The organism is Paenibacillus lentus (genome assembly GCF_042714055.1).
Taxonomy (GTDB): Bacteria; Bacillota; Bacilli; order Paenibacillales; family Paenibacillaceae; genus Fontibacillus; species Fontibacillus lentus_A.
In genome coordinates this window covers 114,797-172,467 of the sequence record NZ_JBHGVC010000002.1, presented here as the reverse complement: position 1 = coordinate 172,467, position 57,671 = coordinate 114,797, and the positions used below count along the sequence as shown (strand labels likewise).

57 protein-coding genes (1 of these 57 cut by a window edge) are annotated in these 57,671 nt (G+C 46.6%); 6 read left to right on the top strand and 51 right to left on the bottom strand.

Features of this window, described 5'->3' with window-relative positions:
* Positions 1-163: 163 nt before the first annotated feature.
* Positions 164-910, top strand: coding sequence for a CAP domain-containing protein (locus ACE3MQ_RS04415; RefSeq protein WP_379391854.1), 747 nt, complete (start codon positions 164-166; stop codon positions 908-910).
* A 107-nt stretch (positions 911-1,017) separates the two neighbouring features.
* Here the strand turns inward: ACE3MQ_RS04415 and ACE3MQ_RS04410 are convergent, their stop codons facing one another.
* From ACE3MQ_RS04410 to ACE3MQ_RS04270, 29 genes are all read right to left on the bottom strand, one after another.
* A complete protein-coding gene (locus ACE3MQ_RS04410; protein WP_379391041.1) occupies positions 1,018-2,394 on the bottom strand; it encodes a sensor histidine kinase in 1,377 nt (458 codons plus the stop codon).
* A complete protein-coding gene (locus ACE3MQ_RS04405) occupies positions 2,387-3,094 on the bottom strand; it encodes a response regulator transcription factor (protein ID WP_379391039.1) in 708 nt (235 codons plus the stop codon). Before ACE3MQ_RS04405 ends, ACE3MQ_RS04410 begins: the two co-directional genes overlap by 8 nt.
* Positions 3,095-3,228: 134 nt before the next feature.
* Complete coding sequence (locus tag ACE3MQ_RS04400; protein WP_379391037.1) at positions 3,229-3,486, bottom strand: FAD/FMN-containing dehydrogenase; 258 nt, start codon at positions 3,484-3,486, stop codon at positions 3,229-3,231.
* A 240-nt stretch (positions 3,487-3,726) separates the two neighbouring features.
* Positions 3,727-4,053, bottom strand: coding sequence for an antibiotic biosynthesis monooxygenase (locus ACE3MQ_RS04395; protein ID WP_379391035.1), 327 nt, complete (start codon positions 4,051-4,053; stop codon positions 3,727-3,729).
* 22 nt (positions 4,054-4,075) lie between these two features.
* Positions 4,076-4,258 carry a hypothetical protein gene (locus ACE3MQ_RS04390; RefSeq protein ID WP_379391033.1) on the bottom strand — a complete coding sequence of 61 codons (183 nt, stop codon included), beginning with the start codon at positions 4,256-4,258 and terminating at the stop codon, positions 4,076-4,078.
* A complete protein-coding gene (locus ACE3MQ_RS04385) occupies positions 4,239-4,961 on the bottom strand; it encodes a PadR family transcriptional regulator (protein ID WP_379391031.1) in 723 nt (240 codons plus the stop codon). The genes ACE3MQ_RS04390 and ACE3MQ_RS04385 overlap by 20 nt, the downstream gene beginning before the upstream one ends.
* 229 nt (positions 4,962-5,190) lie before the next feature.
* The gene (locus tag ACE3MQ_RS04380; protein ID WP_379391029.1) at positions 5,191-6,384 is read right to left on the bottom strand and encodes an MFS transporter; all 1,194 of its coding nucleotides are present in this window, start codon (positions 6,382-6,384) and stop codon (positions 5,191-5,193) included.
* A 103-nt stretch (positions 6,385-6,487) separates the two neighbouring features.
* Positions 6,488-7,210: a class I SAM-dependent methyltransferase gene (locus ACE3MQ_RS04375; protein ID WP_379391027.1), complete on the bottom strand. Its 723-nt coding sequence runs from the start codon at positions 7,208-7,210 to the stop codon at positions 6,488-6,490.
* Positions 7,207-8,115, bottom strand: coding sequence for an NAD(P)/FAD-dependent oxidoreductase (locus ACE3MQ_RS04370; RefSeq protein WP_379391025.1), 909 nt, complete (start codon positions 8,113-8,115; stop codon positions 7,207-7,209). The genes ACE3MQ_RS04375 and ACE3MQ_RS04370 overlap by 4 nt, the downstream gene beginning before the upstream one ends.
* Before the next feature lie 56 nt (positions 8,116-8,171).
* Positions 8,172-8,657, bottom strand: coding sequence for an RrF2 family transcriptional regulator (locus ACE3MQ_RS04365; RefSeq protein WP_379391023.1), 486 nt, complete (start codon positions 8,655-8,657; stop codon positions 8,172-8,174).
* A 196-nt stretch (positions 8,658-8,853) separates the two neighbouring features.
* Positions 8,854-10,080: a serine hydrolase domain-containing protein gene (locus ACE3MQ_RS04360; protein WP_379391021.1), complete on the bottom strand. Its 1,227-nt coding sequence runs from the start codon at positions 10,078-10,080 to the stop codon at positions 8,854-8,856.
* 51 nt (positions 10,081-10,131) lie between these two features.
* Positions 10,132-10,569, bottom strand: coding sequence for a MarR family winged helix-turn-helix transcriptional regulator (locus tag ACE3MQ_RS04355; protein WP_379391019.1), 438 nt, complete (start codon positions 10,567-10,569; stop codon positions 10,132-10,134).
* 148 nt (positions 10,570-10,717) lie between these two features.
* Positions 10,718-11,668, bottom strand: coding sequence for an alpha/beta hydrolase (locus tag ACE3MQ_RS04350; protein ID WP_379391017.1), 951 nt, complete (start codon positions 11,666-11,668; stop codon positions 10,718-10,720).
* Positions 11,669-11,881: 213 nt separating this feature from the next.
* Positions 11,882-13,684, bottom strand: a complete 1,803-nt coding sequence (locus ACE3MQ_RS04345) for a copper amine oxidase N-terminal domain-containing protein (RefSeq protein ID WP_379391015.1) — start codon at positions 13,682-13,684, stop codon at positions 11,882-11,884.
* Between the two features lie 58 nt (positions 13,685-13,742).
* A complete protein-coding gene (locus ACE3MQ_RS04340; protein WP_379391013.1) occupies positions 13,743-14,141 on the bottom strand; it encodes a DUF2304 domain-containing protein in 399 nt (132 codons plus the stop codon).
* Positions 14,131-14,883, bottom strand: coding sequence for a glycosyltransferase family 2 protein (locus tag ACE3MQ_RS04335; RefSeq protein WP_379391011.1), 753 nt, complete (start codon positions 14,881-14,883; stop codon positions 14,131-14,133). The genes ACE3MQ_RS04340 and ACE3MQ_RS04335 overlap by 11 nt, the downstream gene beginning before the upstream one ends.
* Positions 14,849-16,141, bottom strand: a complete 1,293-nt coding sequence (locus tag ACE3MQ_RS04330) for an ArnT family glycosyltransferase (protein ID WP_379391009.1) — start codon at positions 16,139-16,141, stop codon at positions 14,849-14,851. Before ACE3MQ_RS04330 ends, ACE3MQ_RS04335 begins: the two co-directional genes overlap by 35 nt.
* Positions 16,142-16,318: 177 nt before the next feature.
* Positions 16,319-17,545 carry a sensor histidine kinase gene (locus tag ACE3MQ_RS04325; RefSeq protein WP_379391007.1) on the bottom strand — a complete coding sequence of 409 codons (1,227 nt, stop codon included), beginning with the start codon at positions 17,543-17,545 and terminating at the stop codon, positions 16,319-16,321.
* A gap of 1 nt (position 17,546) precedes the next feature.
* Positions 17,547-18,257, bottom strand: coding sequence for a response regulator transcription factor (locus ACE3MQ_RS04320; RefSeq protein ID WP_379391005.1), 711 nt, complete (start codon positions 18,255-18,257; stop codon positions 17,547-17,549).
* A gap of 289 nt (positions 18,258-18,546) precedes the next feature.
* Positions 18,547-18,747: a hypothetical protein gene (locus tag ACE3MQ_RS04315; protein WP_379391003.1), complete on the bottom strand. Its 201-nt coding sequence runs from the start codon at positions 18,745-18,747 to the stop codon at positions 18,547-18,549.
* Positions 18,744-20,162, bottom strand: coding sequence for a sensor histidine kinase (locus tag ACE3MQ_RS04310; RefSeq protein WP_379391001.1), 1,419 nt, complete (start codon positions 20,160-20,162; stop codon positions 18,744-18,746). The genes ACE3MQ_RS04315 and ACE3MQ_RS04310 overlap by 4 nt, the downstream gene beginning before the upstream one ends.
* Positions 20,134-20,850, bottom strand: coding sequence for a response regulator transcription factor (locus tag ACE3MQ_RS04305; RefSeq protein ID WP_379390999.1), 717 nt, complete (start codon positions 20,848-20,850; stop codon positions 20,134-20,136). Before ACE3MQ_RS04305 ends, ACE3MQ_RS04310 begins: the two co-directional genes overlap by 29 nt.
* Before the next feature lie 27 nt (positions 20,851-20,877).
* The gene (gene lgt, locus ACE3MQ_RS04300) at positions 20,878-21,660 is read right to left on the bottom strand and encodes a prolipoprotein diacylglyceryl transferase (RefSeq protein ID WP_379390997.1); all 783 of its coding nucleotides are present in this window, start codon (positions 21,658-21,660) and stop codon (positions 20,878-20,880) included.
* 209 nt (positions 21,661-21,869) lie between these two features.
* Positions 21,870-22,409 carry a CueP family metal-binding protein gene (locus ACE3MQ_RS04295; protein WP_379390995.1) on the bottom strand — a complete coding sequence of 180 codons (540 nt, stop codon included), beginning with the start codon at positions 22,407-22,409 and terminating at the stop codon, positions 21,870-21,872.
* A gap of 562 nt (positions 22,410-22,971) precedes the next feature.
* The gene (locus ACE3MQ_RS04290; RefSeq protein ID WP_379390993.1) at positions 22,972-23,787 is read right to left on the bottom strand and encodes a nucleotidyltransferase; all 816 of its coding nucleotides are present in this window, start codon (positions 23,785-23,787) and stop codon (positions 22,972-22,974) included.
* A 287-nt stretch (positions 23,788-24,074) separates the two neighbouring features.
* A complete protein-coding gene (locus ACE3MQ_RS04285; protein ID WP_379390991.1) occupies positions 24,075-24,893 on the bottom strand; it encodes a carbohydrate ABC transporter permease in 819 nt (272 codons plus the stop codon).
* On the bottom strand, positions 24,893-25,771 hold the full coding sequence (locus ACE3MQ_RS04280) for a carbohydrate ABC transporter permease (RefSeq protein WP_379390989.1): 879 nt from the start codon (positions 25,769-25,771) through the stop codon (positions 24,893-24,895). Before ACE3MQ_RS04280 ends, ACE3MQ_RS04285 begins: the two co-directional genes overlap by 1 nt.
* 137 nt (positions 25,772-25,908) lie before the next feature.
* Positions 25,909-27,213 (bottom strand): ABC transporter substrate-binding protein, encoded by a 1,305-nt coding sequence (locus ACE3MQ_RS04275; RefSeq protein ID WP_379390987.1) that lies wholly within the window; start codon positions 27,211-27,213, stop codon positions 25,909-25,911.
* A 116-nt stretch (positions 27,214-27,329) separates the two neighbouring features.
* Positions 27,330-31,556 carry an NPCBM/NEW2 domain-containing protein gene (locus ACE3MQ_RS04270; RefSeq protein ID WP_379390985.1) on the bottom strand — a complete coding sequence of 1,409 codons (4,227 nt, stop codon included), beginning with the start codon at positions 31,554-31,556 and terminating at the stop codon, positions 27,330-27,332.
* Positions 31,557-31,760: 204 nt separating this feature from the next.
* Between ACE3MQ_RS04270 and ACE3MQ_RS04265 the strand changes: the two genes are divergently transcribed.
* Positions 31,761-33,512: a cache domain-containing sensor histidine kinase gene (locus ACE3MQ_RS04265; protein WP_379390983.1), complete on the top strand. Its 1,752-nt coding sequence runs from the start codon at positions 31,761-31,763 to the stop codon at positions 33,510-33,512.
* On the opposite strand, the gene ACE3MQ_RS04260 is transcribed toward ACE3MQ_RS04265, so the two are convergent.
* On the bottom strand, positions 33,482-34,699 hold the full coding sequence (locus tag ACE3MQ_RS04260; RefSeq protein WP_379390981.1) for a response regulator transcription factor: 1,218 nt from the start codon (positions 34,697-34,699) through the stop codon (positions 33,482-33,484). The genes ACE3MQ_RS04265 and ACE3MQ_RS04260 overlap by 31 nt on opposite strands.
* 221 nt (positions 34,700-34,920) lie before the next feature.
* Here ACE3MQ_RS04260 and ACE3MQ_RS04255 point away from each other — a divergent pair, with 221 nt between their 5' ends.
* Both ACE3MQ_RS04255 and ACE3MQ_RS04250 read left to right on the top strand, forming a co-directional pair.
* Positions 34,921-35,505 (top strand): cupin domain-containing protein, encoded by a 585-nt coding sequence (locus ACE3MQ_RS04255; protein WP_379390979.1) that lies wholly within the window; start codon positions 34,921-34,923, stop codon positions 35,503-35,505.
* A gap of 446 nt (positions 35,506-35,951) precedes the next feature.
* A complete protein-coding gene (locus ACE3MQ_RS04250) occupies positions 35,952-36,329 on the top strand; it encodes a hypothetical protein (protein ID WP_379390977.1) in 378 nt (125 codons plus the stop codon).
* A gap of 176 nt (positions 36,330-36,505) precedes the next feature.
* Here ACE3MQ_RS04250 and ACE3MQ_RS04245 read toward each other — a convergent pair whose 3' ends face one another.
* The 8 genes from ACE3MQ_RS04245 to ACE3MQ_RS04210 form a co-directional block, all read right to left on the bottom strand.
* Positions 36,506-37,075 (bottom strand): manganese catalase family protein, encoded by a 570-nt coding sequence (locus tag ACE3MQ_RS04245; RefSeq protein ID WP_379390975.1) that lies wholly within the window; start codon positions 37,073-37,075, stop codon positions 36,506-36,508.
* 52 nt (positions 37,076-37,127) lie between these two features.
* A complete protein-coding gene (locus ACE3MQ_RS04240; protein ID WP_379390973.1) occupies positions 37,128-37,397 on the bottom strand; it encodes a spore coat protein CotJB in 270 nt (89 codons plus the stop codon).
* A gap of 4 nt (positions 37,398-37,401) precedes the next feature.
* Positions 37,402-37,620 carry a spore coat associated protein CotJA gene (locus ACE3MQ_RS04235; RefSeq protein WP_379390971.1) on the bottom strand — a complete coding sequence of 73 codons (219 nt, stop codon included), beginning with the start codon at positions 37,618-37,620 and terminating at the stop codon, positions 37,402-37,404.
* 174 nt (positions 37,621-37,794) lie between these two features.
* Positions 37,795-39,189, bottom strand: a complete 1,395-nt coding sequence (locus ACE3MQ_RS04230) for a hemolysin family protein (protein ID WP_379390969.1) — start codon at positions 39,187-39,189, stop codon at positions 37,795-37,797.
* A gap of 18 nt (positions 39,190-39,207) precedes the next feature.
* Complete coding sequence (gene yfkAB, locus ACE3MQ_RS04225; protein WP_379390967.1) at positions 39,208-40,344, bottom strand: radical SAM/CxCxxxxC motif protein YfkAB; 1,137 nt, start codon at positions 40,342-40,344, stop codon at positions 39,208-39,210.
* Positions 40,345-40,463: 119 nt separating this feature from the next.
* Complete coding sequence (locus ACE3MQ_RS04220; RefSeq protein WP_379390965.1) at positions 40,464-41,549, bottom strand: HD-GYP domain-containing protein; 1,086 nt, start codon at positions 41,547-41,549, stop codon at positions 40,464-40,466.
* 91 nt (positions 41,550-41,640) lie between these two features.
* The gene (locus ACE3MQ_RS04215) at positions 41,641-42,471 is read right to left on the bottom strand and encodes an undecaprenyl-diphosphate phosphatase (RefSeq protein ID WP_379390963.1); all 831 of its coding nucleotides are present in this window, start codon (positions 42,469-42,471) and stop codon (positions 41,641-41,643) included.
* 28 nt (positions 42,472-42,499) lie between these two features.
* A complete protein-coding gene (locus ACE3MQ_RS04210; RefSeq protein ID WP_379391853.1) occupies positions 42,500-43,954 on the bottom strand; it encodes a bifunctional metallophosphatase/5'-nucleotidase in 1,455 nt (484 codons plus the stop codon).
* 147 nt (positions 43,955-44,101) lie between these two features.
* On the opposite strand from ACE3MQ_RS04210, the gene ACE3MQ_RS04205 reads away from it, so the two are divergent.
* Both ACE3MQ_RS04205 and ACE3MQ_RS04200 read left to right on the top strand, forming a co-directional pair.
* Entirely contained in the window at positions 44,102-44,842 is a 741-nt protein-coding gene (locus ACE3MQ_RS04205; RefSeq protein WP_379390961.1) for a molybdenum cofactor biosynthesis protein, read from the top strand.
* Positions 44,843-44,930: 88 nt separating this feature from the next.
* Complete coding sequence (locus ACE3MQ_RS04200) at positions 44,931-45,974, top strand: HD-GYP domain-containing protein (protein ID WP_379390959.1); 1,044 nt, start codon at positions 44,931-44,933, stop codon at positions 45,972-45,974.
* A 73-nt stretch (positions 45,975-46,047) separates the two neighbouring features.
* Here the strand turns inward: ACE3MQ_RS04200 and ACE3MQ_RS04195 are convergent, their stop codons facing one another.
* The 13 genes from ACE3MQ_RS04195 to ACE3MQ_RS04135 all read right to left on the bottom strand — a co-directional run.
* Positions 46,048-46,419, bottom strand: coding sequence for a hypothetical protein (locus tag ACE3MQ_RS04195; protein ID WP_379390957.1), 372 nt, complete (start codon positions 46,417-46,419; stop codon positions 46,048-46,050).
* 4 nt (positions 46,420-46,423) lie between these two features.
* Positions 46,424-46,885 (bottom strand): MSCRAMM family protein, encoded by a 462-nt coding sequence (locus ACE3MQ_RS04190; protein ID WP_379390955.1) that lies wholly within the window; start codon positions 46,883-46,885, stop codon positions 46,424-46,426.
* Positions 46,886-46,887: 2 nt separating this feature from the next.
* On the bottom strand, positions 46,888-47,283 hold the full coding sequence (locus ACE3MQ_RS04185; RefSeq protein ID WP_379390953.1) for a carboxypeptidase-like regulatory domain-containing protein: 396 nt from the start codon (positions 47,281-47,283) through the stop codon (positions 46,888-46,890).
* 174 nt (positions 47,284-47,457) lie between these two features.
* Positions 47,458-47,946, bottom strand: coding sequence for a spore coat protein (locus tag ACE3MQ_RS04180; RefSeq protein WP_379391852.1), 489 nt, complete (start codon positions 47,944-47,946; stop codon positions 47,458-47,460).
* Between the two features lie 236 nt (positions 47,947-48,182).
* On the bottom strand, positions 48,183-49,508 hold the full coding sequence (locus ACE3MQ_RS04175) for a serine hydrolase domain-containing protein (RefSeq protein ID WP_379390951.1): 1,326 nt from the start codon (positions 49,506-49,508) through the stop codon (positions 48,183-48,185).
* Entirely contained in the window at positions 49,486-49,950 is a 465-nt protein-coding gene (locus ACE3MQ_RS04170; RefSeq protein WP_379390949.1) for a MarR family winged helix-turn-helix transcriptional regulator, read from the bottom strand. The genes ACE3MQ_RS04175 and ACE3MQ_RS04170 overlap by 23 nt, the downstream gene beginning before the upstream one ends.
* Positions 49,951-50,171: 221 nt before the next feature.
* Positions 50,172-51,569, bottom strand: coding sequence for a Fe-S cluster assembly protein SufB (sufB, locus tag ACE3MQ_RS04165; protein ID WP_379390947.1), 1,398 nt, complete (start codon positions 51,567-51,569; stop codon positions 50,172-50,174).
* Between the two features lie 21 nt (positions 51,570-51,590).
* Complete coding sequence (gene sufU, locus ACE3MQ_RS04160) at positions 51,591-52,010, bottom strand: Fe-S cluster assembly sulfur transfer protein SufU (RefSeq protein WP_379390945.1); 420 nt, start codon at positions 52,008-52,010, stop codon at positions 51,591-51,593.
* Entirely contained in the window at positions 52,010-53,224 is a 1,215-nt protein-coding gene (locus ACE3MQ_RS04155) for a cysteine desulfurase (protein ID WP_379390943.1), read from the bottom strand. Before ACE3MQ_RS04155 ends, sufU begins: the two co-directional genes overlap by 1 nt.
* Positions 53,221-54,522 (bottom strand): Fe-S cluster assembly protein SufD, encoded by a 1,302-nt coding sequence (sufD, locus tag ACE3MQ_RS04150; protein WP_379390941.1) that lies wholly within the window; start codon positions 54,520-54,522, stop codon positions 53,221-53,223. The genes ACE3MQ_RS04155 and sufD overlap by 4 nt, the downstream gene beginning before the upstream one ends.
* 24 nt (positions 54,523-54,546) lie before the next feature.
* The gene (gene sufC / locus ACE3MQ_RS04145) at positions 54,547-55,329 is read right to left on the bottom strand and encodes a Fe-S cluster assembly ATPase SufC (RefSeq protein ID WP_379390939.1); all 783 of its coding nucleotides are present in this window, start codon (positions 55,327-55,329) and stop codon (positions 54,547-54,549) included.
* Positions 55,330-55,718: 389 nt separating this feature from the next.
* Entirely contained in the window at positions 55,719-56,981 is a 1,263-nt protein-coding gene (locus tag ACE3MQ_RS04140; protein WP_379390937.1) for an MFS transporter, read from the bottom strand.
* Positions 56,982-56,993: 12 nt separating this feature from the next.
* A protein-coding gene (locus tag ACE3MQ_RS04135; RefSeq protein ID WP_379390935.1) for an ATP-grasp domain-containing protein crosses the window boundary here: on the bottom strand, positions 56,994-57,671 show its 3' portion. The gene runs 513 nt beyond the window's last position; only the last 678 of its 1,191 coding nucleotides appear in the window; its start codon lies beyond the right edge, outside the window; it ends in the stop codon at positions 56,994-56,996.

The following is a 57,671-nucleotide window of genomic DNA, read 5'->3' as shown; positions in this document are numbered from 1 at the left end:
AGATGTGACAATAAAGCCTCCTTTATCCATAACTTACCTTCTCTATTTCTCCTTAATGCATGTTAGAATGAGGTTGCGCAAAATTACAAAATTGTAACTATTACCGTGTTCAGTCTATCAAGTTTTCAAAAAACTCATAGAATGATTTGGAGGGAATTTAATGATGAAAAACAAGCAACTAAAATCAATAATAACAGGCAGTATGGCAACGGCTGTACTCGCCGCAGGACTTATATTGCCATCCGGTGCAAAAGCAGAAGCGGCTTCAACTCCAGCTAGTGATTGGCAGAAGCAAGTTCAACAAATTTGGTTAAAATGGAGCTGGAATGGATCTTTTGACAATGTAAAATGGTATATTCCAAGCCTGCCTGCGCCAGGGAAGCAGACTGAGACACCGCAAGTGCCGCAGAAGGAAACACCGACTGCGCCTAGTCAAAAGCCGACTACTCCAAGCCAAAAGCCATCAACTGGCAATGGAACGACTACAGCACCAACTACACCAAGCAAGGACAACAATAGCACGGCCGGACAAACAGATGCAGCTTCTTTTGCCGCACAGGTGGTTGATCTGGTGAACAAGGAGCGCAGTAAAGCAGGCTTGAAGCCGCTTGCGACGCAAGCCGATCTAACGAAAGTGGCTGCTGCCAAAGCTGCAGATATGCGCCAAAATGGATATTTTGACCATCAATCGCCTACGTACGGCTCTCCATTTGATATGATGAAGCAGTTTGGCGTCACCTATAGATATGCGGGTGAAAACATCGCAAAAGGACAGCGCACTCCTGCCGAGGTCATGAATGCCTGGATGAACAGTGAAGGCCACCGCCAAAACATTATGAACGCAAACTTTACGAACATCGGCGTTGCTTATGACAACGGTTATTGGGTACAGGAATTCATCGGAAAATAAAACAGATCATTGTTAAGAACCTAGGAGCCGCAAGGGCCTAGGTTCTTATCGTTTTATTGCCTATGTCGGGTAAGAATTAATTGTTGTTTTCTTAAGTGCACGACGGTTCATATTTTAGGAAAACAGATGGTAAAACAGGTACCCTCACCGAGCTTACTCATAACGGAAATACTTCCTCCATGTGCTTCAACGATGGCCTTTACGATCGCTAGTCCTATTCCTGCCCCGCCTGTTCTGCGATCACGAGACTTGTCGCCACGATAAAAACGTTCAAAAATATTCGGTAGCTCTCCAGGCTCAATGCCGGATCCTGTGTCCGTAATCGTGACCAAAGCTTGATCCGAGACTTCCAATATTTCAATGGAAATCCGGCCTTCATTCGTATATTTATACGCGTTATCCAGGAGATTGGCAAAAACTTGGGTTAAACGTCCAGCGTCACCGGAGATATACAACTGATCCTGCTCTTTAATAACGAGTTCAATTGGCTTTTCCTCAAATTGTCCTTTAATGGAGTTCACCGAATTCTTAATGATCTCGTTTAAACAAAGCCTTTCACGCTGCAGCTTCACCATCGGATTTTCGACGCGTGACAGGCTTTCCAGATCTTGAATAAGCTTTACTAAACGCATCACTTGCTCATGGCAGATCTCCAGTTTTTCTGAACTCACTTCCCATATCCCATCCTGAAAGGCTTCAATATGACTTTGAATCGTCGTAAGCGGCGTACGCAATTCATGCGCAATATCAGCGGTCAAATGCTTCCGCAATTTGTCCTGCTGCTGCAACGAATCGGCCAGATGATTAAGAGCAAGCCCTACCTCCTCGATTTCGGTTTGTCGGCTTGAGATCGGAACCCGCGAGGATAGGTTTCCTTTTTTCATTTGAACAGCGATCTGCTTAATGCGAACTAAAGGCCTGCTTAGGCTGTTTGACATTAAAATACTAAACATAGTCACGCCAGCGATGACAGCAACAAAAGCCCACCCAAGCAAAGTGTTGAACAGCTTCAGGAACTGGCGATTTTGCATTTCGAAGCTGCCTGCGATCCCAATGATCTCGAGACTGCCTATTTTTTCACCGTTTTTTATAATATCTCGTGCCACGATATGATCAGAATCAGAATCACTTACTTTCTCATGCATTCCCTTAGAAACCGAGCCATGCATCATCCTCCCCATGTTCTCGGTATCCCAAATTATATTCCCCACTGCATCATAGATTCTAATATCATAATTCCGCAGCATGGCCTGATGGGATATCGACATCAAGTTATTCATTCTCCACTGTCCTGAATTAACGTTATAGGAGCCTTTCAAATCCTCCAGGATGGTATTAGCCTCTGCTTCATATTGATGTTGTACGTACTTGCCGAACGAAAAAGACATCACGAAGTAAACAAGCAGCATTATTGTCAGGAGCGAGCCAAGACTTACGCCAATATGGGAAAAAAGAAGTTTTCTACGCAGCCCTCTCCTATTCATCCGAATCCACCTGAAATTTATACCCTATGCCATATACGGTGGCAATAAAGGTTGGGGTTTTGGGATCATCTCCGATTTTTTGGCGAATGTTCTTGATATGGACATCAATGGTACGATCCATACCTTCAAAATCGTCCCCCTGGATAAGATTAACCAGCTCGGAGCGGCCAAATACTCGTTTGGGGTGTTTGGCCAAGGTTTCCAACAGTTTAAATTCAATCGGCGTTAAGGATACTGCGGTTCCCCCGATTTTCACTTCATGCCCTTCCGGATTGATGGTCAGGTAACTTCTATTGAATGACATCATATTTCCCCGATCGGCACCTCCAGAGCTCTTCGTTCTTCTTAACAAGCTCATCACTCTCGCCATCAGCTCCCGAGGACTAAACGGCTTGACCAGATAATCGTCGGCACCGATCAGCAGGCCGTGAACCAAATCATCCTCGCTGCTTTTAGCGGTTAGCATCAGAATGGGAACCTCCGATGTTCTGCGAATCGTTTGGCAAACTTCTTCCCCCGAAATGTCCGGCAGCATCAAATCCAGAATAATGAGGACTGGCTTCAGATTTTCAAACATCTGAAGCGCTCCTTTTCCCGAATCGGCTTCATAGACGAGGTATTCATTTTTCTCCAGATACGCTTTAATGACTTGGCGAAGGCTCGGCTCATCATCCACAATTAAAATTTTGGTTCGATCCATAGGTCAACCTCTTTATTTTATCTTTATGAAAACCGCAAATGGCCGGCTTATTCAAGAAAATAAGCCGGGATTTGAGGTAGTTTTTTTGGGGTTTGCGAAATCCAGATGGATTTTATTACATATCAAAACGTTACTTAAAAGCCCATCATACCGCCCCGCATTTGCGTATTGTTCATCATCCGCTGCGGGCCATTTCCGCCATGGCAGTTATTATACATTTCTTCGATTTGCTTGTCCGAAAAATTAGGATGCATTTGCTTTGCGTAAGGCAACATTTGTTCAAAAAAATTGAAGTTCCTGCCGGAATCACTGTTGCCGTTCGCAGCATGTACTGCTGTCCCAATTCCCATGACCATAGCTACTGCAGCGATTCCGACCCAAATTTTTTTCATTATTATCTCCTCCTTATGAAACAATATAAACTACAATTATGAAGAACTGATTTATATATTGTGTAGAAGTTGTTAAGTCCAATTCAGATCCGTGGATCTAATTATGCAATATTTCATTGTTATCATCAATTAATAATAAAAACCCTGGTGCCGAATTGGCACCAAGGCATTAGGATAGACTGTTCTATTCATTGGATTCGGATAATTCCCTTTAGGCAGCGAGATGGATCCCTACAAATCCTATTCTTTTTTTAAGCCTTCCTTCACAGCCTTCACCTCGTACATATTGACAGTCGTGCTTATAATGTATTCCGGGGCCGGTTTGCCTCTATTCTGACGATGCCCCTGAATATGAACATCGCTCTTCTCCCAGTTTTTCCAATCTTCAACGGATCTCCAGCGGATCATGACGACGACCTCTTCGTGCTCCTGTTTTTTTCGGTTGACCATGACGGTTTTGTCAATGAGCCCCTCCATCGCATCCATTGGGCTTTCTTTGGTAAAACGTTCAAGGACGAGATCCACCTTATCCTTTTGCACTACAATCGTTCTCGTTTGAATTAACATGCTATTGCCTCCCTATGATTATTTATGATCCTATTTTAAAATAATTTTGGCTGCCTTGCGAATGACGATGCAACTCCTCATAATAACCTTGCATTTCGAGCAATTCCGCATGCGTCCCCTCTTCAAGAATCGTGCCGTGACGCATGACGAGTATCCGGTCGGCCTGCGTCACCGCTTCATTTGCTCTACTCTCTGTCTCCGGCAAGGTTGTCGTCCGTTAATGAATCATTGCTTGCGGGTTGCGTCCCGGCTTCGTCCTTGTCAAAGCCTGAAACGGAAGCCAGATTTTCCGACAAGCTGGCTTGAAGTTTAGCCATCAGATCTTGAAACTGAGTGGCTTGCTTGGAAGAAGGATTTTCCTTAGCCGCTTCGGATGCTCTCGCCATCAAAAAAACCACGTCCGGCCATTCCTTCATCAAGCTGCGCAAAAGATGCTTTCCATGTCCGCCGCCAGGCGGTCGGTGTCGTCCATGATGCTCCCAGCGGTTCTCCGGCCGCTCCGTCTCCTCCCGTTCTTGTTCGCGAAGATAATCCAGCCCCTCATTGGTGATATGGTACAGCTTCTTGCCGTCCTTCTCGCTGCAGCCTATGAGCTGCATATCCTCAAGCCACTGCAGATTCGGGTAAACTGAGCCGGGGCTCGGGGTATACAAACCACCCGTCTTCTCTTCCATCGTTTTTATCAACTGATACCCATGCATCGGTTCAGCAGCCAACAGCTCAAGCAGAGCAAATTTGAATTTCCCGCGCTCAAAGAAACGCTTGCCTTCTCCCCGTCCCCCAAAGCCTCCTCGTCCGCCCCCATGGCGGTTCCTTAAGGATATCTCCTGGTAAACCTCTTCCTTGTTGTACCTCCTACGTCCGGGCTGATTCGCTGCCCAGGCACTATAGTTGTGATATTTCATCATCTTCTCACCTCTTAATACGATATATCGTTATAATATAGCGATATATCGTATTGGTCAATGCTTTTCCGAAAATATTTGCAGATTCTGTAAAGTTCAACATTTAAAATAGGAGTAACCTTGCTGGATCAAACTGTACGAATAAGAAGAGCATCACCATTTAAAAAACCGAAGGCTTGGGATATCCAAAGCCTCCGGTTCACTGATCTCAAAGGGCGATTCTACCTTGGAACTACGTCAAATCCGTTTCGGATGGCAGAGCAGGGGGGCTGGTTGGGCTCAGCCCTGAATTTTTCAACAAGTGTTTCACAAAAAAAATGAACAAGAGCAAGGACAACCCGACCGACATGGCACTAACCGTGAACAACATCTGGTAGCTCGTACGCTGGGAGACCCAGCCGAGCACGATCGCCCCCAGCCCGATGCCAAGATCGGCAGCGGTCAAAAAAGACGCATTGGCTACCCCTTTCCGATCGGGGCGAGCCAGATTTATCGTTGCCGTTTGTAGCATCGGCTGGGCGGAACCAAAACCGATGCCGTACAGAACAGCCGCTGCGAGCATGCCGAATAGTCCTAGTCCGGTCGAGAAGCCGAGGACAATCAAAGCCAAGATTGTAATCGCAAGAGCCGGAATAATGACGACCGCTTCACCATGGCGATCCGAAAGCTTCCCCGCAATGGGACGAATCAGGAACAACGTTACGGCATAAACCAGAAAGAACGTGCCGGAATTAACTTTGATCGTACTTGCAAGCAGCGGGACGAAGGTCGTGATGCCTCCATAAGCGATCGTTAGAAAAAAAACCGATGCCGTAACGGGCAGTACCGATTTTTCAAAAAGCTCGATCTTGGCGGCTCCCGTTTGCGGCCGAAACGGAATTTTGGCGCCAAACGTCAACAACAGCGCTGCGACAGAGAGGCCGACCGCGCATAGAAACAAGGCGCTGTACGACAGATTTTGCGTTACCCAAATGCCGACGATCGGGCCAACGGCCATAGCCAGGGTCATCGCTGTACTGAACCAGCCCATTCCTTCTCCGCGACGGGTGGAAGGGATCATATCCGTAGCAGCCGTAAACACAGCGGTTGTAGAAAAAGCCCAACTCACCCCATGCACGATTCGAATCCATATTAAAACGGCGATACCTCCGATCCAATCGTACGCATACATCGCCAAAGCGAAGAAAATCAGCCCCCAAACGATAAAAGGACGCCGTCCGAAGCGATCCAGTAGCACGCCGACAATCGGGCGAAAAATAACGGCAGACAGCATAAATGCGCCCGCTATCAAACCGATCTGTCCTTCGTTTCCGCCCAGCTCTTTAATGAACAACGGCAGCGTAGGCAGCAGCAAATAAAATCCCGTGAATAGGAACAGCGTACCTACTGTCATAAAAATAAACGACTTTGTCCATAAACGTTCCACGTTCATCCCCCTTGAGACTATCCCCGGTATTCTCAGCGCTCTCCCTAACCCTGTACAATAAATAACAATGATAATTAGTATAAAGTTTTCCCAATAATATTACTTATTTTAGTTTTTTGATAGCTACGATACGCAATCGGCTTGTGTCGATCATCCACTGGCCTCCTTGCTCAAGCTGTGGCTTCACCTTCTCCTCAATAGCACGGTAGATCGACGCTTTGTCCGCGGCGGCAACGTCAGGAAAGAAATAATTAGCAAAGCTGTCTAGCCATTTTCGAAGGCCTGCATCTCCCTTAAGCGGGGTGGGCTTGTCAAAGTGCTGTGCGAACGCGACGCGGAATCCGGTCTGCTCTAAAAGGCTGGCGTATTCGCCAATGGTGGGCAAATACCATGGATTCCGCCCCGCCCACGCATAGCCATGCGCCTCCAGCACCTGCTCCATGGCAGTAGTTAGCGTGCCGACATTTCCGCTTCCCGCGAATTCGGCCACGAGCCGGCCGCCCTCCCGAAGGGCCAGCCAGATGGAGCGGGCCACAGCAGGAGCATCCTTGATCCAGTGCAAAGCTGCATGAGAAAATACAGCGTCAAAGCGGACATCCGTCCGGTAATGACATGCGTTCTCCGCCTGAATACTCAGCTCAGGGTATTTCTCTCTGGCCTGCCTTACCATCTCCTCCGACAAGTCGATTCCCGTGGGGAACGCTCCGGCAGCCGCAATCTGTGCCATCAAGTCCCCAGTTCCGCATCCCACGTCCAGAATTCGCTCTCCGGGCCTGGGCTGCAGTAAGGATAACACCTCGATTTCCTGCTTGGCGTCCATCTTCATCCGTTTTTCCTCCATGCCTCTGTATTCAGCTCATTGTTCATAGCTGCGGCGGATAATGCGCCCATCGCCGCAGCGGCAATGGCCTGATGCCGCATCGATGCTGCGTCTCCTGCGCTATAAACGCCCGGAACGTTCGTCTTTCCGAACTCATCGATGATGACCGTTCCCGTTTCCGTAACTTGGCAGCCTATAGCCTGAGGCAAATTCGATCCCATAATTAGTTCCGGCTTAAAAAAGATCCCCCTGCACGGAATGACCGTCCCGTCTTCAAGTACAACTTGCCGTACCATCCCTTCGTCCGAATCGATAGAATGGATCGGCGAGTCGAACACAGGCACTTGATGCTGCCGGAGCTCATCACGTTCGGCATCTGTCAGGTCAGCCGGGCCGTTCGTACAAATCGTAAAACGGTTCGTCCAGCCGGATATCAGCTGGGCAAAGTGCAAGGCAGCGGCTCCCTTGCAAATGATGACAAGCGGTTTGTCCCTGAGTTCCCAGCCATCGCAATAAGGGCAAACATAGGCGCTTTTCCCATAGGCCTCCTTCAACCCTTTAATATCCAGCGGCCGATCCTTCATGCCGACGGCAAACAACAGTTTTTTACTTTGAAAGCTTTGTCCTTGCGCAGTCGCAATTTGAAAAAGGCCGTCTGTTCCCGTAATCGATACGGCCGTATCCGCCACAAAAGAGACGGACGGATAGGCGCCAATCTGCTCCATCGCGATTCGCCTAAATTCGCTTGGACTTATTCCATCACGAGTTAGGAATCCGTGAGCCTCACGGGTCACTCCGTTGCGGGGACGCCCTTCATCGATCACCGCCACCTTTTTTCTTGCCCGCCCCAGCACGAGAGCGGCATTCAGGCCTGCTGGGCCTCCACCAATAATTGCTGCATCAAGTTTCATTCAATTATACACCTCCATGGATCTCTAATATCCATAATTAAAATACAAGAAGTAGATCACTTCTTGTGTATAGCAAAGCTGCCCCCATGGGAAGCAGCGTCCAATACCGACTGGATCGTATGCTCCCGTAAGTACTGATGCAGATGCTGCTCAGCTCCGTCCATCACCTTTTTAACCAGGCACTCCCTATGGTTCTGATCATCCTGTGCAGGTTCAGCCGCATCCTCTTCAGCCAGCAAACGATGCTGCGGCGAATCGATATTCGAGCATTCAAACAACCGCTGCCTTCCTTCAATGACCTGAATAACCTCTAGAAATGTAATCTGCTCGGCAGGACGTGCAAGCTCGTAACCGCCGTTCACTCCAGGCACCGCACGTACAATTCCATCCTGTCTCAGCTTGGACATGATTTTGGACAGGTAGCTCTCCGATACGTCAAGTGTCGCAGCTAACTCCTTAATCCCGATGTTTTCGCGACGCTCAGAATGAGCCAAATGAATTAAAGCATGCAAGGCGTAATCGGTGCTTTTAGAGAATTGCATCCTAACCCCCCCTTCCTGGTGAATTTTTGTAATAGAACTACAATAATTGTTGACATGCCTCAGTCTGCATAGCTGGTTCATTCGAATTTTATATTATGGATTTCATATGTCTATAATAACCACAATGCATTTTACCTGTCAAGAAGCGAAATAATGCTTATAATATTCATATTTTGCATACTGACTTAAGATATGATTATTGTTTATTAAAGGGTACTACTACGCCTTCATCCATAAAAATCCCTTCTGAAATATGAATATAACTCATAGTATTTCGAATCCAATAGAGATTAGGTTCAATTTTAAACAAATGGGTATCCAGTTGATCCTCAAAAGAGATAATAAAGTAGTCTATCCCCCGTTTAATAGTAAAGCAGGTTTGATATTCATCCAAAAGTTGATAAGTACCTTCTATATGATCTGATTCGTTTATTAACATAATATTAGGGTGTTTCTGTGCAACAAGTTCCCTACTATTCTGAGGTTCGTTTAAGAATGCCAATATTTGTTGCTCATAAACAGGGCTTATCTCTTCATTAGTCAAAAGAATAGTAATATTCCCGCTTGCCAGAGAACATAAGCAATGAGAAGAATAGCCAGGCCATCCACCAGAATGACCGATTGAGCCGTCTTGAACGATGAATCCATAGCCATACTCAGTATTTAAGGGAGTAGGGGTTAGTGCACGTTTCACGAGCTTTCGAGATACTAATTTTCCCTGTATAAATCCCTTTAAAAATTGAGCAATATCCTTCGCTGTTGAATAGATGCCGCCATCGCCATAAAGGCTACGTTGCTTATCAATATTTTTAAAAAAAGGATCTTCTGTTAAAGCGATATATTTCTTATCGATATAATCATATAGCCTGCCGACAGCAGCTTGCTCGAATTGGGGCTTCGTTGTTGTATGCTCAAGGTTCAAAGGCTCTGCAATCATCTTTTGCAAATAATCCTCATAAGAGAGCTCGCTTGTTCGCTCGATAATTTTTGCCAACAGTACATAGTTTGTATTGGTATAAAGCCATCCGCAACCAGCTGGGAAGTAAGGCTCCTTGTTCCCTAAAATCCCTTCAATATCCTCAACACTTTCAACCGAAGAGTCACCTATATATTCCGGGATACCGGTTGTATGCGTTAGGAGTTGTTCTATCGTGACACTTTGAAAGGCTCTGCTCTTAAACCATTTGCTTAATGTATCTTCAAAACGTATTGCCTTTTGATCTATTAATTGCAAGATCATCACGGCTGTGTACATTTTACTTAAAGAAGCAATATCGAACAATGTATTGTCTGTAATGGAGTGAGTGTTGCTCAGGTCTGTATAACCTAGCGTTAGATTCATGATGTCGTTATTTTCCGTCTCTAAATAGACAGCGCCATTGAATTGTATTTTTTGAAGCGTAGAATATATAGCATTATACATACTTAAGTCTCCTTATTATATTAGTTAACTAACATATTTAACATGAAAAAATCAAGCTAACTCTTTTACCGCAATATCCTGTAATTTCTTTGTGATTCGCTCTAATTCATTAAGCTCTGAAGTAGACAATTTAGAAAATAAACGATCAGCCACGGCCCGTTCAACATGCTCTTGTTTCTCGAAATACTCCCAGCCTTTAGTATCTAAAGTAATAAAAATTTCACGACGATTATTAGGATTAATCGTACGGTGAATAAACTGGTTTTTCTCCATTTTGGCAATCAGCTGGCTTACCGCACTCGAACTAATGTTCATTTCTACAGCAATCTCACCTACTGTTATTTTGTTAGCATAATAGACAATATCCAACAGTACCGCTTGTTGAGTAGTGATAGAGCTAGCTAAATATTTTTTGTAATGTTTGTAAATTAGACGGTTAATGGCATAATCCGCTTCATTAATTTGTTTCACTTGTTCATAAAAGTCCAAATCGATCACCCTCAAATGTTAGATAGCTAACATATTAAAGAGTCATCTGATAAAAGTCAACTTTAAAAAAAAGATACAATCTCCCCTATTTTTGAAGGATCGTATCTTTTTTTATGACAATTCAAATATCCTGGCAGGGCATCCAAAATTATTTGACGTAAGCGCCGAGAAATTCGGATACTTCACGATCATATGCTTCCGGATTCACAAACCGGGCTTGACCGTGTCCCGCGCCAGGTACGATAACGAGCTTTTTCTCTGACGAACCGTTCTCAAACAACTTGTATACCATTTCGGTCGGCACAAACAAATCTTCGTCGCCATGAATGAACAACGTCGGGGTAACGGATTTCTTCACCTGCTCAAGCGCCGAGGCCTCGCCGAAATAATACCCTGCCCGCAGCTTGGTCACTAGGCTCGTAGTTTGAATGAGCGGGAAAGACGGGAGGTGGTACATTCGTTTTAACTGGTAGGCCAATTGCTCCTTGGCTGAAGTATACCCGCAATCCTCTACAACCGCCTTTACATTAGAGGACAGCTTCTCGCCGCTGGTCATCAGGACGGTTGCCCCTCCCATGGACACGCCGTGCAGCACGATTTGCGCCTGATCGCCCGAATGCTGTATCACCTGCTCGATCCATCTGACGTAATCCTTGCGCTCCCGCCAGCCGAACCCGATGTAGTTTCCTTCGCTGTCCCCATGCCCGCGGGCATCCGGCAGAAGCACATTGTAGCCGAGCTTGTCGCTGTACATTTGGGCTAAATTGCCCATATCCGCAGCCTTACTGCTGTATCCGTGCGCAATAATAACAGTTTTATTCGTATTTGTGGCAGCCGCCAGGTAGTAGGCGTGCAGCTTAAGCCCATCGTCCGACATCAGGCTCCATTCCTCAAAAGCCTGCTGCTCCCACCAGGCTTCGTTATTCGAATAAGGATTCTCCTCTAGACTGGCGCTAACCTCCAAATCGGGATTGCCGCGCAAGAAATCCTTCTCGGCGCGTGCGACCGCAACATTATAGAAATAGAAGCTTGCAGCGGTGAGTACAAGAAACAGTAGAACAAAAACAGTAGCGATCACAATAAACACCTTTCTCTTCATAAAAATATTCTCCGGCTTGCCCTCAGATTCAATATTGAGACATGTTAAATTTGCAATACACTCTATTATACCGCTTCCCGTTTTCAGTACATATTAATATTTTCTCCATAAACATCACATTTTTGATTTCTACGCATGCAAAAAAAAGCAACTCCATTTTCGAGCTGCTTTCTTCAATCCTCTTCAATCTTCTTCAAGTTCAAATCTTCTTTATTAGTTCTTCACCTCAGGCATAGGCAAAAACAGGAACGTAAACGGCAAATTACTGCCTGCTGCCGGTGTAATCCATAACTCTACTCTTTCTTCTTGGCTACCCGTTCGATAAAGGACACTAGTGCTATCCTGGGTAGAGCCAATATGCTTAATGTGAACGACCTCGTTGTTCACTCTCGCTGCACCAGAGTAGAGTCCGCCGCGAGGATTGAAGGTAATAAGCGTATTCGGCGCAACGCGGTTAAGAACGATATAATAGAGCACCCCGTAATTGCCGGAGTTCGTAGCCTCGGTAAGCTTGATCCCGTCTATTCCTTTTTGAAAAGGATCCGTGGTATTGTCGGTTAGCGGCAGCCGCTCCGGCTTCGTCCCAACCAGTTCGTTATATTCGAATACCCGCGCCGAATCCTTGAAAGTTCCCCGAATAATCGATTCCTTCGGATCAAGGTAAGGCAGCGTAGAGAGCATCTCCACAGGATCATTCTTTGCCTTGACGATGAGCACCGTATATTGAATCGGATCGCTGCTCGTAAGATCGGCATTCAAGGTAACAACATCGCCGTCAGGTACTGTGACTGCACTCAGTTCCGTAAATATCAGCTTTTTTTCTCCCGGCGATAACGTCATGCTTTTGCTTGCTCTGCCGTTAATCATCGATTCGAAATATCTTGCTGCCGCGGATCTTCCCGCTACCTCCGGATGATTGGTAGGGCCGGCGAAGCCTAATCCGCTTATATCGACGCTTGCAGGAGACTCGCCTTTGTTCTCGGCAACGACATAGAACTTCGCTTTTTCTCCGAGCTTGTTCTTATGATGTATCATAAATAGCGTAGTTCCTTCGATTGTGTCCTGATACAGGATACCCTCACTATTTACCGTCTCTGGACCGCTGGCCCGAAATAAAGTATACGGCTCTGTCCGATATGTATAGGGGAGGGCATCGAATGACAGCACGGAGCTTCCCGAAATATCGAAATTGCTGCCTACCGGCGTATACAAACGGTCAAACTCTTCTTTCGTATAAAGCAGCTCCGTAGTAATCTCAATCTGCTGCTTGTAAGTGGAGGATAAGCCATGCTTGTCCGTGACTTGCAAAGATACCTCGACGATGCCCGGCTCGAAGAAGGCTGGTTTATTATTGTCCCAGATGCGGTCAACGATAGCATCCTCATCATCCGTGCTCCGATCCTCGTATCGAATCGGCTCTCCCATGCGATATTTATACTTGTCCGTTATAAAAAAGGCTGTCGGGGGTTCATTCGGCTCGGGCTCAGGTTCCGGTTCAGACACAGTCGCGGCTGGAAGCTGGAGCACTGCTTTGTCCCCCTCTAACGTAACTGTGATGTCGTAGGCTGCAGCCAGGGATCGCAGCGGGAGCATAAGGACGCCTTCATCCATATAGGGTGTGCCATTCAATGGATAAGAGCTGCCGTCCATGACATACGTATTTCGATTCGCTTTGAACCTTGCCTCCGAAGCATCGCTACTGCTGACCAGCGCTTCATTCGTACTTGCATCATATCCGACCTTATAGCCCAATCGATCCGCTAACGAGCGAAGGCTTACATACGTTACGCCTTGCTTGACCGTCATGTCACGGAGTGCGGTATATTCTACGCCGTTCTGTTCTATTTTGCTGCTATTCAGATATAAGACCAGTTGATTGGAAATTCCGATATCGCTATTGCTATACTGCATTTGCTTGTCCGGTATATCTTCCACGGACTCCGCATACGCAGGGATTACGAATACCGCTTGCGAGGCGGCAATAACTGCAGCTAAAATTGTTTTTTTAATATTCATCAGTGTAAAAAACTCCTTTTCCACCCGTTCTCCTGCTCTATATAACCAGAATTTTCAATCATTCGCTTGCTGTCTCTAGATCCGTGCCTTTCTGCTCCTGCAGCTCGTTTTGCTTCATCAGCGCATGGATTTTACGCTCATGCAGAGCGATAGTTTGGATCAATTCAACATTACGCTGGGTAAGTGAAGATACCGCCATCGTAAGATGCATCAGGATAAATAAAATCCCGACGACACTAAGCAAATAAAGCAGCGATGGGGCGTATTCAATGTGAATCAGTCCTGCCAAGTCATCCAAAATGGACGGAAATAAGGATAGAATCATCATCATGGCGCTTAGTGTCAGCCACAGCAGTGCGTACTTCTCCTTCAGCTTTTGATTGCGGATGAGATATAGAATCGTCGCGGCGAAGCTGAGGCTGATCAAGAAGCTGAACAGATAAATATCAGGTGTCATGACTCATTTCCCACGCTTTCTTTTTCCTTGTTTTCATAATGAGAATTGCTAGGATCACCTTGCACATATAATAAATCGATTGAAGAGGTGAGATGCTGGATACGCCGCCTTGCCGCTCATTCATCACCACAGGAATCTCTTTGAACGAAAGCTGGTAATTATCCAGCAGTACAAGAGCCTCGACCTCCGGATAATCCGTAGGGTACTCCTGCGCAAACAAAGCAATCGCCCTCCGGTTGCATAAGCGGTAGCCAGAGGTAGGATCGGTAATTCGTTTTCCGGTCAATCTCGTAACCAGACCAACAAGCAGATCAATCCCCAGCTTTCTTGTGAACGTGGATTGGAATCCTTCTTTTTCAATAAAACGGGATCCGACTACCATATCTGCACCGGTCTCTCGCATGCCATTGAGCAGCTTATCGAGATCGGAGGGATTGTGCTGACCATCGCCGTCAATCTGGACGGCATAGTCATAACCGTTCTCTGCGGCATAGCGGTAACCGGTCTGTACGGCACCGCCGATGCCCAGGTTGCAGCATAGATGGAGCACCATGGCTCCGGCATTCTCTGCTAACTGCCCCGTTTCATCGGTCGAACCGTCATTGATCACCAAAATGTCTGCATAGGGTGTATGCTTCTGCAGCGAAGCGATCACTTGTTCAATGCCTTCCTCCTCGTTGTAGGCAGGTACGATGGCAAGAATCTTATTATTGTTGAGGTGGTGCTGGCGATGGTTGAGCATCGTTCATACTCCTTTCAGCAGGTAGAGCAGTATATTGTTTAACCGGCACCCATTTGCGAATCAGGGCGACGCCAACGATGCTGTCCATGATGATAATGAACGGCATGACCGTATAGTTATATCGATATTCCGGTACGAAGGCGAGTCTTACAAGTGACATCGTTACGAGAATGATGGCTAGCATCGTAGCAGGCTGTCTCCACTTTCTAGCAAATACGACGAGCGAAATGAGAGAGAAGAAGATAAGTCCGCGATGCAGCCAGTTCAGCCAGTTCCATGGCAAAATTGGAATCACCGGATAGAGCGGGTCGTGGCCGCTGCCGAAGTACATCCTGGAGTACGTTTGTTTAAGCTTGCCATACGTATACCATTTGGTGAATTCCCAGGTATGCTCTGTAAAGCCGACCTTCAAGCGCTCCTTGGCAATTTCCATTTGCGTCTTCCCTCGGCGGTCTACCAATCCGTCATCATAGTTTTTGTCTGGATAGGTGCCGGCTTGAAAAGGGTTCACTTGGGTAGAGGCTACGACGATTTCATTTAGCGTAATCATATTCCGTATCACCCATGGGGATAGCACCGCAGCCGTCCCGATGACGGTAAACAAAAAGAGCTTTAAGGTCGTACGTCTGTCCTTTTTCCAAAAATAATAGAAGATATAGATCGGAAACAGGAGAATCAAAAATTCAGGCCGGGTCAGCACAAGCAGTCCCATGGCGGCTCCGCTTAGCATCGCAAAGGTTAACGTCTTTTTTTCAAATACAATGAGCTGCAGGTAGACATAGACCATGAAAAACAATGTCGCCAGTGTCTCGGTGAGAATGCTTGCATTGCTCCATACAAACGGCGGATATACCGCTCCAATCAAGAGGGCCACGATGCCGGCATTCCGTCCGCCCAGCCTTTTAGCTATAGCATAAAGCAGCCACAGCGTTATGAGACTCATCGCAACCTGGGTGTAACGGATCACCGGAAACGGATCGTTGTGCTGATAATCGACCAGCTTGTAGATGGCAGCCATGAATAAGGGGTATCCCGGCGTCACCTGCGCATTCGGCTCTGTATCCTTATAGGCATATATTCCTTTCTCCAGCAGCTGCCTCACCATCTCATCGTAATGAACCGAATCATGAGATACCTTGTGATTGACAGAGACGAGAAAATCTATTCTCAAATAGGCTGCCAAGGCGATAATAAGTACAATGAGTGTCATCGCGAGCCACGACTTAGGCGAACGATGGCGAGTTGATCTGTTTAGCATGCGACATGCTCCTTTCGTTTCGGACGATAAGCTCCTATAACCTTATAATAGATTTCTTAATAAATGGCGTCGGATTGCTTAACAAATCCTTAAATAAAACGGTATAACTGCTTATGATTCAGGCAGGATCGGACAACAAAAAAACCTTCCACGGGTGTGAAAGGCTGTAGATTGGAATTATTTCGTTATAGGAAAAATCGTTTCAAAGCAGGTCTGCCGTTTGTTGCTGCTCACGGATATGCTCCCGCCATGAACCTCGATAATACTTTTGGTAATCGCAAGCCCGAGGCCTGTACCTCCGCCGGTCTGCTTCGACCTAGACTTGTCTGCACGATAAAATCGATCAAAGATAAACGGTATATCCCGTTCAGGAATAGGTTCGCCATAATTCACGACCTGGATCACGACCTGGCTGTCTTGTTCTTGAATGTAAATATCGACTCGCTTGCCGGCACTGCCGTATCGAATCGCATTGGAGATTAAGTTCTCATAAGCCCGAACGAGATGATCTCCGTCAGCTCTAATGATGACAGGATGATCGGGTGCATGGACACGGCAGGATACGCTCGCGCTCTCCAGGTTAGGCACGAATTCCTCGGCAAGCTGCTGGAAAAAGTCATTCATGTCGAGCCGCTTAAGATCTAGCGGCATACCGTTATTAATACGCGTATATTCGAACAGATCGTCGATGAGCTTTTTTAACGTTACAGACTTTTCATAGGCAATGCCGATATAGTATCGAAGCTCGACCTCATCGAAATAACGGTCTTTCTCGATCAGCTCCAGAAAGCCTAAAATCGAAGTCAGCGGAGTTCTAAGGTCGTGCGACACCCCGGTGATCAGGTCATTCTTCGTTTTCTCCGCGTTGCGTTCCTCCTGAATGGAATGGTGCAGCTGTGCGCTCATTTGGTTAATGCTCTTCGCAATTTCACCCAGATCATGGTCAGGCTTGACCGGGATTTCATATTGAAAATGCCCTTTGGCAATTTCATGAAGACCATGGTTGATTTCCCGCAAGTAGTCGTTCAACTCTTCCGCGATGTGATTGGCGTGGGATGCGATCAAGCCAAGCTCAGTTGGAGATTTCACCGAGACGGGTTCATGGAATTTGCCGTTGGCCATGTCCTGTATTGTGTCTGCAATTTCTTTGGTGTATTGAACTATCGGGCGGCTTAGTATGATATAGAAAAATAAATATAAACCAATTCCCGATACGGCCATGGTAGGCCTGGAGCCAATATTGTGAATCACCCATATGAGTGAAGCATTAATCGTATTGAATTGCAAAATGTAACTGGCAAGCAAGCGACCAAGCAGCAGGACAAGTGCGGTAAGCAGGATGCTTACGATATGAATCAGCAGGAATCTCCATCTGATTGAATTGAACAGTCTGATGCGAGTCATGTTACAACTCCTTTGACGATTTCATTTTATACCCGATGCCCCACACGGTCTTTATAAATCGTGGATTTTGCTTATCCTTTTCGATCTTTTCACGGATCTTCCGAATATGAACCATGATCGTGTTTTTGGAATCCATAAACGGTTCATTCCAGACCTCCTGATAGATCTTGTCCATGCTGAGCACGATGCCCTGATTCACAGCGAGCATTTCCAATATAGCAAATTCGCGAGGCGTCAGCTTAACCTCCTGATCATCTACGGTTACGGTATGGGTCGCGGTATTGATCACCAGCTCATCGATCACAATCTCGTGATCATTTTTTTTCGATTCTTGGCGATTTAAAAGCTTATATCTCCGAAGCTGAGACTTTACGCGGGCGATCAATACCAACGGATTGAACGGCTTTGTCACGTAATCGTCGGCTCCGATGCTGAGCCCAGCGATCTTATCGATATCCTGACTTTTCGCGGACAGCATAATGATCGGTGTATTTCTCTGCTCTCTGATCTTCATACAGGCCTGTATCCCGTCCATCTCAGGCATCATAATATCTAGAATAATGAGATCGATATCATGGGTTTGCAGGATTTGAAGAGCCTCTAAGCCGTTGGAGGCTTTGTAAAGGAAATACCCCTCATTCTTCAGATAGATCTCCATCAATTCAATAATTTCTTTCTCATCGTCTACGAGTAAAATCGACTCTCTGGACATGATTTGCACCTCTGCTTTATTCTCTATGGTTTCTACAACGATGTTGTAAATATACCATATCCCCAGGATTTCTTGCTGAGCATCTTTAGCGGGTGAACCCCTATTCTAATCGTTACATCTTAAGATTGATGGACGCAAATGCTTAATTTTTTCTTAATTTTATCTAAAAAAATAAAAAAACGACCACTTCTGCTGATAAATAAAGATAGGCCAAGCGATAATCGCTGGCCTATCTTAGTATAATTTAACTAAAAATTCATCATACTGCTACGCCCTTGAGAAGAGTGGCCTAATGCTTACCACTTTTAATAAAAAAATAAATAAGAGCAATAATTCCGCTGACTGCAATCATTGATATACAAATTTCCCCTATAGAAGAACTTCCAATTTGAAAAAAGGGCACCTCACGAAATGACGCTGCCGAAATGATCAAGCAGGTCATTCCCATGGCCATAATTAAAATTACGACTAGCCACTCCATCTTTTTCATGTTCGTTCCCCTTGGCCTTCATGCTCAAACCGGATCTCAAATCGAGTTCCGTCTCCTATTTTGCTAGAGACCAGAATTTCTCCTCCTTGAAGTTCTACCAGTTTTTTAGCGATAGATAAGCCTAAGCCGGTTCCCCCATACTGTCGTGAACGGGATTTCTCCACTCTGTAAAACCGTTCAAAGATAAAAGGCAGCTCAGTCTCCGGGATCCCAATTCCAGTGTCCTCCACAATCAAATAAATATACGAGGAATTTTCATTTAAATTGATATGAATGCCCCCCTTATCCGTATATCGGACGGCATTTTCCAACAAATTAATGAGAACCTGTTCCATACGCATTCCGTCTCCAAGAATCAAGGGAATGCTATTATTGATATGTGTATTAAGCTCTAATCCTTTATCTCCGGCCTTCAGACGAATCTTTCGCACCGCATTATCAGCAATCTCTGCAAGATCAATCCACTCTAGAGACAGACTGACCTTCCCTTCCTCCATCTTGGCTAATTCAAATAAATCGTCCACCAAATGCTGTAAACGAAGTGCTTCGCCACGGATAATGTCTAAATATTTATCCTTCTCCTCCTCCGTATCATACAGACGATCCTTAATGACCTTTGTATACCCTTCTAAAAAGGTAATCGGCGTCCGAAGCTCATGGGAAATATTAGCGAAAAATTCCTGCCTTGTATCCCGGTACCGCTGAAGATCTTCCGCCAAATTATTAATAGCTCCAGCTAGTGATCCGATTTCATCATTACTTATAATATTTAATCTCGTTTCCAAATCACCTACGGCAATTTTACGTGTGGCCTCTTGCATTTTCACCAATGGTCTTGATAGAATTTGTGCCATAATCCAGGTGATTCCAAGCGCCAGCAAAAATGCGCCAATCCCGGATAGAACCAGTACATTACGCACGGCAGCTATGGATTCATCCATATGTTTTGTTGATGACAAAACGTATACTGCTGATATAACGTTATTTCCCTCTAGGATAGGTGCAGCCCCTACAAAATAACGTTCACCTTTCGTATCAGTATGTTCAAACCCCACTGATTTGCCGGAAAAAAGATTTTGCACGTCACTTGGACGAATAAATGATTGATCAGATAAATCATGTTCACCGGAATGCGCAAGCACATTCCCTTGGTTATCTACATATAAGATACTTACGTTTGAAAAATCAGCAAACTTAAGAAGTGTTTGTTCAGTCAAGATCTCAGGGGAATCGCTCATCACTGTGAAATGAGTTGTAAGCTCATCCACCTCTGTTCTCATTTCCGCATTATAGAAGTTTGAAAACATGCGCCCGATCGCCAATCCAAGCGAGGCAATCACAACGACAAAAGCGGAAAGAATAATCAAACCCAACTTAAAGCCAATTTTATTTCTCATTGGATTTACCTGTTCCATTGAACTTATAACCCACACCCCAAACCGTTTGGATCAGATTATAAGATAACCCTGCACTTTGTGTCTTTTCCCGAATGTTTTTGATATGAGTGTCGACGACCCGACATTCTCCGCCATATTCATCTCCCCAGATCATACTCACGAGTTCTTCTCTGCTGAAAACACGCTGACCACTTTTTGAAAACACCATAATTAAATCAAACTCTTTTTGCGTAAAATCCACCAACAGATCATTGATATAAACTTCACGCCCCTCTGGAAGAATCCTTATGCTTGGAAACTCCATTACAGACTCTTGTTGAGCGGAGAATTGAGTGATTGCAGAACGGCGTATTAGGGAGTAGACCCGGGCTAGTAATTCTTCAGGCTCAAACGGCTTGGTTAAATAGTCATCTGCACCGATCCCCAGACCATACACTTTGTCTTTTGTTTCAGAGCGTGCAGTTAACATGAGAATGGCAACATTTTCCCTCTCCCGGATTGCTTTACATACCTGCCATCCGTCCATGTCCGGCAGCATGATATCTAAAAGGATAATGTCAAAAGTATACTTCCTCACCATTGACAAAGCTTCGTTGCCATTAGAAGCCTCTTTTACATCGAACCCTTCCTTTGTCAAATAGATCCGGAGCAAATTCCGCATGTTCCATTCATCATCTACCACTAAAACTTGCAGCCTAATCACCATGCCGCCTCCCGTACAAAACCTTAATAATTATAATGTGATTGATTTTGATTGACCTTTGCGTTTAAAGAAAAATAGCATAGCTATCAAAGAAATCAATAAGATACTCATACTCGTCCATTGTCCTGCAGTCCAGTCCAAGGCATAACGAGGCGAATCACCGCGTAGAAATTCTAATGAGAATCGAACCATCGCATACATTATATTATAACTTAAAAATAGTACGCCTACGGGAAGCTTGATATTCTTCATCGCTATAAGAGTACCAAAGATGATCAGATTGAGCTGCCCTTCCCAGACTTCCACCGGCCACAACGGAACGGAACCATACCGCTCAAACGCAATAGTCCCTTCCGGATATACAATGCCGAAGCCTGAATCCGTCGGTGCTCCAAAAGCGTCTCCATTCAAAAAACAGGCCATTCGTCCAACTGCCTGCCCAAGTATGATCGCTGGCGCCAGTATATCGGCAAGTGCCCAAAATGAAATTTTATTCTTCCATGTGTATATTGCTATTGCTAAGAACCCGCCAACCAACGCCCCCTGAATGGCTATTCCCCCATTCCAGATCGAAAAAATCTCCAAAAGATGATTGGAATAGTAGCCCCATTGAAAGAAGAATACATGCCATATTCTAGCCCCCAAAATGGCGCCGATTAATACATAAGAAACAAGGTTGAATATATGTTTTTGATACTCCGTCCCTCGTGCCAAAAAGTATGCTACTCCTACAGTAAGTAAAACAGCTAATCCAACAATGACACCGTAGGATTTTACAGCGAATCCTCCAATTTCAAATAAAATAACCCTCAAGTTAACTTACCTCCTTTATATTTTCATTCTATAAAGGGATTGTGTGGAAATGATGTGGAAAGATTGTGCATTCCATGGTGTTAATGATTGCTGAATGACCACTTGGATAAATACCCCCCTTCAAAACGATGGAGGGAAGCAAAAAACCAGTACCGATGCGGTACTGGGTCGCTTTTACAGATCCTGTATTCGTTTTCTCGTGATCTCAACTAGACTCCTTTTTTCTCCAGTAATTGCATAGTTGTGATGCAGGTGTTATCGTTTTCGTACGTGGAAATCTCCGATTCCGCAAGTTTCCCCTCGTGCTCAATCGTAATACGATAGGTTTTGTCACGAGGCAGCCATAGATCTATAAATCCGTTAGATTGGGATTTCAATGCTTGATCCAGTATCACGTTGCCATCCATGTCGTCGATGTATACGTTAAACTCTTTTTCTGTCATTTCTCCTTGGCAGCCAGTCAAGCTGTGAATGGCGCAAGGATGGGTTTCTTCAATATATGGTGCGATGGAAAGGAAAAACTCATTTTCAGGCAGCTTATAAACGATCGAGTCATTCACAATGAGCTGCTTGGATGTGATTGAAGCGGTTTGGCCTTCTATATTACCAGTACTGTAATCATAAACCATTTTCTTAATATCCTGCGCCTGAATTTCATTAGGCTCTTTCTTTTCAACGCTTTGAAAAATAATATACCCCCCTATTGCAACGATAAACAAACCAGTAATGATCAGAATCTTCCTCTTCAACTTGTGCTCATCCCCTGTCTTTTCAAATTGTTTCTTTTATCTTCTTGGGTATAAACTTCTTTTTTAATATAACTATTATAATCTAATAAACACAACTAGACGAATTAATAAGGAAGTGCAGGAGTATACTTCCTTAAACCTAACAACTTAATGATCGCGTTTCTTTCTCATCAGTAAGGGCATAAGTACAAAGTGAGACAATGGACACAGTAAAACTAACAATAGCATCCAAGAGTTTCCCGACGATAAGGAGATAGAATTAGTAAAAAGCAATATCGGCACTAATATCATTGGAAGCACGCAAAGAACCATCATCCATTTATGCGATTGATTTCCACCATGATTATTTCCAGCATTATTTTTATGCCCTTCATGGTTATGGTTTCCACAACAGCCCATGTTTTCACCTCCTAAATAATTCAAGTTCGTTGGATATTTGACTCCTTTGCTTCTAGTGTACCTGTTATTTATGTAGTTTCTGTGTGGAAACAAAGAAAAGGTACCCCAAAAAGGGTACCCTCATATTGAACCGATTAAAAATTTTATTGCATGGATAGTTAGTTTAGTTTCCGAATACTTCGTTTAAATACGTCTGTAATTTGCATGTAAAATCCAAATCAATATCGAATTGAAAATCATCAGAAAGTACACGAATTAAATCTTCGACTACCCACAGCGCAGCTGAATAAGCCCTAAATAAATCTTCTGAATCTAATTTTGAAGTTATTGAGGCATACTCGCCATATGCCTTTTCCGATAGATCTCTTTCCAGATTCTTTGTCGCGTTCAGCCAGCGTTCTACATTTCTTTCTCGAACTCTGATCAGTTGTAATACGTACTTCTGCACATTGGAGAGGCACTCTAATGAACGGGCATGCTCTCCTCTTTTCAAAACGTTCACACCCATAAGCCATGCATTCACAAAGTTATTAAAGGCAAAATTGACATTACCATGGGTCATTCTCACTGGGCCGTCGCCTCCCAGATCATCCAAACATGCCTTTAATCTACCGGTTCTATCATAAATAAACATCGATTCTGTGTCAGGAAAAACTCCTGTGTCTTTGAATGACTTTATAATTTCGATATCAGACTCTGGAAGGAAGTGAAATTCACCTCTAATTAAATTGGAGAACACAACAACTTCAGTTCCATATTCGTTAAAGAAAAGTAAATCGTAGGACTCGATATCTTTAATCCATTCTGAAGATTTAAAATCATGAATCTCATCATCTTTGAGAAATATATAAAACTCAACATCCGAGTATTGGTCTCCTTCACCTTTCGTAAAAGAACCATACATCATGCATGCCGAAATACAATGATCAATTTTACATTTCTCTTTAATCAAATGAATTAACTTTTCTTGAAATAACATCTATACAAACAACCTCCTAAATTTTAATTTAAAGAGATGTTTGCATATCTACGACTGGACAACATGAGCAACACATATACAGCGCTCCCTTCATCTACATCGATTTTAGACTATCATATTTATCGCTGCTCCATCAACTCGTGTTTGAATATACTCGAAATTCTCGACTAATTAGGCGTTGTCAAACTAAATGCGCGTCAACTTCATTTTTGGCATTCACGGGATCGCGTGAACAGCCCCTTGCTTAAAGCAAGGGGCTGTTCCTTCCGTATTCTCATCGTTTCGTCCTATCCTTTAATCGCTCCGTCGGCCATCCCTTTAATGAAATACTTTTGCAGAAACAAATATACGACGGTCATCGGCAGCATGCCGATGAAGCAGCCCGCCGCAACCCAATTCACTTGATTCTGAAATTGGGAGATGAACTGGGACAGCGCAACGGGAATTGTCTGCACGCTCGGCTTCTGCAAGAAAAAGATCGAGAACTGGTAGTCGTTCCACACCTGGAGCCCGATCAAAATGATAACTGTTGACGTAATGGGCTTCAGCAGCGGCATAATGATGCGGAAGAAGATGCCGATTCTGCTGCTCCCGTCAATCAGTCCCGCTTCATCCAGTTCTCTGGGAACCGTGTTGATAAAGCCAGTGAATAAGAAGATCGTCATTGGCAGGGAGAATGTGACCTGTGTCATGATCACAGCCCAATATGTATTGATCCCGCCTAGATCGACGATAAATTTATACAATGGCACCAGAATCGTGAGCGCCGGCACAATCAGACAGGAGATGCTCAGCATGTATACGAACTGGTTCCATTTAGTCTGAAATCGGGCCAGCGGATAAGAAGCTAGCGCTCCGATCAGGACGACCAGCAGCACCGCAAAAAATGTAATGATCAAATTGTTTCCCAGCGCCCGTGCCAGATGGGCTTGCTCCCAAGCATTCGCAAAGTTGTCCCATGTCGCCCGAACCGGAAACCTCCATTTGGAGGTCGTCTCCTCGGACGATTTAAACGCCATATTAAACAATATATAGAACGGGATTAAATGAAATGCTCCGATTAGAACAAGACAGACGTATTTCATGACCCTTGATATGTTCTTCATTACAATCGCACCTCTCTCCGTCTAAGCGCGATTAACGCCGTGATGCTGATGACGGCGATCATCAGGAACATCACGTTGCCTAATGCTGCCGCGTAGCCCGCATCCTGTCTAGCGAAATACAGGTTGTACATCATCGTCGAGAGAGAAGATGACGCGTATCCGGGGCCGCCGTTGGTCATGGCGATAATTACGTCGAATAATTTCAAACCCCCGATAATATTCACGATCACATTGATGGTAATGGACGGCATCAGCAGCGGCAGCGTCACCCGCTTGAATTTGATCCATCCCCCGGCCCCGTCGATGTCCGCGGCTTCATAAAAATCTTTCGGAATCGACTGTAAGCCGGCTAAATAAATAATCATCGCAATGCCCATATATTGGTAAGTATTTACAAATGTAATAATCCACACAGCAACCTTGCCGCTGGCGAGCCAATCCACCGCTTCCTTGCCGAACAAGCCGAGCACATCGTTGATCGTCCCCCCATCGTATTGAAAGAAGAAGTACCATATATAACCCATAATCAGCGGGCTAATGATCACTGGCAAATAAACGATGGTTCGTACGATGCCTTTTCCCTTCAAGTTTCGGTCAAGAAAAATCGCATACAGAAGCCCGAAAAAATTTTGCAATATCGTACTGCCGAAGCCATAAATAAACGTGTTTTTTATCGTAATCAGAACATTTTTATCCTGTAGCAACGCCTTGTATTTTTCCAAGCCCACCCATTGAAAATCCGGCGAATATCCGTTCCAATTTGTAAAGGATACCCGAATTCCCTGAATAAATGGATAGAAAATAAACAAGCCAAACATGATTAACGCCGGTAAGTACATAAGGTTGATCCAAGCCAACGTGCGTATAGGTTTCCTCATCTGCTCTCATCCCCGTTTATATTTTCCCTTTCTATTAATCGAAAAATCTAGGGTCTGGAACCCCAAAATCGTCTGCTTGGGACCAGACCCCGTGATACCGTTAGCATTGAAAGCCACGGATTCGTTACATCAAGACCTTAATTTGCAACTTTTAAGCGTTCAAATTCCTTTTTCATATTTTCCGAGTATTCTCGGGCCGTAATTCCACCCGACAATAAATCCTGGCCATTTTTACACATGACGTCCCACATCCCGTTCGGCAAGTAAACCCGATCGAAATACGGCAGCACGCGCGTATCCTTGTATTTCTCGTAATATTCCGTTAGTTGCCCCGCGTCGATATCCACTCCGTTAAGTCCCGGAGGGAGTTGATTGGATTTCGCCACCAGCGTGATATTTTCCGGCTTCGCGAAATAAGCTACATATTTTTTAGCGGCTTCCATATTTTTGGACTTGTTCCACACGCCCCAGGTTGTTTTTTCCCCACCGGCGAAGGTAGCTGTATCTCCGGGCACAATGGACGGAATCGGCATTAATCCGCCTTTTAATTCCGGGTTGATCTTCTGGGCTTCCTCAATGAAATACGGACCAATCACAGTGAAAGCAGCCTTCCCTTCGGCAAAAGCCTTCGCGGAATCGCTGTATTTCGACGTCAGGACATCTTTGTTCAAATAGCCTTTATCCTGCAAATCTTTCAGCATTTGCGGCAGGACGTCGAATTTGTTCCAATCAAAGGTGCCGTTCAGCAGCGCTTCCCCTTCATTGGTTTCTGCGCTGATCAGCAGCGGCGTCGCGAAGAAGTCAAGGAACTGGCCGAGCGGCCAAGCATCCGCTCCCCCGATGTGAATCGGGATCACTTTTCCCCCGCTCTTGGTTTTTATGATTTCGCAAGCGGCAAGCAGCTCCTCATAAGTACTTGGCACTTCAATGCCATATTCATTTAGAATATCCACATTGTAAGTTGGTCCCGACTTGTCCTGATCCATAGGAAGAACGTAGACTTTTCCGGACTCGTCGGCTACGGAAGGCTTAATCGCTTCGCTGATTTCCGCGGCCCAGGCTTCCCCTGACAAATCCTCCAGAAACTCGCCATAACGCTGTTTGGCCCAGCCATGGGTGGCGAACACGTCGGGCATATCGCTCGAAGCCATTTTGACCTTCATCATGTTTTCATATTCTTTGCCCGGAGCACTAAAGTCCACTTTGATATCCGGGTTTTCTTCCATGAATCTCTCCGTGATTTCCTGCAGCACTTTCGCCTGCTCCCCTACCACATTCGTAGACACATTTAGCCGGATTTCCTTCCCGGAGCCGGTGTTCCCAGAGTCTCCCTCCGCTCCATTGCCCGTTTTTCCGTTCCCGCCGTTCGAGCCGCAGGCACTAAGTGCCAATACGCAGGCCAGAACAGTAAATAACAGTACGGATCTCTTGCGCTGTTTCATTGCAGCTTCCTCCCTTGATCGTTATAATAAACCGTTTACAATCCCACTTTATCACGGTTAAGATTCCTTACCTACGCTACAAAACTACAGTCTTCCGCGTCCATTTCTACAATGATTCATTCACGCCCAAGGAGGCTTCCCAGCCGCTGAATCGCCGCCACCGCTTCCGCACGGGTAGTCGGAGCCTCCGGTTCAAACAATTGGGAACCGCGGCCTTTCAGGATTCCCAACGCCGCAGCCGATTTCACGTCATCCATCGCCCAAGGCGCGATGCGGCTGGCATCGTCGAATGCGGCAGCTGTCGCTGTAGAAGCGCTCTCTCCCCTTTTGTGCACAACAGCGTAAGCACGCATCAGCATGACCGCCATTTCCTGGCGGGTGAGCCTCCGATCGGGTGCGAAGCTGGAGCTGTCGACCCCGGATATAATGCCCGCCTGAAAGGCCGCCCCGACTTGTTTTTCATACCAAGCGTTTGCGGGGAGATCCGTAAAATTCGCCGAACCACCGCCGCTCAGCTCAAGCGCGGACGCCAGCACGAAGACGAATTCCGCACGGGTAATCGGCCGTCCCGGTTCAAAAAGACCTTCCTTCGTCCCGTTGATCCATTGCTTGGCGGCAAATGAGGATATCGCCTCAAACGCCCAATGATTCCGGGGGACATCCTTGAAGGCGGATAAGCCGTTCAGCAGCCCATAACTGCCCGAGCTCCGAATCTCGGCTTCCAGCTTGCCTTCGGCGGAATGAATTCCGGAAAGACGCTGTAATTTGCCGTTCTGAAGCGTATAGACAGCGGCCAGGCTTCCGTCCCTCGAACTGAGCGAAAGACGAAGCACAACGCCCTCTTCCCATTGTTTTAATTCTTTTGCAACCCCTCCAGATTCAATAGCAATACCCAGCTTTATAAATTCTCCCGCTTGTTGGACATTGACATATTTCAGCGGATTGGCGGCGATAAACTGCTGTTGTTCCACTGGGGACAAGGGACTCAGCTTGAGGATCACCTTTGCATGATCCGCAGACTTCGGAAATGCAGATTGGATCCACTGGCTGAACGTTTCCCCGGAGAATTCGATCGTCGTACCTCCTTGGCGAACAAGCAAAGAGCGGGAGTTCAGCTTCTGAAGTGCGGACGGAGTCAGAACGATTGCTTCCGCGCCTTCCCGCACTTGGATTTCTACGGCCCCATCATCTTTGAACGACGCCAGATCCTTATCGGTTAAAACTTGAACATTCGCCTGATCCGGCTGTTTCGTTCCGTTTCCTGGCGGGCCTGTTACCGTCGATCCAGAGGAGCTTCCGCTGGAAGAGCTTTCTCCGCCGGAGCCGTTCCCCCCGCCTGTTTCCGGAGCAGGTGCCGCCGCACGGGTTTTGAAGGAATAAGGGCCGCCCGTATTATCCACTTCCTTGCCGGCATCCCCTTTCATTGCGGTAACCTTCCAATAATACGCCTTGTCATGGGATAGGCCCGCAACCTTCGCCATCGTCTCTTCCGTCACCGTACTCCATACGGCCGGCTGCAGCGAAGGATTCTCTGATACGGTAACTCTGTAACGATCCGCACCAGTCGAGTGTTCCCAGCGAAGCACCGTGGAGGCGGGATCCACCGAAGTATCGCCGTTGGTCGGCTCGATTAACGCGAACGGATCGGGATCCGGCGTTAAGTCGGTGCCGAACGGGAAAATGGATACCGCTTGTCCGGCGGACAGCGTCAAACCCACTTGACCGTTTTGAACAGGAACCGCTTGCGTAAGGAGAGTGAGACCTTCTTGGCCGATTTCATAAATATCCAGCGACTCTACGCCCATCCAATTGTCCGGCAGCGTCCAGAGTTTTCCTTCATACCCGGATTTGCTGTATGTGATGATTTCCTTATATTTGTTCTCATTCCACGCTGCCGGGAAAAATATATCTCCCCCGTTTCTCAGCGCTTCTCCCTTTCGCTTGATAACCAGGCTTCCGTCACCCGCTTTGTGGCTCGTTACCCCGTCCGAAAAAGTGACCGTTCCGTCCGAATCGGATATCCGATCCAACCGGTTCAGGTAATACCACGGGAGAGTTTTTAAAGCGAAGTCATCGATAAAACCTGTTAGATTCACCGGATCGCTTTTGATAATTCCTTCTCCGAGCATACCTGTTCCAAGCCGTTCGTCTCCCCCGTCCCCGCCGGTATAGAGCGAAGCCGGAATCTTAAACTGTTCCGAAGCGCTCCAACGGATATGCCAGGCCATCGGCTGCAATCCGATCAATGGGTCAACCCGGTAGCTTTTATCAAATTCCGCCGTTACGTCCACTCCTTTATCCCGGAAATAACGGATAATCTTCTTCTGCGTCTCGGCTTCCTGTTGAGAAGTGATTTTATGATAAGGACTGATGAACCCGGCTTCGAGCTTAGGAATATTTTGATGAAAAGCATCGATATGAATGGTGCCGGCACGTTGAATCGGAAGCAACTCGAGCAATTCGTCGATCCGTTTCGTGGTTAGTCCTTCTTCCCATTCCCGAGTGAAGCTGATCGGATAACCCCATACGTACTTTCTCAAGCTTCCGTCAGCTTCTCTTGCGATCACATCCTTCTCTAGATAGGTGTTCCATAACGGACTTTCCGCGCTCGCGTCCAACATGTTGATGTGAAGACTGATCGTGGTATTGTATTTGAACGCTTCATCCATCAGCCACTTCAGGCTGTCTTCGGCTTTGACGTCCTGCTCCCGCTTCAGCTTAGGATTGACGACATTCAGCGCGGGATAGCCGGTGTCATGACCATCAAATTGCCAGCCTACAAGATAAATGATCTTCGGAATGCCCCGAGTAAGATGGTCGATCTTCTTCACGGCTTCTAATGCTTGTTCAAAGGTCATCTTGACCGTGCCGTTATTTTCGGCCATGAACATTTTCATGGTCAGCGTTTGATGATATTCATGTTGAAACGGCTGATCGGCCGCGAATTGCACCTTAAACGGCAGCTCGGCTGTTCGAGTGACACCGCCCAGTGTGACGGTGGCCGTTAAAGAAGCGGTTCCAGGGGAACTCAGCTTTGTTCCTGCCCGCACCTCTGCCCCGTTTTCCGTAGGCTCCACGGAGGCGATCACATTCGGATTACTGACCGAATATTTGACGAAGGCATTTTTCAAATCCGCATCCGCCCCATTGCTCAACTTCCCGCTCAATCGCACCTGAGCGGCGCCATCCAGGTTCAGAGTTGCACGATCGCTTATCAAGCTTACGGACTCCAGCGTTTCTCCTTCACCGGCAATGGCTTTGGCCAGGAACGAGAGCACGGCCTTATGAAGCTCGGCGGTCGTCTGATTGACCACGTATTGGCTGGCGTTTACGTCCTCGTAAACGGATGTGGCCTTGGCGATGGCCCCCCGAAGTTCTTCTTTTGCGCCCGTGGGATATTGTCCGACCTCCGTCCCTTCAACCGCGTTGTCATAATAAGCTTGTGCATTGGACAGCTCTGCCTGCAGAGCGGTTTTGTTGGCTGTTTCGGTAGCCTGAACCCCCGGCACCAGCACCTCAAGCGGAACCGTAGCGGCAGTCTCGCCATTGGCGAGCTTGGTCACAAGCAAGACCAGGGTTACCTTCACATCGGAAGCGATCGGAAAAATCTGGGCATCCTTTGGAATAATGTCTTCCCGATCCGATGAAGCGATTTCAATGGTGAACCCTTCCGGAACGAACGGGAGACTTAAAATGGTCTGCCCCTTCTCCGGCTGCGCGATGGTGCGGATGGATGAGGCAAGCGAAGCCGTTGTCCGTTCGGACGGATCGCCCAAGCTCAGACGGGCTTCTGCCCAATCCGCATACGAGGTTGTCTGCGGGTTGGAGCCAGCCGCATGGCCATTAACCTCCAGCGACAATTCGTTCACCCCCGATACGTCCACGTCAATTGTCAGAGGCGCAACGTACGGCTTTGCAGTAAAATGCGGACTTTCATAAAGTTTGTTTCCGTCCCCGTACACGGCAAAAACGACATTGGTAGGCAGCTTGCTGTTATTGAGCGCTTCGTCGTCGATTCCGATCACGGAGGTGAAACGTTCATACTCGCCGTTGATTTGGTAGGTGATCTTGGAATCGGCGTGGGTGCCCAGCCCTTTCTCGTAGGTCACCCCGTTCATCTTCATCTTTTTGCTCGTGGGGTTGGCCGCAGCGATTTGATCCTTCTGCGTTTTGACCTTTCCGTGTTTGATCGAGGACCAGTCCAGGTCGCTTACGTATGCTTCCTGATAGGAAGCTGCTTGTGAATCTGCGGAAACCCGGTGGTCGGTGGCGGTTATGCCAAGGCAAGAAAGCCCGAGCACGAAGGCCAGAAATCCCGAAATCCTCCTCTTTGCTTTGTTCATTGCGCTTAAATACCCCCTTTTCGTAATCCGGCTCATTTACAGGTTATCATTAGGTATGCGCTTACAAAATGACTCGAAACTACACTCTAAGCGGTCATTTCTACACTCGGAAGGAGAAAAACGGCTACCTGCCGAAGTTATCATCCATTCGAAAAAAATAACGGGCAAAAGCAAGCGGAGCCAGCCGAAGGAGTGAAACGCCGCATGAAAGCCAGAAATCACAGTCTCCGTTTCAAAATAACTCTCCTGTTCCTGTTGACTACCGTCATTCCCGTCCTACTGATTGGACTGGTGATCCCCTTCTACTATCAATCGATGCTGTCCAAGGAAAAGCAGACATTGACAGAGGGAACGCTGACTGCCATGTCGCACAATATTGAAACGTATCTGGATGAGTTGGAGCGGCTGACACTCGCTCCATTTCTCCACGACAACATTATGCAGACACTGAAGCTGAAGTTGAATCCGTTGACCGATACCTTAACCGACTATAATAAGCTGCAGGCAGATCGGACACTACAGGAAACGCTGCTGATCATGTTCCAGAATACGCGCAGTGATATCCTTGGAACCGTCCTGCTGCCTTTTGACAATTCCGTATATGTTACCGACAAAAAGGGGCCTTCTGTGCACATTCCCGATTTTCCTTTTGCAGAGCAGGACTGGTACAAGCAAGCGCTGGCTCGGAATGGCGAGGCCACCTTCATAAGCCCTCACCAGCGAAACTATCTGATCTCTCCTTCGGAGGGAGAGGTCTTCTCCGTTGCCCGTCTGATTAAAGATCCGGACTCGCAAAAACCACTCGCGGTGATCATGGCAGACGCCGATACGGGCATCCTGAGCGAAATTGTTCAGGACATTCATTTCGAGGTCAACTCCGTCATCACCATCTTTGACAGTAATCAGAAGCTGCTGTATTCGAGCAAACCGGTTCCCCGCGATATGGAAATCCAAATCGGCCGTCATCCCGAATTCGTCGAAAGTGGCGGAGACAAGTATGTACTGGTGAAGAAAACGATCCCCTCCTCAGGGTGGGAGATCGTCCTGTTGATGTCGCATAAAGAAATTCAATCCAAAGTCCGTTGGCTATACATTATGGCCTGTTTGTTCACATTCGGCGGTTTGACCCTGACCTCACTGCTGTACGCTTATCTCTCCCTGTCCGTCGTCAATCCGATTCGCCGAATGATGACGATCATGGGGAGAGTCAGGGACGGTGATATGGACAAGAGGGTCAAACCGAAAGGAAGGGACGAAATCGCCCAACTCGGGCAGGCTCTCGATGAAATGATTACCCGGCTGAACGACACGATTATCCGGGAATACCGGACAGGGCTCGCCAAGAAAGAAGCGGAATATCGCGCTCTTCAGAGCCAAATCCAGCCTCATTTCCTGTATAACACCCTTAACGGGCTGGTCGGCCTGAATCGGGAGGGGCAGACCAAAGAACTGGAGAAAGCCATTGTATCCTTGAGCAGCATGCTCCGTTATTCATTGGAGTTTAGAGATTGGGTGACGTTAAAGGAGGAGTTTCAATTTTTATCGAGGTACGGGGAATTGCAGAAGCTGCGTTTTCAGGAACGACTGGATTTATCCATATGGTGCGATCCCGAGCTGGAATCCTTCCGGATTCCTAAGCTGCTGCTGCAACCGCTGATGGAGAACGCCATTGTGCACGGGGTGGAGCCCTGCACCAAGAGCTGCCTTATCCGGATTCGCGCCGAATCGGAAAAACAGCAGGGCCAGGGAAGCAAGATCCGGCTCATTGTCGAGGATAACGGCGTTGGCTTTGCCGCCGATAAGCTTCGGAAGCAGACCAGCGTAGGATTTCAAAACGTGCGGGACAGGCTGGAGATGGCCTATCCCGCCGCAACGATGGACGTGTTCTCGATCCAGGACGTCGGAACAAAGATCACGCTTACCATTCACTGCTCCGACACGCTTTCCATGAGTTGACCGTCCCGTAATTCAGAAGGATAACAATTAAAGTACTCCTTGAATAATTTAGTAAAATGACGAGTGGTATAATAACCGACCTGCTCCGCCACCTCGTAAATTTTGATATGGGGGTTATGTTCAAGAATTTCCTTGGCCCGTTCCATACGTATTTTGGTCAGGAATTTCATGAAGGTGACCCCCTGCCTTCTATGGAACAATGAGCTTAAATAATTCGGAGTGACCTCCAAATCATAGGCGATTTGCCCGATGCCTATATCCTTCATATAATTATTCTCAACGAAGGCGACAACCTTATCCACAATATGAAGAGATTCTTCCTCGTCCTTTTTGTCTCCGAAATCCGAATCTACGTCTCCATTAGTTTCCGCCAAATCTAGCAATTTTTTGGTTACCGATCGAAACGACATATCGCTAAAGGTATTTAACGAAACCTTGAAAGAAATGGTATTGTTCGCGATTCTGCCTTGTACTGTATGATTCCAGTAATCCTCCAGCACCTTCTTCCCTTTCTCGGCTAACCGAGGATCCATCCCTATGACTTGGACAAAATACCCGTTCGGTAAAATCAGCATCGACACCCGATATTCCGCACAAAGGAATCGAAGATCCGCATAATCGCGAATTTCCTGCTGAATACGGCATTCTTCGAGCTTTTTTTGCGATTCCGTCAATGTTCCGCTGAACGTGAAGCATCCCAAGGAAAATACCCAATCCTTATAAACGGAATATTCGGGGATATCTTCAATTGATCGAGTCATGTATACCAAAGAGGCCAGAATATTCGCGAATTCGGAATTCCCTGCCCGGATTTGAATAATATATCGCTCCTTCGCCTTCTTCAGGCTTAGTGCCAATTCATCCAAATCGACCGGCTTCAATAAGTAATCGATCGCGTTAAGTCGGAGCGCCTCCCTCGCATATTCGAACTCGGAATAGCCGGATAAAATCAGGAATTGCGTATTCGAGCTGCTTTCCCTGAACCGCTGGACTACCTCCAACCCGCTCATGACCGGCATTTTGATATCGACAAACACAATATCCACGCGGTTGGCCTCCATCATTTCCGCCAGTTCCCCGCCGTCCTTCGCTTCTCCCACAATCTCCAAGCCCGAATCCAGTTCGTTCAGCATGCTCCGCAATGTACTGCGGGCCAGCTTCTCATCATCAGCGATAATCGCCCTCATGTCATCACTTCCCTGGTAGTTATGTAACCGCTACTAATCAGTATAGCAGGCCCCCTTTATTTTCACAGTCAAAAAGTACAAATCAACAAATTGCCGCGAATCTGTATGGAGAGCGATCTGCAGGTCTGCAATGAATAACACCCTCTATTTCTGTAAGACGAAGTACCTAAATCAGAAAATGGGCATATGATGGGTAATAAACCTATGGAGGGCATATCAAAATGCGTTATTCTTCACCTAACTCTTATTTACACCCAATGTATTCATATCCAAAATATCCATCGCATCCAAATCCATATTCCTATTGTACAAATACACCAATGCATTACTTTAATCATGTACCTAGAAATCATCAACCATGCTTTAGACAGCCAACTATGCGATTTGATCCTTTGAATGCAAGGCCCATCAAAGATTACGGACCAAATCCATTTGTAGTCAATATTGAACAGGTTACTGAACAAAACAACACCTATCGAACCGCTTTATGGACCGGTAATCACCTTCAATTGACTGTCATGAGTATTAATGTTGGAGATGACATTGGTCTGGAGGTTCATCCCGCAACGGATCAATTCATACGCATTGAGGAAGGTCAGGGAGTTGTCGAAATGGGCAACAGCAAAGATAAATTAGATTTTGTGAAAGAGGTTTATGAGGACTATGCGATTATAGTGCCTGCTGGCAAGTGGCATAATTTGACGAATACCGGTAATAAACCGCTCAAAATATATGTAATTTATGCACCTCCTGAGCATCCGCATGGCACAGTTCACAAAACCAAAAAAGATGCCAGGGTTCCCTAAAAAAGCTATTAGCATCTGCTGTTCTTATATGAAAGGGATCCCATCCAGTTGCTGATCCCCACATGGCAGTCGTTGAAAAAACTCATTTTATCATGAATTCAGCACTGGGATTAATCCTACAACGTGAGGCTAATTAAAACATCTTCAAGATAATGCCACCATGTCGTAAGATATGGACATCACCTTGGAGGTGTTTTTGCATTCGGCACTAGAGTAAAGCTATCCTGATAGAAGTGCTGCCAGATACGGTAATAAGACACAGTTGAAAATCTGGATGAAATGATACCGAAAATAGAGAATCCCATTGACTTGAGCAGCCTGTTGGCAAATAGTATAGCTATGGAAAGAGTATGGATTATGCATCTGAGTTATAAAATGGAAAGCAGGGAGCCGTTTTTAGAGCAACAACTGAACGTAATAAAAATCATTTTCAACGGAGGGAAATAATGGTTAGAATACTTAAACTTATTTGTACTTTAACTTCATTATTAATTTTAGTTAGTTGTGGCTCGGGAATTAACTATATAGGAGAAAGTAAGAGTTGGATTGGAAAATACAATGTGATCATAAATACAAAAAATAGTAGTCAACAAGGAAATTATATTTTTAGTTATAGAGGATCAAGTTTTAAAGATAACAATATTGAAGAATTAATTATTGAAAATGGAAACAAAACAACGAAATTGACCAACTTTAGTTTATTCAATGGTAAAGTGAAAATCCCTGTAAATTGCTCAGGATGCGCTTTGCCAAAAAAAGAAAATCCGATTAAAATAACAATTCGTTGGGAAAATAATGAAGAATCTTTTGAGCTTATAAATTAATCAACTTGAGTATTCGCTTTTCGATTCATCAACTATAAAATAACCAACGATAGACTGAAAATCTTCTCACAATAAAAACATCCAACTAACCTGCATATAGTACATTATAATCTGTGAAAAAAGAACCACTCACTTAAGCTGAGCGGTTCTTTCCTAATATTCCCCATCAAATTCCTCTAAAAAAACTTCTTCTTATCCCGGTCATCCTTGAGGATCTCCACCGCTTCGCGGAAACGCAGCGAATGAATGATCTCCCGCTCCCGCAGGAATTTGAGACCGTCCTGCAAATCGACGTCATCGGTCATGTCGATGAGCCACTGATATGTAGCCCGCGCCTTCTCCTCGGCCGCAATGTCCTCGTACAGATCGGCAATCGGATCGCCTTTGGCTTGAATATAAGTTGCCGTCCACGGCACGCCTGCCGCATTCTCGTAGAACAGAGCCTTATCGTGATTGACATAGTAAGGATCCATCCCGGCAGCCTTCAGTTCCTCTACCGTCGCATCCTTCGTTAGCTTGTATACCATGGTGGCAATCATTTCTAAATGGGCAAGTTCTTCGGTTCCAATATCGTTCAATAAACCGATAACCTTATCGGGAATCGTATATCTCTGATTCAAGTATCTCAGGGCTGCAGCCAGCTCGCCATCAGCTCCCCCGTACTGCTCAATGAGCAGCTTCGCCATTCGAATATCACATTTCCCTACGCGTACCGGATATTGGAGCTTCTTCTCATAGACCCACATGTCCTCGTATTTCCCTCCTTTGTCATGATCAGCAAAGCCGTAAAGGCAGGCGTTATACCTGCCATGGCCACGGTACCTTCGACCATTCCCACGGAAATTTGGAATAGGAATGACCGAAGTTCATCAAAGGACCGTAAAGCTGCTGAAAATGGTTGGCAAGCTTAGTGCGCTCCTGCGAAAGCTGGTTATATTGCTGTATGGAAGCTAAATCATCGGGGTGCGTATCAAGAAACAGGTTTAGTTCGACCAGTACGAAATCTAGAGCCTGCAGCTTCTCCAGCATTTCATAAAATTGGGGATCAAAATCAGCTTTATGTGACATCATCTCACCTTCCTTTTCCCCATTTAGACTCATAGGGGCTGTAAAGCGCAGGCCACAACGTTCCGTGTCTTAGCGCATCTTCCGGGCAGAACTGGGGGAGATTCAACGGTTGAAAGTGCATAAATAGCTGCGGAGGGGTACTATACGTCTTGCACAATATCGGCGGGCAGGGGTCAAATGGCCCGACATAAGGGGCCCAGACTTGCTCTTGGGGATGACTCAACGATCGTTCCTCCTTTTTTTGAGTTTCCAGCCTTCAAGGAGACACTGCTCCTGATTCCTCACCATTAACATATGACGTTCGCCCAGAATATGAACCTCCAACCGCAACAAATCAGCAAAAAAACAGAAAAAAACTCCTATCAAGGGGATACGCTCACCCTGAAAGGAGTTCACTTTAAACGCCAGGCTCGTATTCTTTCACACTTCCATCCGAATCCGGTTCCGCAGAATCCCCGGCATTTCCCTGCTCGCTTGCCTTCTTGATGTTGACCCGCGTGATGCGCAGCGGCTCAGCTTCGGCTACCTCAAATAGGATATCCTCGTTCCAGATAGTTTTCCCTACGGCAGGCGCTCCATCCAGCTCTTTAAACAGCCAGCCGCCGATGGAGTCCACTTTATCATGCTCAATGATGACGCCCATCAAATCGTTGACGTCCTCGATCAGCATCCGGCCATCCACGGAGAAGGTACCGTCGCTTAGCTTCTCCACTTCTGGACGATCCTCATCGAATTCATCGTAAAGATCGCCGACAATCTCCTCCAAAATCCTTTCCGCAGTAAGCAGTCCCGCCGTGCCCCCGTACTCATCCACGACAACGGTTAACTGGGAATGCTTCTTCTGCATGAGGCGAAGCACATGGCTAATTTCCATGGACTCCGGCACATTCAGGATCGGTCGTACCATGCTGGCAAGCTGATGCGAGGTGCCTCCGTCAGGAAGCAGCAGATCGGCGAGATGCACAAATCCGATAATCTGATCTTTATCTTCTACGGCAACCGGATACCGGGAATGCTTCGTTTCTTCCACAATCCTCATATTCTCTTCCCAAGAAAGATTGGTATATAGGCAGTCCATATCGGTTCTTGGAAGCATGACTTCCCTCGCCAGTAAATCGGAGAAATCGAACAGGTTATCCATCAGCTTCATCTCGTCTTGATCGATGACCCCGCTTTTCGCGCTCTGATCCATCAGAATGCGAATTTCCTCCTCCGAATGGGCAGCTTCGCCTTCGCCGGCCGGCTCGATGCCGATAAGCCTCAACAGGCCATTGGCTGCCGAATTCAACAGCCAGATCACCGGCAGGAACAATCTATAGAAAAATAAAAGCGGAGCGGACAGCCACAAGGATGCCGCCTCCGATTTCTGAATCGCCAGCGATTTCGGAGCAAGCTCTCCAATGACGATATGCAAAAAGGTAATGATCGCAAATCCGACCGCCACGGAAACCGTAGAGATCAGCGCAGCATCCGTTACGCCTAATTTATGCATCAACGGTTCGATCAACAGCTTGGAAATGGCCGGCTCACCTACCCATCCCAGCCCAAGCGAGGCCAACGTAATTCCTAATTGGGTGGCTGATAAATAGGCATCCAGTTTCTTATTTACTTTGAGCGCATATGTAGCACGCTTGTTGCCTTCGCTGACCAGCTGAGTCAGCCTGGACTGACGCACCTTGACCAGCGAAAATTCCGCAGCCACAAAAAATCCATTCAAAAGTACTAAAATAATAACTAGAACCAAATTAAAAATCAGCTTGCCAGCCTCAAATTCCGTATGTCCATCGGGCATAGGTGCAGCGCCTCTTTTCTAAAGTGTGATTGCTTTGCGAGATTTAAAATCGATATCCTTATAGTACATATCTGCAACGAGCAGGTTTGGACCGCAGCAGCCCGCCGCTTCGCAATAACAATTTACTTTCTGATTGAGCGGGTGGTCGTTTAGCCATTTGGCAAAAATAACATCCAGCCGTTCCTCATGCACGTTGCCGAACGAAGGGATGTCTGCAAAATCCGTCACAAACACGTCGCCCGTAAACATATTCACGTTGACCCGGTTTCTGCCGTCGGGATCATTGCGTACCGTGACCATCGGCTCCTGCCGCAGCCGCTTTAGCAAAGCAGTATCGGCCTCATTGCTGTTGCAGGCATAGAAGGGCAGCGTCCCGAACAGCATCCATATCTCTTTATTACGCTCATCGAGCAGCGAATGAATCGCCTGACGCATTTCATCGAGCGATAATACCGGCAGCCCTTTGGCAAAATTGGACGCATACATCGGATGAACCTCATGCCGCTGGCAGCCCATTTCCGTAATCAGCTTATGAATGAGCGGCAGCTTCTCATGGGTGCGATAATTAATCATCGATTCTGCTGAAATGTACATTCCCGCCTCGCTCAATTTTCGCGTATTCTCCATCATCGTGTGATACAGCTTGTAGGCGACTTCCTTCTTGACAGGATGTCCGCTGTTCGCAAAGCCCACTTCATAAAAATCCTGTTCATTCGTATAATTGAACGAAATATGCATGACATCGAGGTAAGGAATCAGCTTCTCATACCGCTCATAATCGAGGGTCAGGTTGGAATTGATCTGGGAACGTATCCCGCGCTCTTTCGCATACTTCAAAATAGGTACGACCTTCTCGTCCACCATCTGCTTGCGGAAGGTTGGTTCGCCCCCCGTAATACTGATCGTCCGTAGATGCTCCACTTCATCCAGACGGCGCAGCATCAAGTCGAGCGATATTTGCTCCGGCTCCTTCAGCACCAGACTGTCCCCGACGGCACAGTGCTCGCAGCGCATATTGCATAAATTCGTAACCGTCATCTCGACACTCGTCAGTACATGCCGTCCAAACTCCCGAAGGGAAACAATGGGATCCCAGGGATCATCCTTCGGACTTACCGGCGCTGTCACAACAGATTTATGCTTAAGTATCTTCATTATTGGCCCACCTTATTTCTTTTATTAACCTAAAAAAGAAAAGAGTGCACTCCCTCGGCACTTCTTCTCTCTTAAAACTCTATTATGCTCGAAGAATCTACTTCATTATGTTAACCAATTTAATTCGTTCCGTCCACTTCTGTAATCACGATGGATAATTGCTCCGACAAATCGAGATCATAAGGCACCTTCAACTCTACTCCGAGAGGGTCGGTCAAAACGCGCACGACGGGACGCTGCGGAAAAATACCGTGAATTTTGGCAACGATGCCCTTTTCTCCCGTGCTAAGCTTGACGGCCACCCCCAGCGGGTAAATGGCGACACGATCACGGAATAGCTCCAGCTTGGATTTCTCGTACAAATTTCCGCAACCGGTGTAGAGCACCTCAAGCGCCTGATGGGGCAGCATCGCCGACCGGTACACCCGGTGGGTCGTCATGGCATCATATGAATCCGTAATCGCGATCCAGCGGGCAAATTCGCTGATTTCCTCCCCCTTGATCCCCCGAGGATAACCGCTGCCATTCAGCCGTTCATGATGCTGGTAGGCGCAGTGCGCGGAGACGAGGGGAATTCCGGGCTCATCCTTCAGTATTTTGAAGCCGATCTCCGCATGGCGCTTCACTTGCTCGTACTCCGCATCCGTCAGCTTTTCAGCTTTAGTCAGCAGTTCTAATGGAAGCTTCGTTTTTCCAATATCATGGAGCAGTGCACCAAGACCAAGCAGGGTCAGCTCATTTTTAGAATAGCCGTGAATCTGTCCCAGCAATATCGTATAAATACAAACATTAAGAGAATGCCGATACAAATAATGATCCATGCTGTTCATATTCATCATCATGATCATGGCATCTTCTCTGGAGCTAAGATCATCCATGATATCCTCGACAAGTCCGGAGAACATCTTGCCCAGGTACGGATAGACTAGACCTTTTACAGTTGGCTCGGTCATTTTCCGAAAATTCGTTCGAATCTCCTTCAGTGCCCTGCGGCGCGTTTCCTCTTCAATCATATCGACGGGAACAACGTCCTCGGTTCGGGGATCGGCTATATACACGAAATTCAAACCATGGCTGCGCAGCCGCCGGATAATGACATCCGTAAGCTCGGCATTCTCCGACAGAAGGACGATTCCTTCCTCGTTGTATATTTTCTTTCCCAATTTCATTCCAGGCCGTAATGAGTTGATAGGTATTAATCGCACAATAAATCCACTTCCGTCTCTTTTGATTGATTATGATATGTAATTGCGAAAAGCGGCTTTATAATGTGATATGACTGGCTTTCGCCCGATACTATCGCATGATGAAAGTCCAAAATAAAGCAGCAAGAATGAATCGATAATAAGCAAAATGCCTTAGCTGAATTTTCTGAATTGATTTTAAAAAGGCCATAACCACGATATAAGCCACAATAAACGATACGATAAAGCCAATAGCAAAATATCCTATAGTATCTATAGTAAAGTATCGATATGAATCCAGCATTTCGTAACCTGATACGGCAAACATGATCGGAATCGCGATCAAAAAGGAAAAATCGGCAGAAGCTTTATAGCTTGCCCCGCTGAACATCCCCCCCGCAATGGTCGAGCCCGAGCGGGAGAAGCCTGGCCACAATACGGATATACATTGGTATAATCCGATCATGAGCGCCTGCTTATGAGTAAGCTGATCAATGTCCTTCGCGGTAACCTGTGCTTTGTTCTTGGAGAACCATTCGGCTGCAATCATGAAAATCCCGCCGGCCAGCAAAGCCCAAAGAACGGTGGAAGGACTGAACAAGCTTTTAATAAAATCCCGAAAAAAGAAGCCTACCGCAAGAGCGGGAACAATGCCCAAGATAACATGAAGCAGATCGAGCCGCCTGACAGGAGCCTGGTTCCGAAATACGGGCGTAATTTCCTTGCTTAACCCGAGCAAATGAATAATTCGTTCCCTGTATACCCAGGAAATAGCCAGAATTGCACCAAGCTGAATCACAATCATGAAAGTCTTCATTTCAGGAGTCGAATCATCAAAGCCTAACAGCTTAGCCGTCAATATCATATGGCCTGTTGAAGACACCGGAATAAATTCAGTCAGGCCCTCTACAATCCCCAGAATAATCGCGACAATCGAATTCATGGCACCCTCCTCCTAGAAAGCGATATCACTACTTTTCATTTAGCTCTTTTGTCTGGGATTTCCACCGATGATAAAAGCAAGTCTCAATTGCGCCCGCCGTTTGAAGCTCCATCCGCAGCAAGTCCCGCAAAAACTCCGGGAGCAGAAACTCCTGATCATTGCCCTGCTTCAGGCATTCGTAGCCGATACCGAACGTAAACATGTCTAGAGTGCCTACCGAATACACATCCTCCGGAACAATCGGAACCCCCTGTATGCTTGCCTGGATGATTTTGTGAAAAGCCGGGGCAGTCGGATCATAAATGATATCCATTCCGTCGACGCAAATCCCCCCAAGCTGCTTCCCGCGGAAGCCAAATCCGAAGATCGCCTTATCCGTAATATCCGCAAGCAAAGATTGCTCCAGGCTGTACAATATATGCTTGCCCAGCAATTTCATGCGGCAAGGATTAATGGGCGATGGACAACGTTGGTGAAGCATGCCTTCACTGATCTCTCCGGCAGGCAGTCCGGCGAGCAATTGCCCGCTGTTTATGATAGATAAATCGCTCTTCGTAAATCTCCTAACAGCTTGGGCCAGCAAATTGCCAAACGGAGATTCGGTATCATAACGAACCGGCAGCTCTTCCTCAATGACCGCCACCGTTCTCGACATCCGCTCCACGGCACGGAGCCTATGGATATCCAGGGCTTCTACCACATGCGGCTCTTCCGGCCCGCTCTCAACGGGCAAGCAGACGCCGGCAATAACCTTCGCTCTTCCGGTCAGCTCGTCTCTCGCAATCGTAATTTGCCCTAAATGGCGTCCGAATTTTCCCGCTGCTGCTATGGCTGTTTGCCCGATCCACAACGGCTCCTCTAGCAAATGATGCGTGTGGCCGCCGAGGATAAGGTCAATTCCGGGAACCTGCTCTGCGAGCTGGCGATCGAAGGGCAAGCCTACATGGGACATGACCACGACCAGATCTACCTCGCTGCGCAGCTCATTTACCGACCTCGCAATAGATTCCAATGGATCGAGTGCATCTAGGCCTAACAGCTTATAAAACTCAGCATAAGCGGCCGTAGCGCCGATCAATCCAATTTTGAAGCCTGCTCTAGTAAGAACGGTGTGTTTTTTCATCCATATTGGCGGTTTGCCGGTCTCTACATCCAGCATATTCGCACAAACGACTTCGCAGACTAGCCCTGCATAAGCTTGACCGAGCTGCTCAGGCGTAAAGGTCAGGCCCTCATTGTTGCCTATCGTTATTGCATCATACGCCGTCAGGTTCAGGACATCGACATTTGCTTGTCCCATTGTCCCTTCTGTCTCGGGAGCGGCGCGATCCATATGATCGCCGATATCCAGCAGCAGCACCGCTTCATTTCGCTGTTGACGAAGCTCATTCACCATAGAGGCGATGCGTCCCATGGCACCGAAATGACTGTGCAAATCGTTGGTATACAGTATCGTTAATATATCCTGGTTCGTATTCGGCAGCATGATTTCTCCCCCCTCGGTCTATGCCCGTACAGCCTTCTTAAAAAATGATTGGATGTAGAATATTATATACCTCAAATTTGATCATTGTCTCCCTAAATATGATATATTATAGTAGCTAAGTCAGTATTACGAGGTGAAATAAAAATGATACTAACGATTTCTCTATTCGCGGGGCTGGCTGACCGAATCGGCGCTTCGAAAATTGAAATAACATATCCCGAGAACACCGTTTCCGCGGATCATTTAAAACAAGAAATAGCCCGTCTTTATCCGGATGCCGCTTCACTGGTGAGCATTTCTTTTCTAGCCGTCAATCAAGAATATGCGGCGGATGATCTCCTCATTACCGACGAGGACGAGATTGCCCTGATTCCCCCAGTATCTGGAGGCGAACCTGATCCATCCCCAGAAACATTTCATTCTGAAAATCATATGTACGCGATTACTTCGCAGCCTTTGTCGATTGATGAGGTAACCCAAAAAGTAAATACGGCCAATCATGGCGCAACGCTCGTCTTTGTCGGAACGACGCGGGAAATGACCGGAGACCAAAGAACCATCCATTTAGAGTATGAAGCATATATTCCTATGGCTCTATCTAAAATGGAACAGATCGGCGAGGAAATCGAGGCGAATTGGCCGGGAACCAAGTGCGCCATCACCCATCGAATAGGGAAGGTCGATATTGCCGATAGCAGCGTAATCATCGCCGTATCCACGCCTCACCGAGACGCTAGCTATGCCGCTAGTCGTTATGCTATTGAAAGATTAAAGCAGATCGTACCCATTTGGAAGAAGGAAGTTTGGGAAGATGGTACGGAATGGAAGGGTCATGGACAGGGACCTTGGAATCCTGCCGCGCCAGGACAAATATCACATTTATAGCATCCAAAGACCCAAAATATCATTGCCAATCCAATTATTCCCTGCTATCATTAAGGAAATACTGCAGATTAATGAGGTGTCATCGTTCTTGAAATTACATGTAATCGAAATTAGCCCTGGCGACCGTCTTAGTAATGATATTTTCAATCAATTCGGCGTTTTAATCTTGCATAAAGGGACAGAATTGACCAGCGATGCGATTGTCAAGCTAATGCAGCATGGAATTGACTACATCGATATTGAACCTCGAACCATTGACATCGACCGCACCTCAAGCAACATTTATGACCCCGTCCATAAAGTTGCCCCGCTATTCGACGAAGCCGTCAACGGATTCGAGGACATCTTTTTGGAAGCGCTATCCAACGGAACTTTTAATGAATCCAAAGTGGATGAACTGCTAGAGCCCCTAGTCAACGAACTGGTCGGTCAGAAGGATGTTGTGTCGCTTCTATTACTGCTGAATGACGGTGATAATTATACATATAATCATTCCATGCAAGTCGGAATGCTCTCTTATTATATCGCAACTTGGCTAGGTTATCCTAAAGAAGAAGCATACCAAATTGGCAAATCCGGTTATTTGATCGATATCGGCAATTGCATGATCTCCCAGGATATCCTCGGCAAACCCGGCAAGCTGACGCCTGAAGAATTCGAAGAGGTTAAACGACATACAATTTATGGTTCCGATATTATACGCAATTCTACGGGAGACGAAATCTCCGCGTTAGTGGCTCTGCAGCATCATGAACGGGAAGATGGAAGCGGATATCCAAAGGGACTGTACAAGGAGGAAATCCATCCATATGCCAAAATAGCCGCAGTAGCGGACGTATATACGGCCATGACCTCCAATCGTGTATATCAGTCCAAGCAGGAGCTGCTTACTGTTCTGAGGGAACTGAACTCCCTTAGCTTCGGCAAGCTGAGTCCGGAGCCTACCCAAGCCCTGATCAATCACCTGCTGCCGAACTTTATCGGGAAGAAGGTGCTACTGAATTCCGGCGAGGTTGGTTCCATTGTAATGACAAACCAAACGGATTTCTTTCGTCCCCTGGTTCAAACAGATTCCAGATTCGTGGATCTATCCAAAGAGCGCCAAATGTCGATTACTGAGGTTTACATTTAATAATGCCTAATTTTCTCTAGACCCTTCTGCCTATAGGTGCGGAAGGTTTTTTCATGTAAGGTCATGTCCCAGCCTACAGGTTTTTAATCGAATACCGCTGGCGCTGCTGCTGAGCACCTCTCCTTACAGAAACGAACAATTTTACACCTACAGGCACGCTGCATCCTCGCCGATGCCTGCGCCCCTTGGATTCTTTAATGAACTGCCGCTGTCGGCTCGAAATTTGGCTGAACTGCGGTTCACCAGCATTTCCTATCCATGTTATGCGGACACGCTGCTTATATATCTTCTTTCCCTTCTTTACGGCAACCCAAAAAGTAATATATACAGGATGCGACGTTACTAAATCAGCCTTGCTCAGTGCTAGGCTTACAGCAGCATCCTTGCCAGGAGCCATCGTGAATAAAGAGCTGTCCTTTAATAAGTATTTCTCCTGGATCGGCATAACGCTATACCTCCGTTTGCACAGTAGCCTTAATGCGGTATGTTCCTGGCGGCACGTCCCCGAATAAATACAGACCGCCGGGATTCGTATGCGTAATACTTACCACGTTTTCTATACCGCTAGTGATTTGATACAAAGCAACTGTTGCGTTGGAAATCGCCGTCCCTGTCGTTCGATCTATAATAATTCCACTAACCGTTCCCGTGTTTGCGTCTGGATCTGGAGAGAGAACGATATCCAGCGGAGCAAATTGCCGTCCGGCAATGGCAACCTCCGCGCTTTGATTCGATAAATATCCTGGAATAGAGGCTCGAACCAAGTAAGTGTCGCTGGTTAAATCCGCGAACAGGTATTGTCCCGCCGAATTCGTCCGCACACTGCCGATCAGTGTCTCGGAACCTCCGGCTACACGATATAACTGTATAGTGGCATTAGTTAACAATTGACTGCTGGCGCTATTGCGCACGATTATAAAATGGCTCCCAGCGTGGCCGTCGGGTCGGCTTGCATCGTAATCGTTACTGAGGTTGGTCTCCCCTGTACTACGGATAGCGGAATGCGTGCCGGAGTTGTATAGCCCGGCTCAGATGCCGTAATAAAATAGGAGCCTACCGGAACATCCGGGAAAGTAAAAAAGCCCTGAGGGTTGCTGTTAGTATGATCAAACGGATTGCCGTTCGCATCGAACAGTTGCACGGTGGCTCCGGCTATCGGCGTTCCATTAGCCAGTTGGACAGTACCCTGCACAACACTGACCGCAGCCGCGGGAGTTGCCTCCAGCGAAAGATTAATCTTTTCTTCTTCATGTCCGTTTATCGTAATCGGTTCACTCGGCTGAAGCCTGTATGAATCTACTCTTGCCAATAAATACACCACCTTAATATTCATGATAAACACTATATGAAGCCCACATGGCATCGGCGTAGTTAGAAGCCCGTAAAGAGGAAATTAAACAAAACGTGCCTTAAGCGGCAAAATTATAACCGCTCAGGGCACGTATTTAACAAGAAAAATTAAGGCTACTATAAAGAATTACAATTATAAGGATAGCGCCTTATTGGCGTTAGCCACATCGTTAGCAAGAAGCTTAGGCAAATCGTAGGATGGGTAATATCCGTTCTCCAGCATAAAATAGAATACTTTAGCATGCAGCTGAATCGCCGCATTCAGTTGTCGTTGCAATGTTTCCCTCAGTTTCGGGGTGGCGGTTTCCGTAATCGCAATCGCATAAGTACGCACCGCTGTTTTGGCAAAGCCGAGAAGCTGTCCCGCGTAGAAAGGCGTCAAATCAATGCCTAGGCTACTGTTTCTCGTTCCTTGCGGAGCCTGGGGAAAATATTGCAGCAGCTCCTTCAAATTGTGTTCCACACTCTTTATTGCTTCCTTATAAAGCGCTTTGAGCTGCGGATTGGAAACATCGTCTACAACCATCTTAAAATGAATTAATTGATTACTTTGATAAGCCGTTAATTCATGCATTTCCATAGTCTCATGCCAAGCCAAGTGCTGTGGTCTAGTTTTATGCATCGGGTTGTTTTTAAACAAACGGATCCCTCCTAGGCGATATGAGTTAGCCTATTCAGCAGGTGCCTAGAGAGTGTTAGTCCGATAATAAACATTCGGATATTTGTAAAGCAAATTTACTTTTTAGCAATAATTTTTCTTTTTAACTTAATCACTGAGAAAAAATTATGTCCTAATCTTCCGTATCTATTCGTGAATGTTTAATTGAATGAATTTCTTTTGTCATATAACAAGAGTTTCTAACATTCTTTCTTGATTGCAATACTTTTTGTTTGGTCATCATGTATCGTTAACTTTTTCCCCTTTATTGTTATAAATACATCAAGCCCTCTCAAGAAAAATTCATCCTCTCGTTTCGCATGCAACTCTAAAGGCATTGACTTTGGTAAATAAATATACAAATGCTGATCTTGTAAAGCGATTTGTATTTGATATTCAGGATGTTCAATTAATTCATATTCGCCTACATACTGCTCTATAGTTTCTTCTGGCAATACAACTGCCTTTAATTGCCTTGGTTTAGTAGGTGGTTGCCATTCTCCTTTTGTTAATGAATTTTCAATAGCCGTACCCAGCGCTAATTCATATTCTAAATTTTGTTCTTTATTGCGAAGGAATATAAAAATTGTTTTTGTTTTTGGATAAAGTTTAAATGTTGTTGCATACCCAGGCCATCCGCCATTATGCCAAACGCATTTACCAAGCTCAGGGTCTTCCGATAGAATAAAGCCTAATCCATATGGCATAGGTGTATCCTTTGTTTGAGAGGAAGGTGTGAATGCTTTTTCTAAAAGTGAAGTTTCTATCCATTGACCGTCTAAAACTGCCTTTCCTAGGCGATACAAATCACCTACTGTAGAATAAATACCACCATCTCCCGTTATATAATTTAAGCATACTGTGCTTTTTGTCTCAGCGAATTGAGCAGGCAACTTGTATTCGCCCTCATACACGTCGTAAACATACCCCTGTGCAATTTCTTCTGCATATTGCGTTGTAAATGTAGGAGAAGTCACTGTAGTATGTGTCATTTGAAGCGGTTTAAACATCGCTTCATCCATATAATCAGCAAATGATTGCTTTGTAATACGTTCAATGAGTAGCGCTAATAATACATATCCTGTATTGCTGTATTCCATACGCTCGCCTGGTTCAAATAATGGTTTAGGCCGATATTTGACTAGCACTTCTAAAATTTCTTCATTTGTAACTACAGTATCTACTGAACAAGAAGCAAAGTATTCCATATAATCAGGGAGCCCTGCTGTATGGGTGAGTAAATGATGCACGCTTACATGTTCATAAGGTAACTCTGGAAGCCACTGGTTAACATGATCAGCTAAAGAGAGACGTTCTTCTTGTACTAATAATAAAATGCCTAATGCTGTCAAAGGCTTTGAAACTGAAGCTAAATTAAAGCGTGTCGACAATTGCATAGGACGATGCGGATCAATGGAAGCTTCACCATATGCACCTTGTAATAAAACTTCATCATTCTGGGCCAATAAAACTGTACCATTCACTGCGCCATCTAACTCTTGTTTAATTTGATTCCAATTGACCATGTTCAAGCTCCTCTTCAACAATGGTATGTAATTTTTTAATTAATGTGTGTAGCTGCATTAAATCTTCTAAAGACATCTTGCTATAAATTTTTTCGATGATGAGTTGATTAATTTGTGATTCTCGTTCATAGTAGACCTCACCTTTCTCAGCAAGAGACACTACAATCTCGCGTCGATTATGAGGATTAATATTGCGTTTCAAATAATTGTCTCTCTCTAACCTTGTTACAATTTGGCTTACTGCACTTGGTGAGCTGCCTACATGTGTAACAATTTCAGAAATTATACAAGGCTGATGCGTATGAACAAAGTCCAAAATCACCGTCTGTTTAGGTGATAAATCATCTTCAAACAAAGCCTCTTGTACTCTCATTAATTGTGCATTCATATCATAAGAATAACGATTTATTTCTTCTACTAATCGTTCTAAAACCTCTTTCATTTTACACACCTCAATATTTTATATACATAAAATATATAGCTCAATAAAATGAATGTCAACTAAAATAGTGTGCATCCTAAAATAACATCAACATTTATCATTATGGCGCTCTTTTCCGGCTTCAAAGTCAATTTTGCACGACCTGATGAATGGCGAAAATGTGTTTTATATAAAATAACACCCCTGTCACAAAAGTTGCTGTGACAGGGGTGTTTAAAGTTTTAACCAATACTGCCTTCCATTTCGAACTTGATGAGACGATTCATCTCTACCGCATATTCCATCGGCAGTTCTTTCGTGAACGGCTCGATGAAGCCCATAACGATCATTTGCGTCGCTTCATCCTCGGTCAAACCGCGGCTCATCAGATAGAATAATTGATCCTCGGACACCTTCGAAACCGTTGCCTCATGCTCCAGAACGATGTTATCGTTCATGATCTCGTTATAAGGAATCGTATCGGAAGTGGATTCGTTATCCAAAATGAGCGTATCGCATTTAACATTGGATTTAGCGCCTTCGGCCTGGCGGCCAAAGGAAGCCAGACCGCGGTAGGTTACTTTACCGCCGTGCTTACTGATCGATTTAGATATAATTGTTGACGTTGTGTCCGGAGCCAAATGGATCATCTTCGCTCCAGAGTCCTGATGCTGGTTCTTGCCGGCTACAGCGATGGACAGCACGCTGCCTTTCGCGCCGCGGCCTTTCAGTACGACAGCAGGATATTTCATCGTCAGCTTGGAGCCGATGTTGCCGTCAACCCACTCCATATTCGCATTCTCTTCCGCTACAGCCCGCTTCGTAACGAGGTTGTAGATGTTCGGAGCCCAGTTCTGAATCGTTGTGTAACGAACGCGCGCGTTCTTCTTACAAATGATTTCAACAACCGCACTGTGCAGGGAATTCGTGCTGTATACCGGGGCAGTACAGCCCTCTACATAGTGTACGAAGCTGTCCTCATCCGCAATGATCAGTGTTCTTTCGAACTGACCCATGTTCTCCGAGTTAATTCGGAAATAGGCTTGCAGAGGAATTTCGCATTTTACGCCCTTCGGTACGTAAATAAAGCTTCCTCCAGACCACACCGCACTGTTCAATGCGGCAAACTTGTTGTCTGCCGGGGGAACGATCGTGCCGAAGTATTCGCGGAAAATCTCCGGATGCTCGCGCAGCGCCGTATCCGTATCGCTAAAAATAACGCCTTGCTCTTCCAATTCCTTCTGCATGCTGTGGTAAACGACCTCAGACTCGTACTGGGCGGATACGCCGGCCAGGAACTTCTGTTCCGCTTCCGGAATGCCAAGCTTATCAAACGTTTCTTTGATTTCTGCCGGAACCTCTTCCCAGGTCTTTCCCTGCTTCTCCGACGGTCTTACGTAGTACTGGATATCGTCGAAGTCAAGCTCATCCAGGTTGCCGCCCCAACGCGGCATCGGCATTTTCTCGAACTGCTCAAGCGATTTCAGGCGAAAGTCAAGCATCCACTGTGGTTCATTCTTAATTTTCGAAATTTCCTCTACGATTTCGCGAGTCAGGCCTTTACCAGACTGGAAAATAGATTTATGCTCGTCGCGGAAACCGTATTTGTATTCCCCGATATCGGGAGCCTTCTTAGCCATGGTGGATTACCTCCTTTTAAATTATGACTCTTGAATCCCTTTCTTCAATGCGTTCCAGGCCAGTGTTGCGCATTTGATGCGGGCGGGAAATTTATTAACCCCGGATAGAGCCTCGATATCTTCCAGTTCGTCAAATTGGACGTCCTCGCCTTTCATCAGCGAAGAGAACCGATCGGCCAACTGGAGGGCATCGTCGAAGTTTAAGCCTTTAACGGCCTCCGTCATCATCGATGCCGAAGACATGCTGATCGAGCAGCCTTCCCCAGTGAACCGCGCGTCCTTAACGATTCCATCTTCGACGATAAGCTGAAGAGATATGCGATCCCCGCAGGTCGGATTATTCAAATCCACAGTCAAGACGTCATCATCAAACTTCCCCCGATTGCGGGGATTTTTATAATGATCCATAATAACGCGCCGATATAAGTCGTCAAGTTGCATTACTTGAAATACTCCTTTGCTTGGATTAAAGCGTCGGCCAAACGGTCGATGTCTTCTTCCGTATTGTACAAGTAGAAGCTAGCTCTCGCCGTTGCACTTGCTTCAAGCCAGCGCATGAGCGGTTGGCAGCAATGATGTCCTGCCCGAATCGCAATCCCCGCTGCATCAAGCACAGTAGCAACATCATGCGGGTGAACATCATCCAGATTGAACGTAATCAATCCGACTTCCCTTTCTCGGGGTCCATAGATCGTTATGCCGTCGATTTCCGATAAGCGTTCAATCGAATAGGCTGCAAGCTTCGTTTCATGGCGATGGATTTCATCCATGCCGATCTCCTCCAGGAAATCGATAGCCGCTGCCAATCCAACCGCTCCGGCAATAATCGGCGTGCCGCCCTCGAATTTGTAGGGAAGCTCCTTCCAAGTCGATTCATACAGCCCTACATCATCGATCATTTCTCCGCCGAATTCGATGGGTTCCATAGCCTCAAGCAGACGCTTCTTACCATATAGTACCCCAATACCGGTCGGAGCGCACATCTTATGACCGGAGAAAGTATAGAAATCGCAGTCGAGATCCTGAACATCCACCTTCATGTGCGGCGTGCTCTGGGCTCCGTCAACGACCATAACGGCTCCGTGACGGTGGGCAATCTCGGCAACCTGCTTCACAGGATTGACCACGCCAAGCACGTTTGAGACATAAGCCATGGCTACGATCTTCGTCTTAGGGGTTACGGTGCTCTCCACGTCTGCCAGCGCAACGCTGCCATCCGGCTGAAGCGGTATATATTTCAAGTCAGCGCCGGTCTTCAAGGCTAGCTGCTGCCAGGGTATGAGATTGCTGTGGTGCTCCATCGGCGTTATGACGATTTCATCGCCTTCGCTAAGTACAGAAGCACCGTAGGAGAAAGCGACGAGGTTAAGCGCCGTCGTCGTCCCCCGGGTAAAGATAATTTCTTCCGTACGCTCCGCTCCAATAAAGCGGGCAACCCGCTCCCGAGCCGATTCATAATCATCCGTAGCACGGCTGCCGAGCGTGTGGACGCCGCGATGCACGTTGGCATTATCCCATTCATAATAATGCTTCAGCGCATCCAGTACCTTACGGGGCTTCTGCGAGCTTGCGGCACTATCAAGATAGACGAGCGGATGTCCGTTGATCTCCTGATTCAGAATAGGGAACTGCTCCTTAATCAGCGCCGGGTTCATTGTCCTAGCTTCCTTTCAACTAAAGCCTGCAATTGCTGCTGCAGCTGCTCCAGCGGAATATCTGCTACGACAGGAGCAAGAAAGCCATAAATGATGAGACGTTCCGCCTCCTCTTTGCTAATGCCGCGGGACATCAAATAGTAGATTTGTTCCGGGTTCACTTGGCCTACGGAAGCCGCGTGACCTGCCGTCACATCGTCCTCATCGATAAGAAGGATAGGGTTCGCGTCTCCGCGTGCTTTCGGACTTAGCATAAGCACCTTCTCCGTTTGCTCTCCGTTCGCTTTCGTAGCGCCATGCTCGATCTTGGTCACTCCGTTGATAATCGCCGTGGCCTGCTCGCGCATGACCGCGCGGGTGATCATCTGGCTATCTGAGCTCTTACCGAAGTGAACGGCCTTCGTCGTATAGTTCATCTTCTGGGATCCGGAGCCGATCGCAATCACCTTGGCATCGGATGTTGACCCGTTGCCTTTCAGCACGGATGACGTATCGCTCATGGTATCGCCTGCGTTCATTTCACCAATGATCCATTCGATGCGTCCATCGTTCTCGACCACGGAGCGACGGTATGTTAAATCGGTCGTCTTCTCGTTTAAATTGTGAACAGTCGCAAACTGAACCCTTGCTCCAGCTTGAACGAAAACTTCAGCTACCCCGTTATGCACGATAGGCTCGGCAAGGTCGCCGGAAATATAGTTATCCACATAAGTTACGCGGCTGTTTGCTTCAGCAACGATCAGCACGTGCGGAGCAAATACGGCCTGGCTGTCATCCACCAGGAAAATGGTTTGCAGCGGAATCTCGATCTCAACATTCTTAGGAACATAGAGGAAGATCCCTCCACTCCACATAGCGGAATGAAGCGCAGTAAGCAGGTTCTCGCTGCTCTTTACAGCCGTATGCAAATATTTCTGCACAAGATCGCCATGTTCCCGGGCCGCTGTCTCCAGATCGGTAAAAACAACGCCTTTTGCAGCCAGATCCGCGGATAATTTCGTAAACACGGCCGCAGAGTTCCGCTGAACGACCAAATTGCTCTGCTCGTTCAAATCAACCAGGCCGGCCACACTTTCAGGAATCTCCTCCGTAGGATTAGCCTGCCCTTGACGGAGTGTTCCGTAGTTACCCAAATTCCAGCGGTCAATTCTCGTCTTCTCCAGCTTGGGCAATTCAAGCTCTGCCGCAAGCTTCAGTGCATTCACGCGACTTTCTGTCAACCAAGCCGGTTCTCCGTTGCTCACGGAAGCGGTCTTCAGTACATCCGGTTCTACCGGTAGAACGGTTTGTGTAGTCATCTTAGCTCCTCCTTCCTCCTTCCGTTAAACTTGCTCTCCCACTGTCTCGTCTACTATGCCAAGCTCTTCCTTAATCCAATCGTATCCATCCTTCTCCAAACGCTCAGCCAGCTCAGGACCGCCAGATTTGACGATGCGGCCTTGCATCATGACATGGACGAAGTCAGGTTTGACGTAGTTAAGAAGCCGTTGGTAGTGAGTAATGATCAAGAAACCGCGATCCTCGCTGCGCATAGTGTTTACACCCTCAGCTACGATGCGCAAAGCGTCGATATCAAGCCCGGAGTCAACCTCGTCAAGAATGACGATTTTCGGATCAAGCAGCATCATTTGCAAAATTTCATTCCGCTTCTTCTCGCCGCCGGAGAAGCCTTCATTCAAATAACGATGCGCAAATTCAGGGTTCATTTCGAGCTCCTTCATTTTGCTCTCCATTTGGCGGATAAATTTAATGAGGGACACTTCATTGCCTTCTCCGCGGCGGGCGTTGATCGCGCTGCGAAGGAAGTCGGAATTCGTCACACCAGCAATTTCACTTGGATATTGCATGGCAAGAAACATTCCTGCACGTGCTCGCTCATCTACTTCCATTTCCAGCAGGTCTTCACCATCGAGAAGCACCTTGCCGTCGGTAACTTCATACTTAGGATGGCCCATCAGCGCGGAAGCGAGCGTACTTTTGCCCGTTCCGTTCGGTCCCATAATGGCGTGAACTTCTCCACCCTTTATTTCAATGTCGATTCCCTTGAGAATCTCCTTCTCCTCGATTGTCGCTTTAAGTCCTTCAATAACGAAATGTGTAGCCATATTTACTGCTCCCTCCATTAGTCGTTAAAATAATAACGTATATTATTAAAGGGACGCCTCCCTTTGTTCCCTGCATTATAGCACAATAATTCTCACTTTAGAATTATTCTAAGTGATTCTCATTGATTCTCATTTTATTCTAACCTACTTCCGAAGCTTAATCAACGTACCCTTGCTTGATAGAAGGTCTAACCTCCGGTACCAATCCTCCGCTTCCTGACCCGACGAAACATTTCGAAGCCGATTCGATTCTAACATAGCTTCTCCTTTTCCACCACATCATTGCCAAAATGAAGACATAAAAAACCTCTTACCAAGAGCGCCTTAAAACTGGCAAGCGCCCCTAAAGCAAGAGGTTCGTTTCATCCATTGTTTCGTTATATTTTGAATCAAAAAAGATCGGCACCTTTCGGATCTTCCCCTGCTGCTGAATGACTTTGTGCCTTGGCTTGTTTGGCATCCTTGAAGCCATGCCAGGACAGCAGCGCGGCCGCCGCACCGATCCCCGCAACCGTAAGGTAAATCGCCTGGTAGCTGAATATACTGGCGGATGCGCCAATGAAGAGGCCGGCCAATAAAATCATGAGGGAGTTCATCATGTTGACTACGCTTTGAATCCGCCCTCCGAACACATCCTCCGTTTCCTCCATGATCTTGGTATTAATCCAGCTGCGCGACATCACCACAAAAAAGCCCACTAAAAATATGGCTGAAGCCGAAGCCGATATATGATATGTACTTCCGAACCAGCCTTGTGCGGCGGATAGCAGCAGCAAGGCGGCAAAAATCGTTTTGCGTCCCGTGCCGAGCTTTTTAGCGGATACCAGCAGCACCCCGGACAGCATCGCTCCTGCCGAATACATGATGCTGACCAGACTGAAGCTGTCTGCGCCAAGATAGAGGACATCTTTAACATATGCCCCGACAAGAATGTTATTGACTTGTACCACGAGCGAAGGGATCAGAATAAACAAAATGGCTGCCAGCAGCACTTTACGCTCCCGGATATACCTGACCGTCAGCGAAAACTGCTTCCGGCTTTGGCGCTCATGTGAACCATGCCGGGCAGCGGGCTGCCGCCGCTTCATGCAGATGACCAGAATCGCCGACAGCAAAAAAGCGCCTGCCCCGATCGCCAGCGTATTGGCGGCATTCACAAGAGCGACCAGGATGCCGCCTAGCCCGGTACCGATGATGTTCCCTGCCTGGGATGTGATCTCATGTAGGGAGTTTGCTTTCATTAAACGGGAGGTTTCGATCAGCTCCTGCATGTACGACCGGGCCGCAGGCACAAAAAACGTGTTTCCGACCGACAAAAACAGCGTTATGGCATACACGAACACATATCCCGCAGCATTTTGCCCGATCCAATAGGATATAATCAGCATCGGCAGGGCCTGAAGCAGATTCATATAAAAGCAAATCCTTCGCCGATCATAACGATCCGCCCAGTCTCCGGCCATCCCTACGAGAAAAATACCGGGCAGGGCTCGGATACAGAGCATGATTCCGACCGAGAGGGCGCCTCCCGATTGTTCAAGAAGCAGCCAGGGGATAGCGATGCCTTGAATTCCTATCCCCATGAAAAACATCGTATTCACCACTAAATAAATAACAAACGACGGAGAGAACAATGTCTTATTCTGGCTCATATCCGCTCACCATTATGCTTCAATCCGAATTTGATCTCTAAACCATCGATCGAGTTCCATAATACGCGCTTCAACCTCCCGCTCGTCAGCCCCTTCCACGACGAAGCTCGCCATATGATCTACGCTTGAAGCGGCCCCGGTCATTTGCTCCCCCTCCCGCAAAGCAGGTACATAGCTGACCACCCATTCAAACGGCGTATTTGCCGGAATCGAGCGAAGAATCCCCTGCCCCGGCGGAACGATCAGCCAGCCTGCCGTACGCCCGGCATTTTCGCGGACGTTTTCCGATTCGGCGTCCAAGCCGCATTGCAGCCGGATCCACTCCCGGTTCAAGTGGAACCCGAAAGCCGCTTCATTGGCATCGACTACGCGAGCACCGCCTGTACGGCTTGCGATCTCGCACAGCAGGATGCGATTGTCCTTCGTAAGGAAATACTCCGCATGAAAAGCGACTACCGGGGCAGCAGGCAGCGCATGAAGCGTACGCTCCGCTTCGCGCTGCAGCCTTTTAACGAGAGAGGGGTCTGAGTTCAATATGACGCTTCCAAGACTCGTTCCGGAATAAAAGGAAAGGCATCCGTTAACATAACGGGAAACACTGGAGAACAGCATTTCCCCCCGGTGCATTAATCCGTCGACATGGTACATTTCGCCCTCGACGAACGATTCGATCATCATACCTGGGGGCAT

Coding starts and splice junctions, on each gene's coding strand:
- ACE3MQ_RS04415 (WP_379391854.1), top strand. CDS start 164: ATGAAAAACAAGCAACTAAAATCAATAATAACAGGCAGTATGGCAACG.
- ACE3MQ_RS04410 (WP_379391041.1), bottom strand. CDS start 2,394: ATGAATAGGAGAGGGCTGCGTAGAAAACTTCTTTTTTCCCATATTGGC.
- ACE3MQ_RS04405 (WP_379391039.1), bottom strand. CDS start 3,094: ATGGATCGAACCAAAATTTTAATTGTGGATGATGAGCCGAGCCTTCGC.
- ACE3MQ_RS04400 (WP_379391037.1), bottom strand. CDS start 3,486: ATGAAAAAAATTTGGGTCGGAATCGCTGCAGTAGCTATGGTCATGGGA.
- ACE3MQ_RS04395 (WP_379391035.1), bottom strand. CDS start 4,053: ATGTTAATTCAAACGAGAACGATTGTAGTGCAAAAGGATAAGGTGGAT.
- ACE3MQ_RS04385 (WP_379391031.1), bottom strand. CDS start 4,961: ATGATGAAATATCACAACTATAGTGCCTGGGCAGCGAATCAGCCCGGA.
- ACE3MQ_RS04375 (WP_379391027.1), bottom strand. CDS start 7,210: ATGAAGATGGACGCCAAGCAGGAAATCGAGGTGTTATCCTTACTGCAG.
- ACE3MQ_RS04370 (WP_379391025.1), bottom strand. CDS start 8,115: ATGAAACTTGATGCAGCAATTATTGGTGGAGGCCCAGCAGGCCTGAAT.
- ACE3MQ_RS04365 (WP_379391023.1), bottom strand. CDS start 8,657: ATGCAATTCTCTAAAAGCACCGATTACGCCTTGCATGCTTTAATTCAT.
- ACE3MQ_RS04360 (WP_379391021.1), bottom strand. CDS start 10,080: ATGTATAATGCTATATATTCTACGCTTCAAAAAATACAATTCAATGGC.
- ACE3MQ_RS04350 (WP_379391017.1), bottom strand. CDS start 11,668: ATGAAGAGAAAGGTGTTTATTGTGATCGCTACTGTTTTTGTTCTACTG.
- ACE3MQ_RS04345 (WP_379391015.1), bottom strand. CDS start 13,684: ATGAATATTAAAAAAACAATTTTAGCTGCAGTTATTGCCGCCTCGCAA.
- ACE3MQ_RS04340 (WP_379391013.1), bottom strand. CDS start 14,141: ATGACACCTGATATTTATCTGTTCAGCTTCTTGATCAGCCTCAGCTTC.
- ACE3MQ_RS04335 (WP_379391011.1), bottom strand. CDS start 14,883: ATGCTCAACCATCGCCAGCACCACCTCAACAATAATAAGATTCTTGCC.
- ACE3MQ_RS04330 (WP_379391009.1), bottom strand. CDS start 16,141: ATGCTAAACAGATCAACTCGCCATCGTTCGCCTAAGTCGTGGCTCGCG.
- ACE3MQ_RS04325 (WP_379391007.1), bottom strand. CDS start 17,545: ATGACTCGCATCAGACTGTTCAATTCAATCAGATGGAGATTCCTGCTG.
- ACE3MQ_RS04320 (WP_379391005.1), bottom strand. CDS start 18,257: ATGTCCAGAGAGTCGATTTTACTCGTAGACGATGAGAAAGAAATTATT.
- ACE3MQ_RS04315 (WP_379391003.1), bottom strand. CDS start 18,747: ATGAAAAAGATGGAGTGGCTAGTCGTAATTTTAATTATGGCCATGGGA.
- ACE3MQ_RS04310 (WP_379391001.1), bottom strand. CDS start 20,162: ATGGAACAGGTAAATCCAATGAGAAATAAAATTGGCTTTAAGTTGGGT.
- ACE3MQ_RS04305 (WP_379390999.1), bottom strand. CDS start 20,850: ATGGTGATTAGGCTGCAAGTTTTAGTGGTAGATGATGAATGGAACATG.
- ACE3MQ_RS04290 (WP_379390993.1), bottom strand. CDS start 23,787: ATGTTATTTCAAGAAAAGTTAATTCATTTGATTAAAGAGAAATGTAAA.
- ACE3MQ_RS04285 (WP_379390991.1), bottom strand. CDS start 24,893: ATGAAGAACATATCAAGGGTCATGAAATACGTCTGTCTTGTTCTAATC.
- ACE3MQ_RS04280 (WP_379390989.1), bottom strand. CDS start 25,771: ATGAGGAAACCTATACGCACGTTGGCTTGGATCAACCTTATGTACTTA.
- ACE3MQ_RS04275 (WP_379390987.1), bottom strand. CDS start 27,213: ATGAAACAGCGCAAGAGATCCGTACTGTTATTTACTGTTCTGGCCTGC.
- ACE3MQ_RS04270 (WP_379390985.1), bottom strand. CDS start 31,556: ATGAACAAAGCAAAGAGGAGGATTTCGGGATTTCTGGCCTTCGTGCTC.
- ACE3MQ_RS04265 (WP_379390983.1), top strand. CDS start 31,761: ATGAAAGCCAGAAATCACAGTCTCCGTTTCAAAATAACTCTCCTGTTC.
- ACE3MQ_RS04260 (WP_379390981.1), bottom strand. CDS start 34,699: ATGAGGGCGATTATCGCTGATGATGAGAAGCTGGCCCGCAGTACATTG.
- ACE3MQ_RS04255 (WP_379390979.1), top strand. CDS start 34,921: ATGCGTTATTCTTCACCTAACTCTTATTTACACCCAATGTATTCATAT.
- ACE3MQ_RS04250 (WP_379390977.1), top strand. CDS start 35,952: ATGGTTAGAATACTTAAACTTATTTGTACTTTAACTTCATTATTAATT.
- ACE3MQ_RS04245 (WP_379390975.1), bottom strand. CDS start 37,075: ATGTGGGTCTATGAGAAGAAGCTCCAATATCCGGTACGCGTAGGGAAA.
- ACE3MQ_RS04240 (WP_379390973.1), bottom strand. CDS start 37,397: ATGTCACATAAAGCTGATTTTGATCCCCAATTTTATGAAATGCTGGAG.
- ACE3MQ_RS04230 (WP_379390969.1), bottom strand. CDS start 39,189: ATGCCCGATGGACATACGGAATTTGAGGCTGGCAAGCTGATTTTTAAT.
- yfkAB (WP_379390967.1), bottom strand. CDS start 40,344: ATGAAGATACTTAAGCATAAATCTGTTGTGACAGCGCCGGTAAGTCCG.
- ACE3MQ_RS04215 (WP_379390963.1), bottom strand. CDS start 42,471: ATGAATTCGATTGTCGCGATTATTCTGGGGATTGTAGAGGGCCTGACT.
- ACE3MQ_RS04205 (WP_379390961.1), top strand. CDS start 44,102: ATGATACTAACGATTTCTCTATTCGCGGGGCTGGCTGACCGAATCGGC.
- ACE3MQ_RS04195 (WP_379390957.1), bottom strand. CDS start 46,419: ATGCCGATCCAGGAGAAATACTTATTAAAGGACAGCTCTTTATTCACG.
- ACE3MQ_RS04180 (WP_379391852.1), bottom strand. CDS start 47,946: ATGCATAAAACTAGACCACAGCACTTGGCTTGGCATGAGACTATGGAA.
- ACE3MQ_RS04175 (WP_379390951.1), bottom strand. CDS start 49,508: ATGGTCAATTGGAATCAAATTAAACAAGAGTTAGATGGCGCAGTGAAT.
- ACE3MQ_RS04170 (WP_379390949.1), bottom strand. CDS start 49,950: ATGAAAGAGGTTTTAGAACGATTAGTAGAAGAAATAAATCGTTATTCT.
- sufB (WP_379390947.1), bottom strand. CDS start 51,569: ATGGCTAAGAAGGCTCCCGATATCGGGGAATACAAATACGGTTTCCGC.
- sufU (WP_379390945.1), bottom strand. CDS start 52,010: ATGCAACTTGACGACTTATATCGGCGCGTTATTATGGATCATTATAAA.
- ACE3MQ_RS04155 (WP_379390943.1), bottom strand. CDS start 53,224: ATGAACCCGGCGCTGATTAAGGAGCAGTTCCCTATTCTGAATCAGGAG.
- sufD (WP_379390941.1), bottom strand. CDS start 54,522: ATGACTACACAAACCGTTCTACCGGTAGAACCGGATGTACTGAAGACC.
- sufC (WP_379390939.1), bottom strand. CDS start 55,329: ATGGCTACACATTTCGTTATTGAAGGACTTAAAGCGACAATCGAGGAG.
- ACE3MQ_RS04140 (WP_379390937.1), bottom strand. CDS start 56,981: ATGAGCCAGAATAAGACATTGTTCTCTCCGTCGTTTGTTATTTATTTA.